A 55,314-nucleotide genomic window follows, 5' to 3' on the forward strand; every position below is an offset into this window, starting at 1 on the left:
GGCCGTGCCATGGCGGCGAAGGATCCGGGATACCGTTCGCGCCGGGACGCCCAGCATCGGTCCGAGCACGTCGGGCCCGGCGCGATGCTCAGCGCGCGCGGAGAGGACCTTCTGCTCAGTGTCGGTGCTGGTGCGCGTTGGCATCGTGTGCGGCCGGGAGGATCGTGTGGCCAGCCCTGCTTCGCCTTCAGCGTCGTAGCGGTCGATCCAGGTCTTCACGCACTTGCGTGAGACACCCATAGCGGCCGCGATATGGGCCTGTTTCCAGCCAGACTGGTGGCGATGGACGATCAGCAGCCGGCCATAAACGGTCAAACGGGCACTACTGTGGGACACGAGAACCTCCGGGTTGGAGCGGGCCTTTGACAAGCCACATCCCATCCGGAGGTTCTCCTTCGTTCAACCAGACACGCCGCTACCAACGTCCTGGCCGGGTACATCTAGACGTTGACGTCAGGCTTGGTGACCACCGTATGCGTTGCGTGGTCGTACAGGAACGTCAGCGGACCGCCGTCGTGCGCCATGTCCATGTTGGCGCCGTCCCGGTGACCGTGCCGCCCGTAGTTCTCCTCCCAGGATCCGTCCAACGCCACCTTGTATTCGTAGTGTCCCGCGGGGAGATCTGCGGTGAGCTTCCAGAGCTCGTCATTGCGGTCAAAGGTAAGCTGCAGGCCGGCCGGGTCCCAGTCGGCCTGGCCCAGGGCGCTGCCCAGGGTACCGGCAATAACGACGGCGCCCGGCTGCGGAAAGGAGGGTTCGGGCCGTTCGGTGCCCGCATGGGCGCCGTGGTGTTCCTGCGGAACTTCCGGCACGGCCACGGAATCCTGCAGTGCCTCTTCCACGACTTCCTCCACCTCAGCTGCTGCGGGCGAGGCGGCGGCCGGAGCAACTGCCTTGCCGTTCATGGCGGCCAGCAGATCGGCGGTGTCCGGGAAATCCTGCAGGGCGCGGCGGCCGGAGGCGGTAATGCTCCAGCCCGCCCGGCCTTCCTTGGTGATCCAGCCGGCTTTGACCAGCTTGCCGGTGGCAGTGGCCAAGGCACGTTCTCCGCGTGCGGCGCCGCTGGCCAGCGTCTCGGCTTCAGTCCCCGTCAACGGCACGCGGGTCACGGCGGCGGAGAGGACTTCTCCCCTGCTGATCCGGCGCTCGGCGGACGGATCCTCCGCAGCCAGGACTTCCAAGACTGCCTTGAGCCTCAGTGCAGTGTTTTCAATGCTGTTCTTCGCCAACGTCTCTCCTTCGTTTCAACGTGCAGATCCTTCACTAAGCTTACTGATCGCCGCAGAGGCTACCGGACCGGAGCGGCCCCGGACACACTGGCGCCGTGCTGCAACGCGTGTGCCAGCGCGTCGAAATTCCCGGTGGCCAGCGGAACACAGGCAGCATAGGCCTCGATCAAGGCCGCCTCGACGCTGTTCAGATCAACGGTTCCGGTGTCCTCCGCGGCGCCGGCAGTTTCCGGATTCCAGTCCAGGCCCAATGCGGAGTAACACTCGGTCAACACACGCCGCAGCGGAGCTGCGTCCTGCACCACAAACACCGAGGAAAAGAGCCAGGCACCGGACACCACGCGCTGCGCCGTGCCAACCAGCTTGATTTTCCTGCCACCGCCGGCGGTGCCGTGGACGGTGAACTCCCCCGGGCAATACTCCCCGGAGATTTCTCCCACTGCGGCATCGGCGCCTGCCCGCCGCAGAGCTGAGGCATACATTTCGCCGAAGGCAGCGAATCTTTCCCGGGAACCGGTCACCGCCTCTGTTCCTGGTTCCACATGATCCAGAATGAGGCAGCCTTGGTGGTAGGCCGCAGCCCGTCCGCCTGCCTTGCGCACCAGGGGCTCGAAGCCCTGCAGCCGGCAGGCCCGGGCGGCGTCGTCGAACCCGGGCAGGCGCGCGTCGCGCTGGCCCAGCGCCACGGTGGGCTGCGGCCGGTATACACGGAGCGTCGGGCCCAGCTCCCCTTGCTTGGCCGCGGCCAGCATGGCCAGGGCAAAGTCCAGATCCTCCGCAGCGCCCAGGCTTTGATGCTGGCGCACCACCGTGAGCGGTGTCGCAGCCCCGCCGGCTGGACCGAATAAGTCGCCGGACATGGTTCTAGGCCTGCCCGCCAAGCCGGCGCACGGTCAGAATCTGTTCACTGCGGCCAAAGGGCCCCTCGCTGTCATGCAGCACCGAGGACGTCAGGCCAATGCCGTCCGTTCCAAACGTGACCCGGGTGTCCAGCCCCAGCCACTCTCCCCGGGGCTCCCGGTGAAGGTGGATCTGCAGGTCGACGTTGGGGAACATGTAGCTGTCCCCGCCCGGCGGAACCCTTGCCGCAATGCCGTTGGCAGTGTCCACCAGGCCCACCATGCGCACCAGGTCCGACGTTGTTTCTCCCTCCAGCATGGAGTAGGGCGTGCGGATCCACACCTGCCCGCGGCCCGGGCGCAGGCCCGGCACGGCGCGGAAGTCCAGGGACCCGATGAAGTCCCCCGGCCACGCGGTCATTCCCCGGGCCTCTTCCAGGCCGTCGGGTCCGGGCATCGGCGCATCCTCCAGGGCTGCCACTTCGCCGGTGGAACCCAGCGCCAGCCGCCAGGCGGTGGCCCGCACCGCCGTCCGGCCGCCGGCAATCAGTTCAGCTTCCAGCAGTTCGATGGTGCGGCCGGGGCGCAGGACCTTGGTCCGCACGTCGAAGGTGCCGCCGGGGATGACGCCGAGGATGTCATAGCTGATCCTGGCCAGGCGCATGTCCGGGCGGGGGCTGCACGTTTCCAGCGCATGGGCGAGCAGGCCCGAGACGGGAGCCATGTGCTGCTCGCTCTCATTCCAGGCGCCCTGCGTATGGATGGTGGATTCAAAGGTTTCCTCGCCCAGGGCGCGGTAATACGACTCGGCCACAGATGTGCCCTCCTTGGTTCAGGTTTGTGCTTCAGGCTACATCAGCGGCGGCCCGGAGGTGCCTGAGTCAGTACTGGCTGAAGGCAGCCGTGGCGGGGTCCGCGCCGATCCTCCTGCCGGCGTCGAGCTCGTTGATCTGCTCCATGTCGCGGGGCGAGAGCTCCAGGCTCACGGAGGCGAGGTTCTCCCGCATCCGCTCCGGAGTGGCCGTCTTTGGGATGGCGATGTTGCCGGACGCCAGATGCCAGGCCAGCACCACCTGGGCCGGTGTTGCATCGTGGCGCCGCGCAATATCAATCACGGTGCTGTTCGCCAGATCCTCGCTCTGCCCCAGCGGGCTGTAGGCCTCAACCGCCATGCCGTGGCGGCGGGAAGCATCTGCGAGCGCCCGCTGCTGGAAGGTGGGGTGCAGTTCAATCTGATTGACAACGGGCGGAACGTTGGCGGCCTGGGTGAGTTCCTCCAGATGTTCGGGGAGGAAATTGGAAACGCCGATGGCGCGGGCCAGTCCGTCGGAATAGATTTGTTCCAGGTCCTGCCAGGCCTGCAGGAACAGTCCCTGCGAGGGAACCGGCCAGTGGATCAGGTACAGGTCCACTTGCTCCAGGCCCAGCGCTTCCCGGCTGTCCTCGAACGCGGGGCGTGCCCGCGCCTGGTCCCCGTTGCGGAGTTTGGTGGTGATAAACAGATCTTCGCGGGCAATGCCGGATGCTGCGACGGCGGCGCCCACTGCTGCTTCATTCTTGTAACCGGCTGCCGTATCGATGTGCCGGTAGCCGGCTTCGAGGGCACTTTCGACGGCTCCCTGGGTGCTCTGCGGGGGGATCTGAAATACTCCGTAGCCGAGCTGGGGAATGCGGACTCCGTTGTTCAGGTCCAGTCCCGGGACATGTTCATGCGTCATTGGAGTGCCTTTCGTTGCGTTTGGCCTCCACCCTATTTCCCGCAGGAACTGTTGGATACCCCTAGTCCGGGGAGTGCCCGGGCGAGCAGAATGGGTCCTGCGCCCGCGGTCCCGATGCCGCGGGCCGGCTGCTCAGCCACCGACCACCCCGAGTGAGGATTCCTCCATGCAGTACACCCATCTGGGCCGTTCCGGCCTCAGCGTCTCCCGCCTGTGCCTTGGCACCATGAACTTCGGCCCCAAGACCGAGGAAGCGGACGCCCATGCCATCATGGACTCCGCCCGGGAGGCAGGCATCAACTTTTTTGATACCGCCAATGTCTACGGCTGGGACAAGAAGGGCTGGACCGAGGAGATTGTGGGCCGCTGGTTCGCCAAGGGCGGGGGACGTCGTGAAGACACCGTGATCGCCACCAAGCTGTACGGTTCCATGAGTGAGCGTCCCAACGACACGTTCCTCTCGGCGCTGAACATCCGCCGGGCGCTGGATGCCAGCCTGTCGCGGCTGCAGACCGACTACATAGACCTGTACCAGTTCCACCACATTGACCGGAACACCCCGTGGGACGAGATCTGGCAGGCCATGGAGGTGGCGGTGCAGCAGGGCAAGATCATCTACAACGGCAGTTCCAACTTTGCCGGCTGGCACATTGCCCGCGCCCAGGAAGCTGCCCAGCGCCGGAACTTCACCGGACTGGTCAGTGAACAGAGCATCTACAACCTCATCACCCGGGCCGTGGAGCTGGAAGTGATCCCGGCGGCACAGCAGTACGGGTTGGGGCTGCTGCCGTGGTCACCGCTGGAAGGCGGCCTGCTGGGCGGAGTGCTCAAGAAGACCGAGGAGGGCGGCCGGCGCACGGAGGGACGGGCGAAGGAAGCCCTGGAAACCCACCGTGAAGCGCTGGGCCAGTACGAGGATTTCGCCGATGAGCTCGGAGTTGCCCCCGGCGTTCTGGCCCTGGCCTGGCTGCTGCACCAGCCGGCCGTCACCGCGCCGATTGTCGGTCCGCGGATTCAGGCACAGCTCGACGACGCCCTCACGGCCCTGGACACGGACTTGGACGCCGAGGCGCTGGCCAGGCTCGACACCATTTTCCCCGGTCACCGCACCGCGCCGGAGGACTACGCCTGGTAAAGGGCAGCGGGCGGGAGGTTCGCTTGCCTCATTTCCTGCCCGCTACGCCTCCGGCGCGGGGAGGATCAGCTCGGGGCCGTTGTTGCGCACCGAGTTGACCTGGCTGGACACCACACGCGGAGTCAGCACCGGCTCCGGAATGGCATCCAGCAGCTGCTGCACATGGCTGGTTTCCGTGAGCTGCGGATCGAGCCAGTCCGGGTAGAGGTCCGGCGGGACGATCAGCGGCGTGCGGTCATGGATGTGCCCCAGGGCGTCGCTGGCTTCGGTGGTGATGATGGTGAAGCTCAACAGCCATTTGTGTTCATGGTCTTCAGGCAGCGAAGGATCGGGCCAAAACTCATAGAGACCGGCGAAGGCCAGCGGATCCTCCGACGGCGAATACAGATACGTGGGAATCTTGGTGCCGCCGGACTTCTCCCATTCGTAGTAACCGTCGGCGGGAACCAGTGCCCTGCGCTTCACGGCGGCTTTGCGGAACGCCGGCTTTTCCAGGATCGTCTCCCGGCGGGCGTTGATCATCCGTGCTCCGATTTTCGGATCCTTTGCCCACACCGGCACCAGCCCCCACTTGGCCGTGGCCAGCCGGCGGACCGCCCCGGGCCGGCCGCCGTGGTCGTGCTCTGTGCTGCGGCCGATCCGCTCGGTGACGATGCGCACGTTATCGGTGGGCGCCACGTTCCAGGACGGAGCGACGTCCTCCCCCACTGCCTGATCTGCGGCGAAGGCTGCCACCAGGTCCGATGTTGCTTTCGCCATCACGTATCGTCCGCACATGGTCCCATTGTGCCTGCCGCAGCGGGAACTCCAGAGCATCCAGCCATTCGAATATGTGTTCTACTTTTAAGTATGGATCAGGACGCGGCAGCACGGATCGCCGCCCGCTACGCCCGGCGCGCGGAGCCGATTGAACTCACCCCGGAGGAACTGGACTTCGAACACCACCCCGCCGCCACGTCGGTGCCGGGAATTCCCGTCTGGGCCTGGATCCGGTTTCCCAACTGCGCTGAAAGAGTGAAGGGCGAGGCGTGCACCTGGAACGACAAAGCGGTGCAGGTGCTGTGGACCGACGCCGGCGTCCGGCGCGCCACGTGGGTGTGGGCATCCGCTGTCACCCGGCGCACCAGCGGCGGCCGGAAGAGCGGGCTCGGCGAGCGAACCGCGGGCACCGGCACTCCGTAGACTGTGTCCGGCAGCGTTGGATCCAGACTGGGAGCACACATGGATATTCTTCTTATCGGCGGTACCGGAGTCATCAGCTCCGCCGTGGCCGAGCATGCAGCCGCGCTGGGCCACCGGGTGACCCTCCTTAACCGCGGAGCGTCAACGGTGCGCCCGGTGCCCGACGGAACCGAGGTTCTTCACGCTGATGTCCGTGACCCGGACTCCGCTGCCGAAGTCCTGACCGGCCGTGAGTTCGACGCCGTTGCCGACTTCATCTCCTTTGTCCCCGAGCAGCTGGCGGCCAGCATGAACCTCTTCCGCGGGCGCACCGGGCAGTACGTGTTCATCAGCTCGGCCTCCGCCTATCAGAAACCGCCGGCCCGGCTGCCCATCCTGGAATCCACTCCCCTGCGCAATCCCTTTTGGCAGTACTCGCGGGACAAGATTGCCTGTGAGGATCTGCTGACCGCCGCCTACCGGGAGGAGGGGTTCCCCGGAACCGTGGTCCGTCCCTCCCATACATATGACCAAACCATGATCCCGCTCACGGGCGGGTGGACGGATCTGCACCGGATGCGCGCCGGTCTGCCGGTGCTGGTCCACGGAGACGGCACCTCGCTCTGGACGCTGACGCACAGCCGCGATTTTGCCCGCGCGTTCACCGGGCTGCTGGGCCGGCCGTCCGCCGTGGGCGACAGCTACACCATCACCTCGGATGAATTCCTGCCGTGGAATGAGGTCTACCGCATCATGGCGGCGGCAGCGGGGGTGCCGGAGCCGCAGCTGGTGCACGTCCCGTCGGACACCATTGCCGCCCGTGATCCCCGCCGCGGGCCGGGCCTGCTGGGCGACAAGTCCCACTCGGTTATTTTCGACAACTCCAAGATCAAGGCCCTGGTGCCGGGGTTCCAAGCCCGGATTCCCTTTGTTGAAGGCGCAGCCGAAATCCTTGCCTGGTACGACGCGCACCCTGCGGAGCAGAAGGTCGACCAAGGGTTCATGACCCTGTCCGACCAACTGGCCGCTGCGGCCGGCTGATGCGCCGGAGGCGGACCGGAAAGACTGGCTAAGACGACCAGCGCTTCATGAATGCGGCCATGGCATCACGGGCGACGGTCTGTCCCGGCCGGTACTCGGATGCGCCCCCAGCCGCGGGCGAGCCGGTTGATGCCCTGCTGGACGCCAGCCAGGAGATTTCCTTATACAACTGGTGGATTTAGTGACATCAGTGAAGGGTGATGCCTTGGGTGCCGTGTATTTCGGTGACCCCTTCAGCCGGTAAAGGAAGGCTGCCACGGCGTCCCTGGACACCCATTGCCCGGGCATCAAAAAGAATTTCCCGGAATTCGGGGCGATGCATCAGCGGCTGCTGCCCCGCGGAAATGTGGAAACTCTTTTGTCCTGCCGGAAGACAGGAATGCAGAAAGAAGTTTTGTCCGCTGTTTTAGGAATGCGGTTAGGCGATGTGATTCCGGCGATTGCGGTGTTCCAAAAGCAGCCTGGCCCCGTTGACCACCAGGGTTTCCACAGGAACCCCTTGCTCCTCGGCCAGCTCCTCCAGCTCCCGTCCCAGCTTCGGCGGGATCCGCAGTTCAATGTTCATGCGTTAAATCGTATCGGCGCCGGAGACCGCCGATGACCGATCGCGAGTTCATTACGTCACCCGGCGCCTGCCTCCGGCGAACGGCGCATCAAACCGCCATTCGCCGGATGCCGGCCGGAGCTGCCTGGAACTTGCTGTCAAAGCGGTGTAGGAAAGCCGCCATCGCGTCGCGCTTGATCGGTTTGTAGGGGCGGAATGTACCGTCACTCCAACCGGTTGAAATACCGGTGGTCTGTGCCTCGGCTGTCCCGTTCCAGACGTTGGAATCGCCCACAAACGGACCGGTGCTGCTGTACTGCCACACGCTGTAGTAGCGCCAGCTGTAGTAGCGCCAGCTCGCGGGCAGCGGACCGGCACCAACCTCGTTGTCGCTGGCGATGTGCAGCAGTGTGACCACCAGTCGGTGATGGTGTAGATCATCGGAGCGTGGACTGTGCGGGCCTTGCCCTGGTTGGAGAACCCCTTGATCCAGCGGACCATCTGAGTTTGGCTCATGTACCAGGTGTTTCCCAGGTTTAAGCTCCATTGCGTTGGCAGCCGAAAACACCATCAGCAGCCCCGCGCCGGTGGTTTGTTTTTCTGCCCTAAAAAGGAGATGTTTCCCCTTCGGGAGCTGGCCGTCTGCACCTCTTGGGAGAGTAATGTCAGCAACACCGGACAAGCTCTCCCCTGCCGGAAACCCTATGAACATTGGAGCGTCATGGCAGCTGAAGTACTGGTCATTATTGGAATGGGCGGCATGGGACAGGCCGTCCTGCGCCGCTCGGGCGCCGGACGCAAGGTACTGCTGGCCGATTTCGACGAATCGCTTTTGGAGACTGTCGTGGCCACCGCGGTCGGGGACGGGTACGACGTCGTTTCCCAGCGCGTGGACGTATCGTCCCGCGATTCGGTGGCGGCGCTGGCCGCAACGGCCGCGGAACTGGGCTCGGTCACCGGCGTCGTGCATACGGCGGGACTCTCTCCCGTCCAGGCGCCGGTGGACGCCATCTGGAAGGTGGATCTGTTTGGTACCGCCCTGGTGCTGGACGAGTTCCAGAAGGTTATTGCACCGGGAGGCTCCGGCGTCTTTATCTCCAGCATGTCCGCGTACATGGTGGGCGGCCAGATTCCCGCTGATGCTCTGGCCAGCCTTGCCGCAGTGCCAACGGATGATCTGCTCCTGGTGCCGTTCCTCGCCGGCATCGACAACCCCGGATACGCCTACGGCATCGCCAAACGCGCCAACCAGGTGCGGGTGCAGACAGCCAGCCTTGCCTGGGGTGCCCGGGGCGCACGGGTCAACAGCATCAGCCCCGGTGTCATTTCCACGCCCATGGGCCAGCAGGAGCTCGCCGGTGAATCGGGTGCGCAGATGCGGGCCATGATCGAAGGATCGGGCACCAAGCGCGTGGGCACACCGGGAGACATCGCCAACGCGGCAGCTTTCCTGCTGGGACACGACGCCAGTTTCGTCACCGGTATGGATCTGCTGGTCGACGGCGGTGCAGTAGCCGCCGTCGACACCGCGCAGCGCGCACGCGTGGCGGACTAGCCACCCCCTGGGCAGCGGTGGATATCCCCAGAACAGCTGCCACGCTTGTCAGCCGATTACCGCTTCCCTACTGTCCCGGAGTATGCCGGGAGGAACGGCACCGGATCGACTGTGAGCAGTTCTACGGGGGTGCAGGTAGTGAATGACGGCATGCGTTATGACATCGATGTGGCCGGGGTGCGGGGAACCCTGCGGGTGGCACAGGGACATTTGGAAGACCTTTCGGTCCAGGACGTCCGCTCGGCGGGCAACGATGTGGAGAACGGACTCGGAGCGAGCAGGACACGCGCTGCGTTCAGCCGCTACGCCGATGAGGTCCTGGTCCGTGACACCGAAGCAACCCTGATCCGCATCCGGAATGCCATTGGCGGAGTGAGCACCGCCATGGATCACTACGTTGCCGCCGACCACACGATGACCGCCGACGCGCTGCGCGCCGCCAGGGCACTGCCCCCGCGTCCGGCCGCCCGGCACCCGTTGTCGGGAAGCGCTGCCGAACAATGATCCTGAATGTGGACTTGAGCGGAAGCGCCCACCTCCCCGACCCCGCGGTTCTGGCTGTCGCTGCGGATAACCTCACAGTCCGTGGCGACAGCTTTGCCAATACCGTGGAAGGCCTTCACGGCAGCTGGCGCGGTGGCCTGGAACAGTCCTATAAGGCGCCCGAGCAGGAACAGGTCCATGCTCTCCTGACAGGCCCCCGAGTCTCAGCCCAGGCGCTGCGCGACAGCACCCACCGAGCCGCGCAAGCCTTGAGGCTGTTCGCGGAGGGCGCCGCCGACGTCATCTCCCGCAGGAAGATGTTGGTTGAGCAGCTGGAGAACTACGGGCGTCAAATCCACGCCCAGGCGGATCCGGCGGTGGACGAAGCGCTGTTCACATCACGGGCCAACACGCTCGCCGACGATTACCGGGACTTGGAGGACGCCTGCATCAATGCACTCGATGCCCTGCAGCGGAACACCACCGATGCTTTCTCCACATACGGTCCGCGGGACCCCCATGCTGACGTCAACGCAGCAACCGCTGCCTACAATAAGCTGGCCGATGGCAGGAGCACGGACCCGCAGAGGAACTTGGGGATGCTTCTGCGCCGCATGGATCTGATGACGCTCGAGGAACTCAACCGGTTCAAGGCGGACAACCCCGGATGGGAACTCGCCGCTGCCCCGGCCGGCCTGGATCCCGAAGCCACCAAGGAGTTGTGGGCATCCCTCCGGCATCCGGAATTCCTCATCACTGCCTTGCCCTTGCTGGTGGGAAATCTTGAAGGAATCCCCTACGTCGATCGGGCGGAGGCAAATCTGCTGGCGCTGGGAGCCGCGGCCGCCCGGCACGGGCTTACTACGGAGCAGGAAGCTGCCTATGCGACCATCAGGAAGTCACTGGTGAGCCCATTTCAACCTCTCAGCCGGTTCCTCATTGCGTTTGATCCCTCCGTCGTGCCGCCGCTGGCAGCTGTCTCCATTGGGAACGTAGATGATGCCGACTATGTCACGGTGAATGTTCCTGGAATGGAGGCCACCAGCGAACGGATGACGGACTGGACGGATGCAGCCCAAGGTCTTTATGACGGGCAGGGAGAGGTGGATGCCAATTCAAGCCATGCTGTCGTCGCATGGATGAATTACTCAACACCCGGCCCGCTCTCGACGTTTGAGGTCTTGCATTCAGATTTGGCCCGTGCCGGCGGAGACCGCCTTGCGGTTTCTTTGACCGGCTTCCACACGGCCCTTGGAGATGGCCCTTTCCTTGCGGTGGCTGCCCACTCCTACGGAACACCGACAGCCGGAAACGGTTTGGCGAATATCGACTTTGAAGTGGACGCTGCCGTTCTGTACGCCTCCGCCGGCATGGATTCGGCCACCCCCGATGCCGAAAACCTCCGCGTGGCAGTGGACTCAGATGGCAACCCGCAGGTCTACGCAACGCAGGCGAGCGCCGACAATTTGGCCGGTTTGGGCATCTTGGGCAGTCAGCTAGCCGGAGACGGGCGTCTCGGAGCAGCGCACTTCCTGTTCGGCGCGAAGGTTTTCAGCTCCGATGGCGATGGCGTGCTCGCTCCGACGGATGAACACACCCCTTTCACAGGACGGGTAGAGGCGATCGAAAGTCAGGGTTACCTGGACCGCGGGACCGAGAGCCTGAACAGCATTTCAAAAATCACCATGGGCCGGGGTGGTCTGGTGGAGGTGACCGGTCCCTTCCCGCGACTAGACATCGAACAGCGAAGACTCACGCATCCCCAGCTGTTCGGCCCTCGGTTCTGACCTTCATTGAACGTAGAGAGAGTCCGCATGCAAACTCATCGTCCTAAACCCATAGCTGCTGCTGCGGCTTTGGGCCTGCTCCTTGCCTTGCCGGCCTGCGCCCCAGCTTCCTCGGAGGAACCCATGAATACCGAACAGTCCAACGCCGCAGCCTCCCAGACGGGAACAACCCAAGCGAGCCCGCGGGAGATCCTGCTCAACATGCTGCGGGTCATGGATGAGCTTGTCCAGCTCCAAGGCGGAGAGTGGACATACGAAGATGACGCTCTTTTTGACCCCACCAGCACCGCGGGTTACTGGGGTATGACCACCTGCGGTGATGACATAAACCGCCAGTACAGCAGCACCGTTATCACCGGGCCAGGGGTCTCCAGCCCGGAGGACGCCGCAACAAGAGCCGCTGAACACCTCGAAGCACAGGGCTTCACCGAAACCAATAAGTTCGAGAGCAGTATCGAAAACAACCGATACATCGTTCAGACACTCAGCCATCCAGACGGTACGTCAGTGGTCTACCACCCCGGGACCGGGCACAGCTCAATCAACGTTCATAGCGCCTGCTCCAGCGACCCGGGCATGGATATGCGGACACTCTAGCCTGCAGGCAAGCAGCCCCAGGTTGTTGGAACTGTTGATGAAAGGCTTCACATGAATATTCGTCCACACGCCGCAGCAACCGCCGCTCTGGGCATGCTCCTTGCCTTATCGGCCTGTGTCCCAGCTTCCTCGGAGGAACCCATGAATACCGAACAGTCCAACGCCGCAGCTTCCCAGACGGGAACAACCCAAGCGAGCCCGCAGGTGATCCTGCTCAACATGCTGCGGGTCATGGATGAGCTTGTCCAGCTCCAAGGTGGAGAGTGGACATACGAAGATGACGCTCTTTTTGACCCCACCAGCACCGCGGGTTATTGGGGTATGACCACCTGCGGTGATGACATAAACCGCCAGTACAGCAGCACCGTTATCACCGGGCCAGGGGTCTCCAGCCCGGAGGACGCTGCAGCAGCCGCCGCTGCACACTTCGCCGCACAGGGCTTCACCGAAACCAATAAGTTCGAGAGCAGTATCGAAAACAACCGATATATCGTTCAGACACTCAGCCATCCGGACGGAAGCGCGGTGTTCTACCAGCCGGGTACGGGGCACAGCTCAATCAACATAGAAAGTGCCTGCTCCAGTGACCCAGGGATGGATATGCGTTCCCAATAAGGGCCCTCAATCCACGCGGTCCGATCCACTCCAAACCAATGCGGTGCTGCCGTAACGGGGCGGAGGCCAACGGTACTCAAGCTGTAATCCGTTGATCAGCAGCGGCGGGGGCACGAAGATCAGGTCACCGTAGTCGCTCCGGCAGCCGCGCAGCACCGGCTCGAGCACCACAGGCTCTGTGCCGGGCGGCGGGCCGGGCAGCCGCATCAGTTCCAGAGCCGTCCGCGCCAACGACAAATGAGCGGATCCGCTCAGTCCACGTGCACGGGCTGCCACCAGAGCGACGGCGGCGGCAGACATCCCCAGCCCGGTGGCGTAGTCCAGAACCTGCACCGGAGGTGCACCCGGGCGCCACTGGCCGGCCCCGCCCGTGCTCCCGTAGAGATGGGAGATGCCAACGGCAGCCTGCACAATACTGTCAAAACCGCGCCGACCGGCCCACGTCCCGTGGTCTCCCCACGCGTCCAGCGAGACCACCGCCAGCCCGGGATAATCAGCACGCAGCGTCGCTGCATCGAGCCCAAAGCGGGACAGCCCACCGGAGCGGTAGGCGGTAAGGACGACGTCGGCCCTCTCCAGCACCTCGCGCAGTCTCCCGTAGGCGTCGGGGTCGCCAAAGTCGGCGACGGCGCTGCGTTTGGAGAACCCGGTGTCCACGTACTGGTCCTCCAGCTCGGGGGTGGCCGGCGGATCCACACGCAACACGTCAGCGCCGAGAGAACCGAGGATCCGGCTGCCCGACGGGCCGGCAATGACCCGGGTCAGGTCCAGAACGCGCAGTCCCGCCAGGATGCCGCCGCGGCCGCTCGGCAGGGATGCCGCCTCCACAGCTTCGAGGTTCAACCGGAGCCAGGGTTGGTGGAGTACGGCGCGCCCCGACTCGGAGGCTGCCCACTGTTCAGGCGTGCGCACCGCCGCGGCCAGACCTCCGTGTTCCGTGACCGCTTCCTCCACTTCCGCAGAGGTGCGCCGGCGCACCTCTGCGTCCACCTCCTCAGGCCTGCTGATATTCAGAGCCGCCAGCAGGGCACGTTCATGGTGCGGATAATTGGCGTGCAGCCGAACCCAGCCGTCGGCGCTGCGCCGGAACCCGGAAAGCGGAGCAAATGCCCTCACCGGATCGCCGTTGACGCGCAGGTGGGCAAACGAAGCAAACGACGCCGCCGCGCCGTCGGACGCAAAACCAACCTGATCCCGGCGGCCGGAGGAAGACGCATACGCGGAGACCGCGGTTGCGAGCGCCTGCAGCGCTCCCAACCCGATGCCTTCGACGTCGAGCCTGCCCGCCCACCACCACCGCGGTCCGGACCGGGCAGCCGCTTCGAAACCGTCCGGAAGCAACGGTGCCAGGCTGCGCCACAGTTCCGGTATGGGGGTCTGAGCCGTCATAAACGAAGTATGCACGTGTTCAGTGCCAGCGCGCAGCAGCGGCCCCACCGCGTCCTGTTAGGGTGGCCCGGACGCGGCACGCGCTATGGAAGGACCCATGAGAGACAACCCCAGCTACGCACTCAACGATGCCGAGGCCATCAAGGAGCTCGTCCGCAGCAACCCCTGGTGCACTTTCATCAGCCACGTGGACGGTCATGGGCTGGTGTCCTCGCACTATCCGGTCGTGTTGGATGAGGACGCCGAGGGGATAGTCCTGCTCAGCCATGTCGGCCGGCCCGATGAGGCCAAACACGATCTGGGGCGGCACGAAATGCTGGCGATCATCCAGGGTCCCCACGGCTACGTTTCCCCCGGTTGGTACCCCGGCGGCCCCGGCGTTCCCACCTGGAACTTCGTAGTCGCCCATCTCTGGGGCACGCCGGAGATCCTGTCGGATGACGAAAACCTTGCCGTTCTCGACCGGCTGGTGGAGCACTTCGAAGCTCCGCTGCCCGAGCCCCACCTGCTGCATGCAACCAGCGAGAACAGCGAGTATGCCCACCGCATTGTCCACGGCACCGTCGGTTTCCGGTTGCGGGTCACCCGGATGGAGGGCAAGGAGAAAATGAGCCAGGGCAAGAGCCCCGAAACCATCCGAAGCGTCATCGACCACCTGGAGCAGCCGGGACCGTACGCCAATCCGCCGCTGGCCGCGCGCATGAGGCAGGCCAACGCGGAAACCCTGAACTGAGCGGCTCCTGTAATCCAGCCCGCAACCGCCCCGCCCCAAAGAGGACACTCATGGACCCGCTCAGCATCCTGCTGAGGAACGCTTCGCTTCCTTCCCGCCCGGGACTGCACGACGTCGCGCTGTGCGCCGGACGCATAGCGGCCATTCGTCCGGCGCAGGGAACTGCACCTGGGCGGGACACGCATGAGGTTCACAACCTCGACGGGCGTTTTGTTCTCCCCGGCCTGTGGGACAACCATGTCCACTTCACCCAGTGGGTGATCCGGCAGCAGCGGCTGGACCTGACAGGCAGCGGCAGCGCCGCGGATGTCCTTGCACTGGTGGCAGCAGCCGTTCCGGCCGGAACCGCCGGGCAAACCCTGGTGGGCTTCGGTTTCCGCGATGCTCTCTGGCCGGACGCCCCCACGCGCGCCGGCCTGGATTCCGTCTCAGGCACGACGCCGGTGGTCCTGATCAGCGCCGATCTGCATTGCCTCTGGGTCAACACTGCGGCAGTCCGCGCCCTGGGCATCGCCGGGGCCGACGGCGGGCTGGTCCGGGAAGCGGAGTGCTTCCGGACACTGGAGAAACTTGAGGATCCGGACGCCATCTCGTTTGAGGCGTACCGGCGGGCCGCCGATGCGGCGGCGCGGCGCGGCGTCGTCGGCATTGTGGACTTTGAAAACGCGGACAACCTGCAACTCTGGCCCGAGCGCGTCCGTCACGGCGTTGATGCGTTGCGGGTTGAGGTCTCCGTGTGGCCGGATCGCCTGGCGGACGCCGTCGGGCTCGGTGTGAAGACCGGCGACGTGCTGGACGAGCGCGGGCTCATCACCATGGGCCCGCTGAAGGTCATCGTTGACGGTTCGCTGAACACCCGTACCGCCTGGTGCTGGGACCCGTATCCGGGGCTCCCCGCAGGCCGGAAGCACTCCTGCGGCCAAAACACAGTCCCGGTGCAGGAGCTGCGGACGCTCATGGCCGCCGCGCGCGACGCCGGCATCGGCGCGGCAATCCATGCCATCGGCGACCGGGCCAACACGGCGGTCCTGGACACTTTCGAGGAACTGGGCATGACCGGGGTGATCGAGCACGCGCAGCTGGTGCGGGAGAAGGACTTTGCCCGTTTCCGGGAGCTGGGCCTGGCCGCCAGCGTCCAGCCCGAGCACGCCATGGATGACCGGGATGTGGCCGACATGTTCTGGCCGGGACGCACCGGCCGCGCCTTCGCGCTGGCCTCCCTGCACCGCGCCGGTGCGCCCCTCCGGCTGGGCTCCGACGCCCCGGTCGCTCCCCTGGATCCCTGGTTTGCGCTGGCGTCAGCGGTCAGCCGGAGCAGGGACGGCCGGGAGCCGTGGCATCCCGAGCAGTGTGTGCCGGCGGTGGTGGCTCTTGCCGCGAGCGCTCGGGGCCGGTCCGGGGTGCAGGTGGGCGAGGTGGCCGATCTTGCCGTCACCGAGGCGGATCCCCTGACCGCGACCGGTGAGAAATTGCGCACCATGCCGGTTTCGGCAACACTGCTCGGCGGCCGGTTCACCTGGCGCGACTTCTGAACGGCAGCCGCCGCCGTCGCTGTTCCAGATAACGACTGGGTCCCTGGATACGACTGGATACCGGGAAACGCTTAGGCAGCTACGATGCCTTCCTCTTCCCGGACGCGTGCGCGTTCATCGGACAATCGGACCCGCCGCACGCTCCACAGGTGGGTCAGGACCAGCAGGACTGCTGCCGCAACCAGCCACAGCGCCAGCTTGAGTCCGTCAGCACCGAAGGACTGGCCGGGGAAGTAGACCATGCTCTGTGCCGCGTGCAGCCAGGCTGCACCGTTCCAGAACGTCCCCAGTGCGGCGAAGAACGGCGGCAGCGTTTCGGCCGTGAAGATTCCGCCGCTGCTGGTGAAGTTGAGCATCACAAACAGCAGCGTGAGGGTGGGCGTGGTCCATTTGCGCAGCACCGGATGCAGGGCGACGCCCAGCAGGGCAATCGTGGTGACGTACAGCCAGGACAGCAGCCACATGCTCCAAAGTCCGTTTTCCAGAATGCCGTAGATCGGTCCGGCGATGATCACTCCGATCCCCGCAATCACCGCGGAGCTGCCGACGACGGCGGCGGCCCGCCACGGAACGGAAACCCGCCCGGCAACAGCAGAGATGGCCACGGCGCTGGAGTAGGCACCGACGCTCAGCCCGACAAGCAGGAAGAACAGCCCCTGCGAGGTTGGATCATGCTCATTCGTGGGAACCACATCCACAATATCCAGCGGCAGATGCTGGTCGAAAGCGAGCGGCTGGAAGATCTTCTTCGCGACCTCCGCCGTTGTCGCGGATGCGGCCGACGCCACGTACAGCGTGGCCTCATCCTCGCCGGGTTCGTAGGCTGCCGAGATTTCGCGGTCGGTCAGCAGCTGGCGGGCCGTTCCGGCGTCGGACACCACACGGACATCAAGACGACCGGGCTCAGCATCATTGAGCCGCTGGGCGAAGACCTCAGCGGAGGTTTCAGAACCAATGATGCCGAGGGAAAGATGGTTGGGTTCGGGTTCATGGAAAGCGCCCAGATAGGCCAGTCCCATCCCCGTGGCCAGGAAGAACGGAATCAGGAGGTGTACCCCCAGGTCCTTCCAGAAGGAGGCAGAAGGGACGGAACCGCCACGCCCCGGCCGGGTTGGTTTCACCGCCGGCTGCCCAGATCGAAGCGATTCGGGTGACGGTGCGGAAATTGACGGGTCGGGCATGGGACCTCTCTGGGTTCAGTGCGGAGAACTCCGACGTAAGTTGCACTATGCAACATCCCATTGTTGCATAGTGCAACACCAGCCCGGCGCCGCGGCGTTCCTTCCCTCGAAGAAGGTAAGTTGGAGAAGTGGCACAACAGGACAGGTCCAGGGACACTGCAGTGGGAGACGTCTACGACCAGATTGACGCGATTTACCGGCGGGCCGTCGCACGCTCGCGGCGGATCAACGCGCCGCTGACCCAAGTGGAACAGTCCCTGCTGGCTTTCATCGGCAGCAACCCCGGGTGCCGCGCCACGGACATCGCCTCCGCCTTCTCATTGAACCGCTCCACTGTCTCCCGTCAGGTGCATGCCCTGGCGGAGCTTGGTCTGGTGGTGGAGGGCGACGACGGCGACAACCAGCCGCGCCGCGGCCGTGCCCTGTCCGTGACGGACAAGGGAGCTGACCGGCTCCAGCGGTCCCTGGCCATTCACCGGGAGTCCGTCCGCAACCGCCTTGAGGGCTGGAGCGAATCCGAGCTGAAGGACTTCGCTGACGCACTGGAGCGGTTTAACGCCGTTGAGGATAGCTAGCAGCCGTCTTACCGCTTTGAAGCCGTAGTCACAGAAACCGGTCAGTAGCCCGGCGCGGCAGGCAGTCCCACGAACTCTTCCAAGGTGGTGCCGGCGTCGTGCATTGTGCGGGCGTGTTCCGTCCCCACGTACCGCAGGTGCCACGGTTCGTGGGCGTATCCGGTGAGGTGTTCGGCTCCCGCTGGGTAGCGGATGATGAAGCCGTAGTGCTGGGCGTTGGACGCAACCCACGATCCCGCCAGGGTTTCGGCGAAGCAGGCTTCCAGGGCGCAGGTCCCGTCCGGGTTGGCGATGTCGACGGCCAACCCGGTCTGGTGTTCACTGTGCCCGGGGCGGGCCGAAATGGCGTCCGCCTCCTCCTGCCCGAAGCTGCCCGTATAGGAGACGTACAGGTGATCCTGCTCATCGCCGGTCCGGAAGCCGCTCACAGCGGACATGAAGACCCCGGTGGCCGCCGCCTCCGCGGTCATCTGCCGGTAGGCCGCGGCGGCCTCGGCGCGCAGCGGAACGCCTCCGGCATCGGAGAGGTCCTGCGGAACATAGTCGGCCGGCAGCGGCCGCTGCTTATTGACGACGGCGAGGGAGCTGTCCGGCGAATCAAAGTCCAGCACGGCAGCAGCGGCGGGCTGCGCCGCCTGCTCTCCCTGGCCGGACCAGGAAAGGTACCCCAGAAGGCAGAGGCACACACCGGCAATGATGGCGATGTGTGTCGTGATGTGCTGACGCGGCATGATGTCCCTCCCCTGCAAACTGTTCCACAACTACCGTGGGTGCCGGGACAGCGACGCGGCGCGATATATCCCTGAGGGTCCACCGGTGTTAGGGTCCTGCCATGCCGCAGCAGCTTCCGCAGGGAAACACCTTTGACCACCGCCGCTCCAGCGACGGTGAACATGTCGGCTACATCCACATGACAGACGACGGCGCTTTCATACCGTTTGATCTGTTGCACCGGCAGCGGGCGGAGGCGTTGGAACTGGAGGAGGCGGAGAATCTCCTGGATGACCTCGGCCTGGCGATGTTCGTGGAGGATTGGTGGCTCGATCTCGACGGCGAACAGGTGCCGGTCCTCATCCGGGAAGTCCGGCGTGACCGGGTGTCCGTGGCTTTCACTGCTTCCGGCGCCATCGCCAAGGCCGCCGATATGACCACGTCCATCGACATTCTGTTGCCGACGGACCGGCTGCACCAGGCGAAGGGGATGGAGGCGTGAAATGAACTCCTACCTGGTCCTCCTGCGCGGCATCAATGTGGGCGGCAGGAACAAGATCCCGATGAAACCGCTGCGGGAGCATCTTGAGGATCTGGGATACCAGCAGGTGTCCACCTACATTGCCAGCGGAAACGTCCTCGTTGCCTCACCCGATTCCCCTGAGCAGGTGGGACGAGAGATCGAAGCGGCTCTGGTGGAGAAGTTCGACCTGGACGACGAGCTCATAAAGGTGCTTGTCCTCAGTCCGGAGCAGCTGCACAGCGTGATCGACTCCAGGCCTGAGGGGTTCGGCGAGCAGCCGGAGATGTACCATTCCGATGCCATTTTCCTCATGGGCATCGACGCCGAAACTGCAATGACGGCGTTTCGCCCGCGGGAGGGTGTGGACCATGTCTGGCCGGGCGACGGCGTCATCTATTCACAGCGCCTCAGTGCTGAACTAACCAAAAGCCGGTTGAGCGCGGTCATCGCATCGCCGCTGTACAAGTCCATGACCATCCGCAGCTGGAACACCACCATGAATCTGCGGGACCGCCTCACTCCCGAATAGCAGCAGGACCGCTGCGCGTCCGCCGTAGGTGCGAGCGGTTAGCGTAGAGAACATGAGCTACGAATACGACGTGGAGATCCTCCACCTGCTCGTCTCCGGCGCCCACGCCTATTTCGGCCGCGCCCGGGACGGTGCGGCCGACGTCGCCACCACCGATGCCGAGCGGGTGGAGGTAGTAGCGGGGAAGGGAATTGTGGGTGACCGGTTCTTCGGCAAGGCGGCCCACATGGATGCTGCCGTCACCCTGTTTGCGGTGGAGTCCCTGGAGGCGATCGCTGCGGAACTCGGAGCTGAGCCCTTCGACCCGCTGCTCCCCCGCCGCAACGTGGTGCTCCGCGGCGCCGAACTTGCACCTCTCATCGGGCAGGACTTCACCCTCGAATCAGCCGCGGGCAGCGTTGCTTTCCATGGAGGCCGGCACGCGCACCCCTGTGCCTGGATGGATACGGTTCTGGCCCCCGGCGCGCACAAGGCGATGCGTGGCCGGGGCGGTCTGCGCTGCCGGCCACTGACCAGCGGAATCCTCCAGCGTGGGCCGGCGGTGCTCGTAAGCCCCGTTCCGCTGGAACCCGCCCGGGCTCACGTGCCCTCGATGCTGCGCCCCGGCCGGTTGCCCTAGCGCCGGACTTTACGTTTCGGTCGGCGGGTCCTCCCCCACCAGTCCGTCGATCGATTCCCTGATCAGGTCCGCATGCCCCACGTGGCGTGCATACTCTTCGATCAGGTCAATCAGCATGCGGCGAAGGCTCCCCACCTCCCCGCCGGCTGCCGGCAGCAACTGGTCGAGCCCTCCGTTGTCCAGCGCCTCGGCAAGGCTTATTCGGGAACGCGCTGCGGCATCGTTCCACAGGCGGTAGAGATCCTCGGGACTGTCGTTGGCGGCAGTGCGCCAGTCCCAGTCTCGATCGTTTTCCCAGTCCACGGTGTTCCATGGAGCGCCCGGATCCCGGCCTGAAAGGCGCCAGGAGAAGTAGATGTCCTCAACCCCGGCCAAGTGCTTAATCAGCCCGCCCAGCGTTATGGCTGAGGAGCCCAGTCTCACGGCCAGTGCTTCGGCATCAAGACCGGCTGTCTTCCAGGCAAAAGTTGCCCGCTGCCGGTCCAGGGAGCCTGCAAGGGTTTGCGCTTCGGTTCCGGCCAGCGGCGGCTCGTTCCGGCGGGCGGTGTTGTTGTCGGTCACGAAGCCAGAGACTAGACCAGTGGAGGGACACGGTCCATAAGTGCTACGGCTCTTCCCGGGGCATGCACGCGGGTTCTATGAGCTCAGGTTTCCGGAAAGTTGCGCTCTCAGTTGCTCGTTTTCAGAGGTCCATTGCCTGAGACCTACAACAATCTTATCCAAGAAGTCGTCAACCTCGTCTTGCGAATAGCCTTCGCGGAATCTAGTGGGAGGGAACTTCTGCTTGACTACCTGTTCAGCGGTCAGAATTGGTTCAGCAATAAAGGCAGGTTCGCTCAGGGGGTTGACCTTTTTCAGCTGAAGGCGTTCATTTTCCTCTTGAAGCCGCTGGAATTCCCGGATGGCTCTGTCCAGGAGGTCATCAACCTCGTCTTGGTCATACCCCTCCCTGAATTTTGTTGGCTGGAACCGCTTGGAAACAACTTCCTCAGCTGTCATGGCCGGTTTCATCTTGGGCTTCGTTTTGGGCTTCTTCAGAGGCGCCGTCTTAGCATCAGGCACCCCCTTTCGTTTGAAGGACCTCCATATAAAAACAACTAACAAGACCACTGCAACAAGTGCCACAAAAAGAACTACATTGCCGCCATCTTCGTTGTCACCCTGAGCAAACAACGCCAGATTCTCAAAAGACATGGGTTTCCAATTCTCGTTGGGATCATGCGTGCTCAGAAGTGTTCATCCCTAATGAACCGAGCCTGAGGTTAGCAGTTTTGTAGTCTCCTTCCAACCAAAGTGCCGAAAAAGTTCCTCCAACCATGGACCGCGCCAACAGGAAATCCTTGCCATATCGATTCCCGTTAAAGACCACAGCACCGGACACTTTGGTCCGATGCTGCGGTAATGGTGCAAATTTACATAAAGACTAGAAGTCCCAGTCGTCGTCTTCCGTGTTCACGGCCTTGCCGATCACGTAGGAGGAACCGGAACCGGAGAAGAAGTCGTGGTTCTCATCCGCATTCGGGGAGAGTGCGGACAGGATGGCCGGGTTCACGTCCGTCACGGTGGACGGGAACATGGCTTCGTAGCCCAGGTTCATCAGTGCCTTGTTGGCGTTGTAGTGCAGGAACTTCTTAACGTCCTCCGCCAAGCCGACGCCGTCGTACAGGTCATGCGTGTACTGGACTTCGTTTTCGTACAGCTCGAAGAGCAGTTCGTACGTGTAGTCCTTGATCTCGGCCTTGCGCTCCTCGGAGGCGCCTTCCAGGCCCTTCTGGAACTTATAGCCGATGTAGTAGCCGTGTACGGCCTCGTCACGGATGATGAGGCGGATCAGGTCGGCCGTGTTTGTCAGCTTGGCCCGTGAGGACCAGTACATCGGCAGGTAGAAGCCGGAGTAGAAGAGGAAGGACTCCAGCAGTGTGGAGGCCACCTTGCGCTTCAGGGGGTCATCGCCGCGGTAGTAATCCGTGACGATGTGTGCCTTCTTCTGCAGGTTCTCGTTCTCGGTGGACCAGCGGAAAGCCTCGTCGATCTCCTTGGTCGAGCACAGGGTGGAGAAGATCGAGGAGTAGCTCTTGGCGTGGACGGATTCCATGAACGCAATGTTCGTGTAGACCGCTTCCTCGTGCGGGGTGAGCGCATCGGGGATCAGGGAGACGGCGCCAACAGTGGCCTGCATGGTGTCCAACAGGGTCAGTCCGGTGAACACGCGCATCGTCAGCTGCTGCTCTTCCGGGGTGAGCGTGTTCCAAGACTGCACGTCGTTGGACAGCGGCACCTTTTCCGGCAGCCAAAAGTTGTTGACCAGGCGGTTCCAGACTTCCACGTCCTTATCGTCCTGGATCTTGTTCCAGTTGATCGCCTGGACGCTGTCGATCAGCTTGATTTTCTCTGTCATGACTCCGATTCGCTTTCTGAAGAGAGACGTGGGTTGGCTGAGTCCTCGACGCAGTACCTGCAGTCGGCTTTCTCTACGCCCTTATTTGAGTGATATCTGGTGTGGGCACTGCGGCGGCTGGACGGCATTGGGCGTCCAGCCCTGACCGCAGACATCTTGGCCCGGGTTTCTTCGCTGGCCTTTTTACCGAAGTTCGGATTTCCGGCACCGGTCCTTGCATCGGAAAGCGCTTTGCGTGCCTCCGGCGTCATTGAACTTCCGAATCTGGGGTGCTCGGCACCGAACCTGCCGAAGTTTGGATTCTCGGGTCCAGCATACTGGCCCGCCCGCTCCTCAGCCCATTTGAGCCGTTGCTCCGGAGTGTGCGACCGCCCATAGAACGGGTTTGCTTCGCCGAAGCGGCTGAGCCCTTTTCGTCCGGTGGACCTAAGCCGAGCAGCTTCACGCTGCTCGGCCGTCCATAGGACTCCTGTGGGGCCAAGACCACCCTTTGAAAGATTCAGAAGGCGGTGCCCATCCCTTTTCAAGTAGGCAATCCAATCGATCTCTGACTGGCCAAGGTCGGTCAGGTCCCATACTTCCTGCAGTTCATCCGCCCGAACCCCCTGTTGGTCCTGCTTGCGGAGCCAGTCATAGAAGGGGGTCTTGCGGCCGTCCCGAGCACACTTCAGATGCTGAGCGAAACGACGAGCGACGGTCTTGGTGGTCATTCCCACATAGCGGTATTCCCGCTCTCCCTGGAGGCGGACCCCATAGATGTAGCCCGCCTCCGTCGTCGTCGTTTCCACAGCTCTCAGCCTGCCGCTACAACATGCAGCTGACGCAGTTTTCCACCTCAGTGCCCTCCAGCGCGAGCTGGCGCAGGCGGATGTAGTAAATGGTCTTGATGCCCTTGCGCCATGCGTAGATCTGGGCCTTGTTGATGTCACGCGTGGTGGCGGTGTCCTTGAAGAACAGCGTCAGGGACAGGCCCTGGTCCACGTGCTGCGTGGCAGCGGCGTAGGTGTCGATGATCTTCTCGTAGCCGATCTCGTACGCATCCTGGTAGTACTCCAGGTTGTCGTTCGTCAGGTACGGAGCCGGGTAGTAGACGCGCCCCAGCTTGCCTTCCTTGCGGATCTCGATCTTCGCGGCCACCGGGTGGATGGAGGAGGTCGAGTTGTTGATGTAGGAGATGGAACCCGTGGGCGGCACAGCCTGCAGGTTCTGGTTGTAGATGCCGTGCTCCATGACCGAAGCCCGCAGCGCTGCCCAGTCCTCCTGGGTGGGAATGTGAATGCCCTGGAACAGTTCGCGCACGCGCTCCGTCTTCGGGACCCATTCCTGGTTCACATACTTGTCGAAGAACTCGCCGGTGGCGTACTTGGAGCGCTCGAAGCCGGCGAACTTGCGGCCGGTCTCGATGGAGAGCAGGTTCGAGGCCCGCACCGCGTGGTAAACCACGGAGTAGAAGTAGATGTTCGTGAAGTCGATGCCCTCTTCGGAGCCGTAGTACACCCGCTCCCGTGCCAGGTAGCCGTGCAGGTTCATCTGGCCCAGGCCGATGGCGTGCGAGGCGTCGTTGCCCTTGGCGATGGACGGAACGGAGCCGATGTGGCTCATGTCCGACACGGCGGTCAGGGCGCGGATGGACGTCTCGATGGTCTGGCCGAAGTCCGGGGAATCCATCGTCTTGGCGATGTTCAGCGAACCGAGGTTGCAGGAGATGTCCTTGCCGGTCTCGGCGTAGGACAGGTCATCGTTGTACGTGGTGGGCTCGGAAACCTGAAGGATTTCGGAGCACAGGTTGGACATGATGATCTTGCCGTCGATCGGGTTTTCCCGGTTCACCGTGTCTTCAAACATGATGTACGGGTAGCCGGACTCGAACTGGATCTCGGCGAGAGTCTGGAAGAACTCGCGGGCCTTGATCTTGGTCTTCTTGATCCGGGCGTCGTCCACCATCTCGTAGTACTTCTCGGTGACCGAGATGTCGGAGAACGGCACGCCGTAGACCTTTTCGACGTCGTACGGGGAGAACAGGTACATGTCCTCGTCGCGCTTGGCCAGTTCAAAGGTGATGTCCGGAACGACGACGCCGAGGGAGAGGGTCTTGATGCGGATCTTCTCGTCGGCGTTTTCGCGCTTGGTGTCCAGGAACCGGTTGATGTCCGGGTGGTGGGCGTGCAGGTACACAGCGCCGGCACCCTGGCGGGCACCGAGCTGGTTGGCGTAGGAGAAGCTGTCCTCGAGGAGCTTCATCACGGGGATGACGCCGGAGGACTGGTTTTCGATCTGCTTGATCGGGGCACCGACTTCGCGGATGTTCGTCAGCGCGAAGGCCACGCCGCCGCCGCGCTTGGACAGCTGCAGTGCGGAGTTGATGGAACGGCCGATCGACTCCATGTTGTCTTCAATGCGGAGCAGGAAGCAGGAGACAAGCTCGCCGCGCTGGGCCTTGCCCGCGTTCAGGAAGGTGGGGGTGGCCGGCTGGAAGCGGCCGCCGATGATCTCATCCACCATCTGCATGGCCAGCTTCTCGTCGCCGCGGGCCAGGTGCAGGGCAACCATGCACACACGGTCTTCGTAGCGCTCCAGGTAACGCTTGCCGTCAAAGGTCTTCAGCGTGTACGAGGTGTAGAACTTAAAGGCGCCGAGGAACGTTTCGAAGCGGAACTTCTTCTTGTAGGCGCGCTGGTAGAGGTCCTTGATGAAGTTCATCGAGTACTGGTCGAGAGTTTCCTTCTCGTAGTACTCGTTCTTCACGAGGTATTCCAGCTTCTCTTCCAGGTCATGGAAGAACACAGTGTTGTTGTTGACGTGCTCAAGGAAGTACTGGCGCGCAGCAGCGCGGTCGGCGTCGAACTGGATCTCGCCGTTCTTGCCATACAGGTTCAGCATGGCGTTGAGCTCGTGATAGCCCAGATCCTTGTAAGCCGCGGGGAGCTCCTTCGAGCTCGTCATGCCGGCTTCTGCGACTGATGCGTCCAAAACTCTTCCAATCCTTCGTTAACTTTGGCGACGTCGTCGGACGTGCCCATGAGTTCAAATCTGTAGAGCACGGGGACCTTGCACTTCGCGGAGACGATGTCCGCCGCGAGGCAATAGGATTCCCCGAAGTTTGTATTGCCGGCGCCGATCACTCCCCGAATCAGGGAGCGGTTGTGCTCGTTGTTCAGGAATTTGATCACCTGCTTGGGAACGGCGCCGCGTGCTGCTGCCCCGGGCTGTGCCGCGGTGCCGCCGTAGGTGGGCAGCAGCAGGACATACGGCCGCTGGGCCAGCAGGGTGGGTTCGGAGGTGTGCAGCGGGATCCGTCCCGTCTGCGTGTCCAGTTTATCGGCGAATCGGCCGGTGTACCCGGACGCCGAAGAAAAGAAAATCAAGGGCGCATTGGTGACCGGCTGTTCATGTGCTGCGGATCCCGCATCCGGGGCAATCCCGGTGCGGTCTGCTATCCCCAGTGTCATGGTCCTGCGCTCCTGACGGTGCGGGTATTGCGTGTGTGGTGCTGGTGCTGCGGAAGCCGTCTTAGGCGACCGAGGAAACCGAGGACTGATCCAGTTCGGCGATCTTGTCCGGGCGGAAGCCGGACCAGGAATCCTGCTCCGTAACGACGACGGGAGCCTGCATGTAGCCCAGTGCGCGGACCCGTTCCAGGGCCTCTGCATCCTGGGACATATCCACGATCTGGTACGTGATGCCCTTCTTGTCCAGCGCCCGGTAGGTAGCGTTGCACTGAACGCAGGAGGGTTTGGTGTAAACCGTAACGGTCATGGTTGGTCTCCCCTTGTGAAGCCTTGAAGTCTGTCCATTGATACTACATCCAGACACTACATCTAGTGCGCAGCTCCGTGGGGAACCCCAAGATGATGTATTACAAGTATGTCATTCCCCTCCCCTCTCGTCCACAGTTAATGCACAGGGCGGGCGGGAAAATTCCGCGGATTCCCGCAGGCCGGACGAGGGTTCTCCACAGCCTGTGCAGAGTGAGCGCACAGGCTGCGGACCGTAGCCAAGGCCACAAATTCAGCGCGTGTCGCGGAACGACGGCGTGTCGCGTCCGGTGCGGGGAGCACGGCCTCGCCGCGGGCCCCGGACCACGCTCCGCGGTGTCACCGGGTAAGGCTCGACACACCGGATAAAGTGGTCGACGGCGGACGCATCAGCCCCTCATCCGCACCCCTGCCACGGAAAGGCGGCACCAGTGGTCAACCCGATCCATCTCAAGACGCTCCTGGAAGTCATCCGGGTGGGTTCCTTCGCTGCCGCCGCCCTCCGGCTGGGCTACACGGCATCCGCCGTATCCCAGCAGATGTCCGCGCTGGAACGTGCCACCGGGACCCATCTGTTCGAACGCTCGGCCCGCACGGCTGTGCCCACTGAGGCCGCCGTCGTCATGGCCCGCCACGCTGCCAAGGTGCTCACCGACATGGACGCCCTGATGGCCGCCTCGGCCCGGGCGGAGGCCGGAACCAGCCACGAACTGCGTCTTGGCATTTTCCCCAGCCTGGCCACTTTTGCCCTTCCCCGCCTGATCCGCTCCCCCGGCTGGCAGGATTTGGGCATCAACCTCAAAATCCATGTTGCGGAACCGGGCCAGACCATCCAGGGGCTGCGCGCCGGTGGCGAACTCGACGTCGCACTCATCTATCAGGTGGGACAGGGCGGGTTGGCCTGGCCCTCCACGATCAGCCGCCAGTGGCTCGGCGACGACAACTTCCGGGTGGTCCTCCCCAGGGCCTGGGGCATCCGGGAAGGATCGCAGGTCTCAGCCGAACAGCTCTCGGACATGCCGTGGATCATGCACCACCCGGGAACCCCTGACGCCCTCGTCATTGAGCGGCTTTTTGCCAGCTGCAATCTGCATCCCCGCGTCGCTGCGTACTGTGACGATTTCAATGCGAGCCTGGAGATGGCCGCTGCAGGACTCGGTGCGGCATTGGTCCCGGAGCTGGCGATGCTCAACAGGCACGACGACGTGGTGGTGCTGGACGTTCCCGAAATCCGCCTTGCCCGCAGCATCTTTGCGCTGCTGATCAATGAACGCGAGAATCCGCAGATCCGGCTGTTCCTGGATCAGCTGGCGGAGGTGCTGAGAACCCAGAGCATCGCACCACGGACATCCGCGGGACTCTGAAGACAACCGGAACCGCCCCCGTTGTGATCTGCCTTGCTGAAATCGGCTTGCGGACCGGTCCCGGGCCATACTGAGCTGATGCTTTCTACCGGAAACCTCTTTCGCCGAACCGGCCGTTTGCTGCGGGGAACCTCGCTTACTGCAGTCCCGGCAAGTTTTACCGGCATAGTCAGGTACACCCGTGTCCAGCTTGCCATCAAAGCTGCCCTGGCGGTCGCAATCGCCTGGACCGTTGCCCCCTGGGTACCGGGTGTCGCGGCGCAGTACCCGTACTACGCCCCGCTGGGCGCCCTGGTCAGTATGTACCCCACCATCTCGGGTTCTGCGAGGGCAGGCATTCAAACCCTGATAGGTCTGGTCACGGGCATTGCCCTGGCCCTCGCGGCCCTGCTGCTCTTTGGCAGCCCCACCACCCTGACGATCGCCCTGATCGTGGGAATTGGTGTCCTGCTCGCGGGCATCCCCAAGCTGGGCGCGGGTCAGGACTACCTGCCCATGGCAGCCCTCTTTGTGCTGGTGGTCGGGATTGATGATCCGGACGGCTATTCCCTCGGCTACACGGTGCAGATGCTGGTGGGCGTCGCCGTGGGCCTGACGATCAACGCCGTTCTTTTTCCTCCGCTGCATCTGAGCGGTGCCGTGGACGGCCTTGCCTCCCTGCGGCTGGCTCTGGCACGCCAGCTCAAGGAAATGGGTGCCGCTATTGCCGAGTCCTGGCCGCCGAAACACGAGGACTGGTCCAACCGGCGCACCGAACTCATCTCCTTCAGCAGGGAGGTGCGCGAGTCCGTCCAGCTGGCGGACCGCAGCCGCCGAGGCAACCTCCGCAGCCGGCGCCACCACCACGACCTGGATGCTGATTACCGGGCACTGCGTGCCATGGAGCGCGTCACCCTCTACGTGGAGGACATGACGGAAGTCCTTGCCACCGCCATTTGGACCAGCCCGAAGGACATGCCGGTGCCCGATCAGCTCTCCGAACAGCTCTCCGAGGCCATGCTGGCCTGCGGAGACGCCGTGGAAAACTGGGACGCGGACAGCGAGGAATACTCAGCAGCACGGGATGCGGTGCTCAAGCTCCAGAGCGATATGAACACCGCGGCGTCCCCGGACAGTCCGGTGGATGTCACGGCATCCCTGGCGATGAGCATGCGCCGGGTTCTGCGCACGATTAGAACCGTGGAAGACCAGCCCTAGCCGCTGGTTTCCAATTGTTTTCTGCATTTATTTTCGATTGCTCGAATCCCTTGCCACCGCTGGCATCCGTGGCCGATTACCCGAGGTGAACCCAGAAGCAGCGGTTGACACTCCCATGCATCGCCACAAGACTCCAGAAGGTAAACGAGTTCGGAAAACGCATCAAAAACGCCAATTCGTTGGGGTCAGCCACCCGGGAAAATTCCGGGTTTAGACAGCATGGTGGGCCTCCCCAAGGTAAGGGGAACCAAATGTCACGGAAACAATGTGGAATTGCAGTACCGGGAATTGCCGCAGTATCTTTCGCAGCCCTTATTCTGTCCGGTTGCTCGGCAGATCCCACCAACGACGGCGTTGGAAGCACCGCTTCCATCAAGCCGACGAGGTCGGTGGCAGCCCCCGTCCGCACGCCGTCGCCCACACCGCCCGCCGGCCCCGTAAAGGCGCCAAGCATTGGCGGAATGGTCCTCGCTCAATTGGAAAACCAGACCGGTACGGGCGTTATCGAGGGCATTCCCACCGACTCCGAAACACTGTCCTTTGCCGCGGACTGTTATGGTGCCGGTACCCTCGAAGTCGCGGTTCCCGGGCTGGTGACCTTCTCCCAGGAGTGCAGCGCCGATGCCTTGAAAGGCCACATGAACAGCGTTGAAACGCGGTTCTTTCGAGGGAGTCCTGACGTCGCTGTTACCGTCACCGCCAATGACAACGTGCACTGGGCCTTGACGGTCTCCGGCAGCGACCGGATACAGACGGCGCCGCTGCCGGTTCCGACCAGCGGCTAACCGGCCTCCGGCAGCAGCCCCAGCTCCGCCAGCTGCCGGGTCATGCCGGCGCCGTCAGGGGCGTAGATCCAGGGAATCTCGGCCGGCCGCTCGCCCGAACGCGACGGCGAGCGGCCGCCGGCCAGGACAGCTTCGCCTGCCGAAAGCTGGCGAATGGCGATGGCCCGGACATTTTCCGGGTGCCGTTTGGCAAATTCGGCATAGATGGCCTCGTCGTGCTGGCCGTTGTCCCCAATCAGCAGCCATTTGATGTGCGGGAATTCCTTGGCCAGACGTTCAAGCTGCGTCTTCTTGTGCTCCGGTCCGCTGCGGAACCAGCGGTCCCGCGTGGGGCCCCAATCGGTCAGCAGCAGCGGTCCGGCCGGATAAAGGTTGCGGGTGATGAAACGGGTCAGCGTCGCCGCCACGTTCCAGGCACCGGTGGACAGGTACAGGACCGGGCTGCCGGGGTTTTCCCGGGACAGCCGGTCCATCATGACCGCCATCCCCGGGGTGGGCGTCCGGGCGTGCTCATCCAGCACGAAAGTGTTCCATGCCGCCAGGAACGGCCGCGGAAGGGCGGTCACCATGACGGTGTCGTCAATATCGGAGACCACGCCCACAGTGGCGGAGGGATCCACGACATATACAGGGGCGGCAGCGGCTTCGGAGTCCTCCGAACGCAGCGTCACGGTGGTCCAGCCCGGCGTCAGCTGCACGGGAATCACGACGTCGATAACGCCGCCGCGGTCCGCCGTCACCGGATAGCACTCATCGCCAATTTCCACCGTGACCGAGGCCTTGTTAATGGGCGGGCTCATGAAGTTGCGCCAGCCGCGGATGCCGTCGCGGATGGCTTGGGCACCGGCCGAGTTGCCGTCCGGCGAAGCATATCCGGGTTTGGCGAGGATGACCCGGCCCAGGACACGGACCCATTCGGTGGTCCCGTACCCGGTGAACGGCAGGACGGTCTGGACCTCACCGCGTTTGCGGGCGCGTCCCTCTCGGTAACCGTGGAGGGCATCTTCCAAACGCATGCCGATGTGGCTTGCCTGGTCTTTGACTGAAGGAGCAGCACCGGTGGACTCGGAGGTGCCGGCTGTCGGGTCTGAGGGTGTGGAAGACATGGCTCCAGTCTGTCAGACATGTCAGCGGGCTGCTGATGCGGGCCCGGGCGGTTGGTGGAAATGCCGGCACGGACAAAAAAGAAACCGGCAGCACCGTCCGTGGACGGTGCTGCCGGTTTTTACCGGCGGCTGCGGATCAGCGCCGGAACTGCGAGGTCATGGGGCAGTCGAACGGATCCCGCGCGGACAGGCCCACCGTGTTCAGGTACCGCACCACAATCCCGTAGGACTGCGTCAGGGACGTTTCGGTGTACGGAATCTTGTGCTCGGCGCAGTACGCCTTGACGATCTCCGAGGCACGGGCCAGGTGCGGACGGGGCATATTCGGGAAGAGGTGGTGCTCAATCTGGTAATTGAGGCCGCCCATCAGGGTGTTCATGCCCTTGCCCTTGATGTTGCGGGACGTGAGGACCTGGCGCGACAGGAAGTCCACCTTGGAGTCCTTGGGCAGGATCGGCATCCCCTTGTGGTTGGGTGCGAAGGAAGCACCCATGTACACGCCGAACACAGCCAGCTGAACGCCGAGGAAGGCAAATGCCATGCCGACCGGGAGGAAGAAGAACACCGCTCCGACGTAGAGTCCCAGGCGGAGGAACACCATGGTCAGTTCGCCGATGCGCCCCTTGATCTGCTTGTTGGCCAACAGGTGCTTGATGGACGTGGCGTGCAGGTTGATGCCCTCAAGCATCAGCAGCGGGAAGAAGAGCCAACCCTGGCGGCGGGCAAACCAGGCCATGAAGCCCTTTTGGCGCGCTGCCTGCTCGGGAAGGAAGGAAATGGTATCCATGTCAATGTCCGGATCCTTGCCCACCGTGTTGGGGTTGGCGTGGTGCCGGCTGTGCTTGTTCATCCACCACTGGTAACTGATACCGACGACGGCGTTGGCAACGAAGCGTCCGGCACGGTCATTCGCGGGACCGGACTCAAAAACCTGCCTGTGGGCCGCCTCATGGGCGATGAATGCCAACTGCGTAAACAGCACGCCCAGCGCGGCAGCGATCAGCAGCTGGAACCAGCTTTCACCGATCAGGAAGAACCCCGTGCCTGCGGCCACTAGCCCGGCGCAGAGAAAAATGAACGTCGTGATGTAGAAAGAACGGCGGCGCTTCAGCAGCCCTTCATCACGAACGGCTTTCAGCAGACCTGAGTAGGCGCTGACGACGGAATTGGTGCGAGTCTTCGATGCTGCTCTTTTGGCTGGTTGTGCAGTTGTGCTCATGCGGCCCTCTGGAGTTTTCGGCTTCCCAGCCGGCGGAATACGAGCAATTTCTGCTCTGCAGATGTTCCAGCCTAACCCGTCTTCCTGTCAAAATCATGTGATTCCCGCCGCAGTGCAATATTCCCCTTTCGCCATATGATTTTTTCCCGCAATTTTCATTCCGTGCGGTTAGGATCCGGTAGAGGCTGGCATCCCGCAGCGGGAGCCTGCGGAAGGGAGCTACCGTGACGTCGTGCAACAGCAGCGGGTCCGTTCACGGAGGCCTCGATCTGCGGGGATCCCCGGACCACCAGCCGTGGCGGGATCCGGCGGCGTACTGGGCCGCCCGCGCCCGGGCCGTCGCCCATCTTGCCGCTCCGGCCGCGTCGCTGGATGTGCAGGCCCTGCGCTTCAACGCGCAGGACCTTCTCCGCCGTGCCGGCGGAACCCCGCTGCGTGTGGCCAGCAAGTCGCTGCGGGTTCGCGGGGTCGTGGACGCCCTGCTGGCGCTTCCGGGCTTTTCCGGCATCCTTGCCTTCACCCTCGCAGAGGCACTCTGGCTGGCTGAACGCTGCGACGACGTCGTTGTTGGCTATCCGAGTGCGGACCGCGCCGCAATTGCGCATCTTGTTGCCGATGAGGGGCTGGCCGCCAGGGTAACGCTCATGGTCGACGACGAGTCCCAGTTGGACCTGATTGACTCCGTGGTGCCGGCGGACCACCGGCCGGACCTGCGGGTCTGCCTGGATGCGGATGCCTCCTGGCAGGCGCCCGTGCTGGGGTTCATCGGAACCCGCCGCTCGCCCCTGCACAGTGAGGCCGACGCCGTGGACCTCGCCCGACGCATTGTCTCCCGTCCCGGATTCACACTGGTTGGACTCATGATGTACGAAGGTCAGGTCGCGGGGGTGGGCGATGCTGTTCCCGGAGCTGCAGGAACCAATGCGTTGATGCGCTGGGTTCAGCAGCGCTCCATGAAGGAACTGCGGCGGCGGCGCGGTGCCATTGTCCGCCGCCTGCGGGAGCTGGCGGATCTGGAGTTCGTCAACGGCGGCGGAACCGGATCCGTGGAGGCAACGGCTGCTGATCCGTCGGTCACCGAAATTACGGTCGGTTCGGGGATGTTCGCCGGACACCTGTTTGACTCCTACCGCTCTTTTACCCCGGCACCGGCTGCCGCCGTCGCGCTCGATGTGGTCCGCCGCCCCGCACCCGAGACCGCAACCGTATTGGGCGGCGGCTGGATTGCCTCCGGACCGCCCGGGAGCTCCCGCGTACCGCTCGTGGTCTGGCCTGAGGGGCTCCGGCTGCTGCCCCGCGAGGGTGCCGGAGAAGTCCAGACACCGCTGTCCGGCCGGACAGCATCCGGTTTGGCCGTCGGCGACCGCATCATGCTGCGCCATGCCAAGAGCGGGGAACTCTCCGAACGAATCAATGAGTACGCAGTGGTGGATGACGGCGCGGTTGTCGCTATGCTCCCCACCTACCGCGGGGAAGGCAGGGCGTTCCTGTGACGGTAAAGGGCAGCGCATGGCGCAACTGGGGCCGGAATGTTTCGGCAGCACCGCTGCGGGTAAGCAGCCGGCCAGCGAGGAGGCACTGAGCCGGTGCGTTGGCAGAGCTGCCGCCGCCGGACAGCGGATCAAGGCCGTTGGTGCGGGACACAGCTTCACTGACATCGCCGCCACTGAGGGTGTCCAGGTGGATTTGCGCAAACTGCAGGGACTGATCGCGGTGGATCCCGCACGTGCGAGGGTGCGGCTGCGGGCCGGTACGCAGCTGCACCGGGTGCCGGCGCTGCTGGAACCGTTCGGGCTGGCGATGCCAAACCTCGGCGACATCGACCGCCAGACCATCGCCGGAGCAATCTCCACCGGCACGCACGGAACCGGTGCCGGCTTCGGCGGGCTCGCAACCCAGGTGGCAGCGCTGACGCTGGTCCAGCCCGACGGCGGCCTGCTCACTGTGGGCGAGGACGATCCCCTGCTTCCGGCCGCCGCTCTGAGCCTTGGTGCGCTCGGGATCATCTCCGACGTCACACTGCAGTGCGTGCCGGCATTTGTTCTGCAGGCCGAGGAACGCTCGGAACCGCTGCCGGCTGTCCTGGCCGGCATGGCCGATCGGGTCAAGACAACGGACCATTTCGAGTTTTATTGGTTTCCGCACACCGGCCGCGCCGCAACGAAAGCCAATACCCGCCTGCCCGGCACGGCCCAACGGAATGCTCTGAACCCTGTGGGCCGCTGGATGGATGAAACCCTGCTCTCCAACACGATCTTCCGCGCCACCTGCGCCGCCGGGCATGCCGTGCCCGCTGTCATCCCTGCGGTGAACCAGGCAGCGGCCCGGCTGCTCGGCGGCCGGAACTACTCGGATGCCTCAGCCCGCGTGTTCACCCAGCGGCGGACGGTGCGGTTCCGAGAGATGGAGTACGCCGTGCCCGCTGAGCGGTTGTCCGGCGCCTTCTCCGCTCTGAGGGCGTTGATCGAGGAGCACGGCTGGCGGATTTCCTTTCCGGTGGAAGTCCGCTGGGCGGCCGCGGATGACCGGTGGCTGTCCACCGCCTATGGCAGGGACACCGCCTATCTGGCCGTTCACCGGTATTACCGGGAAGACTTCAGGAACTATTTCGACGCCGTCGAGGACGTTCTGCTTGCCCACGGCGGGCGGCCGCACTGGGGCAAGCTGCATTCCCTGGACGCCGGCGCGCTGGCACAGCGGTATCCGCGCTTCGGCGACTTTTGCGCGGTCCGGGACCGGCTGGATCCGGACCGGGTATTTGCCAATGCCTATCTGGAACGGGTGTTGGGCCCGTGAAGCCTACGCCCCGGGTGCACCGCAGTCTGCCAGTGTGGCGCCGGATTGCCGGCCCGGCCGCATCGTACGATGGGCGTCAGCCGATCGAAGGATATCCCTTGACCAACGCCCCTACGCTTGACTCCACCGCCGCTCCGTCCCGCTCCCGGTGGTGGGGCTTTGCGCCGTTTGCCGTGCTCTCCGTTATCCATGTCGGTGCCCGTCTCGCCGGTGCGGACGACATTGCGGAACCCACCAAGCTCACGCTGATGCCGCTTCTCGCCGTGGGCGCACTGTGGGCCGGCCGCAGGAACCGCCGCGGGACCGCCCCGAGCTCCGGAAGCACTGCCGACCAGGTATCCGGTCCGGTTCTTCCATCCGCACTGCTGTTGGCCGCCCTGCTCTTTTCCTGGCTGGGCGACGGCGCCGGAACCTTCTTTCCGTCCGCACCGGAGCTGCCCGTGATGCTTGCTTCCTTTGGCATCGCGCACCTTTGTTATATCTGGCTTCTGGCGCGCTACGCGGCGCACCGGCCGTTTCCCCGCTGGGCGCTGGTCTTTCCGCTGTGGTGGGTGCTCATGCTGGTGGTGCTGTGGCCCTCGCTGGGCGGACTAACGTTCGCCGTGGCGGCCTACGGCATTGTGCTGGCCGGTACTGCTGCCACGGCCGCGCGGTGCAACCCGATGGTGGCAGCAGGCGGGGTACTGTTCCTGTCTTCCGACACCATACTCTCGCTCCGCATCTTCATGCCGGAGGCAATGCCCCACTGGACCAGCGCCCTGGTGATGCTGACTTACTGTGCCGGACAGGGCCTTATTGTTGCCGGTGTTTTCCGCAGCGGCCCCGGCGTCGGGGCAGGTCGGCTTCAGTAAGCCAGCACGTTCCGCAGCTGCCCGGCGCCGATGATCCCGGCGCCGGCCGAACCGCAGCGATCTGCAAGCCCGCGGTCACAGGTGGCCACCGTGACCCGTCGACCTTCATCCACCAGCCGCCGGGCACAGGCAACAATGGCGTCGTCACCGGCTCCCTCCGCACGGACCAACTTCACGGACGCCGGCACAGCCGGGGTCTGCACATCCGTTGGGGTCGGCACATCCGGGGCGACAACTCCGCGGGCGTTCCCCTCGACCACCACCACATAATCGGGAAACCACGCATCTTCAGGCAATCCCAGCACGCCGGCGGGGATCCCCCGGACCGCCAAGGCGCTCACAGCCTCGAGCAGCCGCCCGGCAGCGCCGGCCCGGTCCTTCCACCAGCCGTCAGGCACGGAACCCATGACGTTGGCGGCATCGACCACCACCACGGGGCGAACCGGCAGCAGGGCCCTGAGCCGCGGCCATGACGTGGCGAAGGCCGGATGCAGCGGGAGGGACTCGACCCCTTCGACAGGCACCCAGGCCAGCTCACGGCTCTCCTGGTCGCTGATCACCGGCTCAAAGGGAACAGTGACGTCCGCGGTCAGGGTGGAGTATGACCAGACGCCAAGATCCAGCACGCTCATCAAACGGGGCCGGACGGACGCAGCCGGGACCCCTGCCTCTTCGGCAGCTTCCCGCAGTGCGGCTGCCGCCGCCGTTTCGTTTTCATGCAGCGCTCCCCCGGGCAAACCCCAGGTGTCCCCGTGATGGCTCCACGAGGCGCGGTGCTGCAGCAGGATCCCGCGGTGCGGGTCGACCACGAGCAGCCCCGCCGCACCGAACCGGCCCCAGTAGCGCTGTCCGTCAGGTGCGATGACCCAGGCGTCGCCGGGATTCCGGGGTCCCTGCGGACGGCGCGGCTCGTTGGGTGCGGGCTGCTCAATGATCATGTGCCCACCCTGCCACAACGAAGGCCGGTGACCGGCTCCGGCACGAAGGCCAGCCAGCGCTTCCCAAATGCCTGCACCCGTGGCTCTTTTCTGCCTGATACGCACGCATGCCGGTACATACAAAAAAATGCCCCGCCATTAGGCGGGACATTTTCTCTGTAATTCTTGGTGGAGCTGAGGGGATTCGAACCCCTGACCCCCTGCATGCCATGCAGGTGCGCTACCAGCTGCGCCACAGCCCCAAAAACATGGTATTTGTTGTTTTCACAACCGGGTTTCCACCGCAAAACCTCCGGTTTCCCGAAGGCTTTGGTGGAGCTGAGGGGATTCGAACCCCTGACCCCCTGCATGCCATGCAGGTGCGCTACCAGCTGCGCCACAGCCCCAAATAAACTATTTCCACTATGCCTGAACTGTTGGATTTTGTATCCCCCGGCTCGAAGCAACTCCTCTACTTTAGTACAGAAATATCGGAGTGCAAAATCGATCGGTGCCGCCGAAATTCGGGGACCGGCTCCCCCGCCGCTAGCCCTCCAACGGGCCGCTGGGAAGGGAGTCCAGACCCACATTGTGCTGGGCCAGATTCCAGCGCACACCGCCCCCGGAAACATCGCGTTCCTCCAGAACCGACCAGTGACAGTTGGACACCCCGCTGATGACCGTCCATGAGTTCGTGGGCAGGCCCAGCAACGCGCAGATCCCGGCGCGGATGGCGCCTCCGTGGCTGACCGCCACGAGCGTCCCCCCGGGTTCCAGCGCATCGGCGGCCTCAGTGACGGCTTCGGCTACCCTTCGCCCAACATCCACCCGGCTTTCGCCGCCACCGGCCCGCACGTCACCGCTGCCGGCCGACCAGCCGGCCTGCTCCTCGGGAAACCGGGCGGAGATGTCGGCGAAGAGCATCCCTTCCCAGGTTCCCGCGAACGTTTCCCGCAGGCGGCCGTCAGTGGCCACCGGTTTGTCGGCGGCCTTCCCCAGCGCCTGAGCCGTCACCAGGGCGCGGCTCAGGTCCGAGGAAAGTACGACGTCGGGATGCAGATGCCGCAGGACGGCTGCCGCTTCCACGGCTTGATGGACACCGGAAGGGTCCAGGGCAATGTCCTGCTGGCCCTGGAACCTTCCCGCACGGTTCCATTCCGTCCGGCCGTGCCGCCAAAAGACGACACGCCTGCCCGTGCGGGCCGGGTCCCAAGCCGCGGAAGAAGTCACAGCAGGCGGGTGCTACTCGGCGTCCGGCACGGCCGGCGCCGCAGGAGCCGTGGCTTCTGCGTTTTCAATCTGCAGGTCAATGGCAGGGCAGTCCTTCCACAGGCGTTCCAGCGCGTAGAAAACACGGTCCTCCTCGTGCTGGACGTGCACCACAACGTTGGCGTAGTCCAACAGAACCCAGCGGCCCTCGCTGCGGCCTTCGCGGCGCACCGGCTTCAGGTTCTTCTTGGCCAGCTCCTCCTCGATGCCGTCCACAATGGCGTTGACCTGGCGCTCGTTGGAAGCCGAGGCGATCAGGAATACGTCCGTGATGGCCAGGCGTTCGCTGACGTCGATGGCAACGATGTCGTTGGCCAGCTTCCCGGAGGCTGCCTGGGCTGCCACCCGTGCGATGTCAATTGATGATTCGGTGGCGCTCAAAGTGTCTCCTTGTATAACGTCAGCTGCCAAAGCCGCCGACGATCATTGCTACTGAAATGATCAGGGCAAGAATGCCCAGACCACCAACTCCCAGCGATACAAAACGCAGTCGCCGGGTGCGGCCGAGTCCGGCCGTCTTTACGTCCAACGGGTCAAGCCCGAAAGCGCTTCGTGCACCGACGGGCTTGGCGCCCTCGGCAGGATCCAGGGGCGCATTGACCAGGGCATCAGCCCGGGCCAGAATGCGCGAATGACGCACCTCGGCGGACGCCGGCGGGCGGCGCACCTCGAAACGCTTGTCCGCTGCGCGGGGAGGTCCCTGCGGCGGCGCCGGAACCCCCTTGCCGGACTGCGCGGTGGTGGAGGAGGTGACAACCGGCACGTGCGACGTGGGCGGGCGCCGCATGACCGGGCGGTCCACACCCGGAACACGGACAAACTCCAGCGGTGTCACCATGGCCAGGTTGTGGGCGGTGGCGGGGTCATTGGCAGAGGGTTTGCGCTGCTCGTTCTCCTGCGAGATCCGCTGCATGTTCTGCGTGCGCCGGTTCAGCACCGCAGCCCGCTCCGCCAGCGCTTTTTGCTGGGCCAGCAGTTCCAGGTCGACGGCGTTGGGGTCCTCCGCTTGGATGGCCTCCATGGCTGCCACTTGGTTGCGGGCCTGCGCCTGCAGCGCTTCGCGCGCGACGAGTGCCTGTTCCACGCTCATGTGGGCAATATCGGCGTTGGGGTCGGTCTTCTTTCCGCCGTCGGCCTTGGGGGCCGGGGCGGATTTCCGCTTTGCCGGCGGGTCCTGCACCGGGGTGCCCTGCGGGGGCGTGTCCTGCTGGGCCCGACGACGCCGGTCACGGCGTCCGCCCGGACGAACCTCGGGGCTCAGCGCGGCCGGAGGTGCGTCCACAACCGGAGCGGCCGCCTCCGTGGCGGACTTCTTGCTCTCCGCAACAACATCGCTCTCGGAGACAACCTCCGCGGGCTCTGCAGGGACCGCCACCGCGGAGGCCCCTGCACGCTGCTGCTGCTGCAACCTCAGCTGGCGGCGGGTGGGCGGATTCGCCGATTCGTCCGCGCGCGCCTGCTTGTCGGTAAGGGCTTTATACGCACGCAGGGCCTCACGATCCCTGGCCCGCTGCTGGGACTCCCTTTCGCGGGGCCCGGCAGGGGCGTCCACCGGTACGTCAGCCGCGCGGCGGCTGCGCCGCGGTGCGTCTGCGGACTCTGGACCGTTAGTCATTTCCTACCCATCCGGTTTCTTTCAATTAAGCTACTGGCTCTGAGGTGGCTACGGGCTGTCTGGTTTGCTCCGGCTCACCGGCATAGAGCCCGTGCTTCGCGATGTATTGAACAACTCCGTCCGGCACCAGATACCACACGGGTTCCCCGTCCGACACCCGCTCGCGGCAGTCGGTGGAGGAGATGGCCATGGCCGGAACCTCCAGAAGGCTGACGTCATCCCGGCCCATGTTTTCCAGCACGTGTCCGGGGCGGGTTACCCCCACGAAATGAGCCAGGGACCAAAGTTCCTGGATGTCCTTCCAGGAGAGGATCTGCGCCATGGCATCGGCGCCGGTGATGAAGAACAGTTCCGCTTCCGGCCTGGACTCCCGCAGGTCCCGCAGCGTGTCGATGGTGTACGTCGGCCCGGGACGGTCAATGTCCACGCGGCTGACCGTAAACCGGGGATTGGACGCCGTGGCGATGACGGTCATCAGGTACCGGTGCTCCGGCGGACTGACTTCGCGTGCGGACTTGTGCCATGGTTCCCCCGTGGGCACAAAGACCACTTCGTCCAGGTCAAACACATGTGCCACTTCGCTGGCTGCCACCAAGTGGCCGTGGTGGATGGGATCAAACGTCCCGCCCATCACGCCCAGACGGACCCGCCGGCTTCCGTGTTCCTGTTCCGGCTGTGCCATCGACAGATACGATTCCACTGATTCCACGGAGGAATCAGCCCTCGATGCCCTGGCCGTGGTCGTGCTTGTTGGGGAACTGACGCTGGGGATCAACGTGCTCGGGGGCTGCTTCGTGGCGCTGTCCCACGCTCTGGAAGGAGATGGTCGCGAACATCAGCAGCAGCAGGGAGCCCATGATGATGACGCCGTACATGATCGGGTCCATCGGGATGGACACGTGGTGTTCGGCCGTCTCGCTGGCAGCAAGTACGGCGCTGGAAAGCTGGGTCAGCATGAATCTCCCCTAGAGAGCTATAAGTGGTTAAGCCCGCCGGCCGCGGCTGACGGAGTAGTGGTTTCCTTCAAGTCTACGCGTAAGCGCCGGTGACCCGCACCCAGCGTGGCCCGGGGCGCACCTGTGCGCGCCCCGGAGGCGCTCAGATCCGGATCTGTCCGTCGCCCTGGACGATCCATTTGGTGGTTGTCAGTTCCCGCAGTCCCATCGGACCGCGCGCGTGCATCTTCTGCGTGGAGATGCCCACCTCGGCGCCCAGGCCCAGCTCGCCGCCGTCGGTAAAGCGGGTGGAGGCGTTCACGATGACGGCAGCGGAGTCGATTTCCGCGATGAAGCGCTCGGCGTTGGCGAGATCATTGGTGATGATCGCCTCCGTGTGCCCGGTGGTCCAGCGGCGGATGTGGGCCAGCGCTTCGTCCATGTCATCCACCATGGCCACGGCGAGGTCCAGGTCCATGTACTCCCGGCCCCAGTCCTCGTCGTCGGCCGCCTGCGCGTCAACGCCGGCGGGCAGCATGGCGCGGACCCTTTCATCGGCGTGCAGCCGTACGCCGGCGGCCGCAAGCGCTGCCAGAACGTCTCCCGTTGCTGCTGCGTCGCGGTGCACGAGGAGGGTTTCCACCGTGTTGCAGACACTGGGCCGCTGGGTCTTCGCGTTAAGCAGGATGTCAACGGCCATCTCCACCGGGGCGCTGTGGTCCAGGTAGATGTGGACGTTCCCCTCCCCGGTTTCGATCACCGGAACGGCGGCGTTGGCGACCACGGTCTGGATCAGGTCCCGGCCTCCGCGGGGAATCAGCACATCAACTTTGCCGCGCGCCTTCATCAGGACGTTGGCGCCGGCACGGCCGTACTCATCAACGCTCTGCACGGCGTCCGCAGGGAGTCCGACCGCGTCCAGGGAATCGCGGATGATGTCCACGAGCACGGCGTTGGTGTTCTCCGCCGCACTGCCGCCGCGGAGCAGGACGGCGTTGCCGCTCTTCAGCGCCAGACCGGCAATATCCACTGTCACATTCGGGCGGGCTTCATAAATGGCTGCCACCACGCCCAGGGGAACATGCACCTGGCGCAGCCGCAGTCCGTTGGGAAGGGTCTGCCCGCGGGCCACTGAACCCACCGGGTCCGGCAAGCCGGCCAGCATCTCCAGGGCCCCCGCCAGCCCGTCAATCCGTTCCGGCGTCAGGGTGAGCCGGTCCAGCAGTGCCTCGGAGGTGCCCTTTTTCTTCCCGGCGGCAACGTCCTTCGCGTTGGCGGCCAGCACCAGGTCCCGTTTGGCAACCAGGTTCCTGCCGATCTCCTGCAGGCCCAGGTCCTTCCAGGCACGGTTTGCCCGGGCCAGGCGCCGGGCAGCGATGCGGGCCCGATCGGCAGCAGCATGGACGCCCGCTTCGATTTCTTCAGCAGCAGTAACCGAGGAGGCGGATTCGGCGGTCGTACCGGTTCCAGCTGTGTCGGGTTCGGTCGTTTCGTTCCCGATGATGTCGGTGGGTGTATTCACTGCGCTCATCCTCCCAGTGTATTGGCGGACTCGGGACTGGCAACGGAGGAACCGGGCGCCGCAGACGCACCGGACGGCGTTTCGGCTGGCACTCCCCCGGATTTGTGGTCCTGCAGAATGACCAGATCATTCACGTGCACCACGGCACGCTCGAAGCTGCGGCCGAGGTTCTTGGACAGTTCCCGGGTGGACCGTCCCAGCATCTGCGGCAGTTCGTCGGACGCGTAGTTGGTCAGTCCGTGGGCAATGACGTTTCCGGTCAGATCGGAAATAGCCACCGGGTCCCCCGGCTCAAAATGTCCCTTCACGGAGGTAATGCCGGCGGCCAGCAGCGACCGGCGGCGGTCCGCAACAGCCTTGGCGGCGCCGTCGTCCACCACCAGCGTGCCCTGAATCCGAGCCACGTGGGCCAGCCAGAGCAGCCGCACGGGCTGGCGGCGGCCGCGGCCCACAAACCAGGTGCCCACGTCCTCGCCCGCCAGGGCAGCGGCTGCGTTTGCCGTGGAGGTAACCAGCGCGGGAATGCCGGACTGGGCCGAGATGGTGGCGGCTTCGACTTTGGTGGCCATCCCGCCGGTGCCGACGCCGGCTTTGCCCACCTTGCCGATCCGCACGTCCTCCAGGTCCTGCATGCCGGTGACCTGCGGAATACGGACGGCGCCTTCGGACGGGGGCCCGTCGTAGAGCGCGTCGACGTCGGAAAGCAGGATCAGGGCGTCGGCTTTCACCAGGTGCGCAACGAGGGCAGCAAGGCGGTCATTGTCGCCAAAGCGGATTTCGTGGCTGGCGACGGTGTCATTTTCATTCACGATGGGCACGACGCCGAAGTTCAGCAGCCGTTCCATGGCACGGTTGGCGTTGGCGTGGGTGGTGCGCCGCATAAGGTCTTCCACGGTGAGGAGGACCTGGCTGACGGTGACGCCGTGGCGTCCGAAGGCTTCGGTGTACCGGGCCATCAACAGCCCCTGCCCCACCGAGGCAGCGGCCTGCTGGGAGGAAAGCTGGGTGGGGCGCTTGGCCAACCCCAGCGGCGCCAGTCCGGCGGAGATGGCGCCGGAGGACACGAGGATGATTTCAGTGCCGGCCGTGCGGCGCGCGGCCAGGACATCCGCCAAACCGGTGAGGGCTTCATCGGAAATGCCGCCGGCAACGGTGGTAAGGGAGGACGAGCCCACCTTGACGACGATGCGCTGGGCCCGGGCGAGCCCGGAGCGGGACCGCAGCGGCCGTTTGGGCGCAGGAACAGTGGTCGGGGATGCTGTGTTTTCAGTCATGTCCCCACCACTTTATGCATATCCTGCGCCCGGCCGGGCAAGTGTGAAGCCGTTATTCGCCGTCTTTGGGTGCCGTCGGCGGATTGTGCTTATAGTTCACGGACTCGGTCCAGATGCCGGCTTTCCGCTCGGCTTCGAGCTCAGCCCGCGCCGCCGCCCGTGCATCTCGGCGTGCCTGGTGGTCTTCCTTCTTTTCCTCGCGGGTGGGACGGGAGAACTCCTCGATGCGGATGTCAGAACCGCGCGGGGAAGCCGCCAGCAGTTCGGCGCCACCGATCATGGTCGGCTCCCAGTCGAAGACGACGCCGTCGCCCTCACCGATCACCACGGCATCGCCGGGCTTGGCGCCGGCCTTGAAGAGTTTGTCTTCCACGCCGAGCTTGGCCAGGCGGTCGGCCAGGTAGCCCACAGCCTCGTCGTTGGTGAAGTCGGTCTGGGCAACCCAGCGAACCGGCTTGTCGCCCAGAACGCGGAACAGCGGTTGCAGATTGCGCTCCTCCTTGCGGATGGTGAAGCCGCCCTTGGCATCGGCGTTCCGGACCCGCAGCGTGGGGGTCTTGACCCGCGGCGGCGCGCTTTCAACGGAGGCGCGTGCATCACGGACGATTTCTGCCATGGCGTAGCCGAGGGCCTTGAGTCCCTCGTGACTGGAGGCGGAGACCTCGAAGACGCGGTAGCCGCGCTTCTCCAGTTCCGGGCGCACGAATTCGGCCATGTCGCGGCCGTCGGGAACGTCTACCTTGTTCAAGGCCACCAGGCGCGGACGCTGGTTCAACGGCACAACGTCGCCGTCGGTGCCGGCGAAGCTCATGTCCACGGCGTACTTGTCGAGCTCCTTTTCGATGATGTCCAGGTCGCCCAGCGGATCGCGGTCCGTCTCCAGCGCGGCACAGTCCAGGACGTGCACCAGGGCGGCGCAGCGCTCAACGTGGCGCAGGAAGTTGTGGCCAAGGCCCTTGCCTTCGGAGGCACCTTCAATGAGGCCCGGAACGTCGGCCACGGTGAAGCGGACATCGCCGGCTTCCACCACGCCCAGGTTCGGCACGAGAGTGGTGAAGGGGTAGTCGGCGATCTTCGGCCGGGCCGCGGACATGGCGGCGATCAGCGAGGACTTGCCGGCAGACGGGAAGCCCACCAGGGCGATGTCGGCAATGGACTTCAGTTCCAGGACGATGTCCCGCTCGTCGCCGGGAACACCCAGGAGGGCAAAGCCGGGGGCCTTGCGCTTCTGCGAGGACAGCGAAGAGTTGCCCAGTCCGCCCTGGCCGCCGGCGGCGGCAATGTACTCGGAGCCTTCGCCCACGAGGTCGGCGAGGACTTCGCCGTCCTTGTTCTTGACGACGGTGCCGTCCGGAACGGGCAGGATCAGGGTTTCGCCGGTTTTGCCGTTGCGCCAGTCGCCCATCCCGTTGCCGCCGTTGGTGGCGTGGCGGTGCGGGAGGTGGTGGTAGTCGAGCAGGGTGGTGGAACTGGAGTCAACGCGCAGGATGACGTCGCCGCCGTCGCCGCCGTTGCCGCCGTCGGGCCCACCCAGGGGCTTGAACTTTTCACGCTTGACGGACACGCAACCATGGCCGCCCGTACCGCCCGAAACATGCAGCACTACGCGGTCTACAAAGCTGGCCATGGTTCTCCTTCAAAGGAACTACTTGATAATGCCAATTCTACTTGGCTTAAAAGACGACGGGGCGGGCCATCAGGCCCGCCCCGTCGGAAAAGCTAATTGCCGGTGATTACTCGGCGGCTGCAGCAGCCACGATGTTCACGACGCGGCGGCCGCGACGGCTGCCGAATTCAACTGCGCCTGCTTCGAGGGCGAACAGTGTGTCGTCGCCTCCGCGGCCAACGCCCTCGCCCGGGTGGAAGTGGGTGCCACGCTGGCGGACGATGATTTCGCCTGCCTTGACAACCTGGCCGCCGAAACGCTTTACGCCGAGGTACTGGGCGTTGGAGTCGCGACCGTTGCGAGTGGAACTCGCACCTTTCTTATGTGCCATTTTCTACTGCCTGCCTTTGCTTTACTGATTATGAAACTCAGGGGCGGGATGCTTCCCGCGTTCCCGGCTCCTGATGGAGCCGGCACGAGAATCAGGAGTTGATGGACGTAACCTTGACCTTGGTCAGCGAGGAGCGGTAGCCCTGACGCTTCTTGTAACCGGTCTTGTTCTTGAATTTCTGGATGACAATCTTCGGACCCCGAAAATTCTCAACGATCTCTGCCGTCACGGTGACCTTGGCCAGGTCCTGTGCGGAAGAGGTGACCTGGTCGCCATCAACCAATAGCAGGGCGGGCAGCTCAAATGTGCTGCCGGCTCCACCGGGGACGCGGTCCAGGGTTACGAGGTCTCCGACGGAAACCTTTTCTTGGCGGCCGCCAGCGCGGACAATCGCGTACACCACTTGGGAACTCACTTCTCTCGACGTTAATACTTGGATGCGCATTTGGCTGGGCTGAATATGCCCGCCTTGCGCCATGCAGTCACGCCCTGTACCGAAAACGGTTTCGAAGGCGTTCGCACCGAAGTTCAAGGTTACGCTACGTAACCGATAACCCGCAAATGCTGGGCTTCCAGGCGCGCCGCCCTTTCGGACGTCACTGCTCTCGTTCTACTTTATAGCATTTCCGGCCGCATCGTGTCCTCCGGACAAAGAAGGAGGCGGCCATCCCCGTGATGGGAATGACCGCCTCCGTCAGATGATCGGCTCAGAACACCGCCCTGGAACGGTTAGAGCTCCGAAGCGGGAACGCCGACGCCGAGGATGACGGGTGCACTGCCGGCGGACTCGCGGCGCTTCTCCTGCTTCTGGGCAACAGAGGGAGCCACGGCGTGGCGCACCGCCACCGGAGCGGCAGGTGCAGCTGTGTCAGCGCCTCCGGTCTGGATGGCGTCCGCCCCTGCAGCCCCCTGGGGGCTGCCCGCAGCCCGACGACGGCGAACCGGGCGTGCCGGTGCCTGCACTGCCGCAGGTGCGGCTGCCGGCGCTGTTGCCGGCGCGGATGCCGCAGCCGGTGCGGATGCCGGTTCAGCAACGCGGGCCGGTGCTCCCGAGGTGACCGGTGCCGCTGCCTGCGCCGGCTGCGCTGACTGGGCAGCGGCACTGCTCCGGCGGGATCGGCGCGGGGCGCGGGCAACAGGCTGCTCAACCTTGGCTGCAGATGTGCCGTCGGCGTCCGGCGCCTTTTCGACCGGCTTACTGTCCGCGTCCTGGTTTCGTGCCGGTGCCGCGGCGGCTGCCACCTCATTGAAAGCCTCGGTAAGGCTTTCCAGGGTGAACCGGGATTCTTCGGAGGCCGGCTGGCGGCGGTCACGGCGCGGAACCACCACGGTCTCGCCCTGGATGTTCAGGACCGCACCCGCTTCAGTCCCGGGAACGCCGGCGCCTGCCGCCGGAGCCTTTGCTGCCGGTTCCGGCCGGTTCTGTTCCGAACGGTTTCCGGCTGCTGCCTTCTCCCCCGCTTCGACGGTGTCGTGGGCCGCAGCGGTCGCAGCCGCGATCGTTGCCAGCGCGGCACGGGCAGCCTCGGCCTTGGCCTTGGCCTGCCGCTCCGCCTCGCTCTGTCCGGGCTCCTCCGTCTTGGCAGGCTCCTCGGAGACCGCGGCGGCGTTCTGCTGCTGCGGAGCTCCTGAGCCGCGGCTGCGGTTGCGCTTGCGGTCGCCCCGGGACTGCTTTTCCTGCTTCAGATGCTGCTGGTGGTTGTCCTCGGAAATGGCATGGGCCGTCACGCTGTTCGCGGGGTTGCCGTTGTAACTGGTGCTGCGGCGGTGTTCCACGGGAATGTCGTGGGTAATGACGCCGCGGCCGGCACAGTGCTCGCACTCTTCGCCGAACACTTCCAGCAGGCCGGTGCCCATGCGCTTGCGCGTCATCTGGACCAGGCCCAGGGACGTTACCTCGGCCACCTGGTGCTTGGTCCGGTCCCGGCCCAGGCATTCGACCAGACGGCGAAGGACCAAGTCCCGGTTGGCTTCGAGAACCATGTCGATGAAGTCGATGACGATGATGCCGCCAATGTCCCGCAGGCGCAGCTGCCGGACCACTTCTTCGGCCGCTTCCAGGTTGTTCTTGGTGACGGTTTCTTCCAGGTTGCCGCCGCTGCCGGTGAACTTGCCGGTGTTGACGTCCACCACGGTCATGGCTTCGGTGCGGTCAATGACCAGCGAACCGCCGGAGGGCAGGAATACCTTGCGGTCCAGTGCCTTGGCGATCTGCTCGTCGATGCGGCTGGCCGCGAAGATGTCTTCGTCCTTGGTCCACTTCTCGAGACGGCCCACCAGGTCCGGCGCCACGTAGGTGACGTAGGCCTCGATGGTGTCCCAGGCTTCTTCGCCGGAGACGATCAGCTTGGAGAAGTCCTCGTTGAAGACGTCGCGGACCACCTTGATGGTGAGGTCCGGCTCGCCGTACAGGAGCTCGGGCGCCAGGGTCTTGGTGGACTTGGCCTTGGCCTCGATGTTCTCCCACTGGGCGCGGAGCCGGTTGATGTCATTCATCAGCTCTTCTTCGGATGCGCCTTCAGCGGCCGTGCGGACAATGACGCCGGCATCCTGGGGCAGGTGATCCTTGAGGATCTTCTTGAGCCGGTTGCGCTCGACGTCGGGCAGCTTGCGTGAAATGCCCGTCATCGAGCCGCCCGGCACGTACACCAGATAGCGCCCGGGGAGGGAAATCTGGCTGGTCAGGCGCGCGCCCTTGTGACCCACCGGATCCTTGGTGACCTGCACCAGGACCGAGTCGCCGGACTTCAGCGCCAGCTCGATGCGGCGCGGCTGGCCGTCCAGGCCTGCGGCATCCCAATTGACTTCACCCGCGTACAGGACGGCGTTGCGGCCGCGTCCGATATCCACGAAGGCGGCTTCCATGCTGGGCAGCACGTTCTGGACCTTGCCCACGTACACGTTGCCGATCAGGGAGTCCTGCTGGGTATTGGAAACAAAGTGCTCGGCGAGGACGCCGTCTTCGAGCACGCCGATCTGGATCCGCTCGTCGCGCTGGCGGACGATCATCTGCCGGTCAACGGACTCGCGGCGGGCCAGGAACTCGGCCTCGGTGATCACATGGCGGCGGCGGCCGGACTCGCGGGACTCGCGGCGGCGCTGCTTCTTGGCTTCGAGCCGGGTGGAACCCTTGACGCTGGTTACCCGGTCGGAAACGGGAGCCTCGACGTGTGCCCGCGGTGCCCGGACCCGGGTGACGGTGTTGGGCGGATCATCATCGGCTCCGCCGGTGAGTTCCAGGTCGGCATCGCCGCGGCGGCGACGGCGGCGGCGCCGGGAAGTCACCCCTTCGGCGGCGTCCGGTCCGGCGGGGGCTTCTTCAGTCGACGCACCGGCTTCAGATTCGCCTTCGGCTACGGCTGCGTTGGAGGATTCGCTGCGGGTGCGGCTGCGGCCACGGCGGCTGCGGCGACGGCCGCGGTTTTCCTCGGAGTCTTCCTCCGCTTCGGCGCTCTCGCCGGCGTCATGCGCGGGGACCGGGCGGACAACGCTCAGGTCCGGGGCATGGAACAGCGGCAGAGCCGGAATGGCAAACGGGTTCAGGCTGGAGGGAGCGTCCTCGGCCGGGGCCGCTTCGGCAGCAGCGGTTCCGGCAGGTGAGGGAGTCTGTGCAGCGGCAGCGGAGGCAACCGTGTCATCGGCGGCGGCGTCGGCGGCAGGTACATCGGCCGGTGAGTCATCGGCGGACTCCAGCGGTGCTTCCTGCGCCTTCTCTGCAACCTTCGCGGGCCGGCGGCGGGCACGGGTTCTGGGTGCGGCCTTGGCTTCCGGGGCTGCTTCAACCACGGCGTCCGCGGTCCCGGACGTCCCCCCGGCCGGTGTTTCCGCAGACGGCGCCTCCGCGGCAGCAGCACTTTCCGGCGCTGCCGGGGTTTCCGCGGCAGCCTCAGCTGCCGGCTTCTTGGCGGGGGCACGACGACGACGCACGGCCTTCACCGGTGCTTCGGCTGCAGGTGCGGAGTCCGCCGGGGCGGCGGCCGTTCCTGCGGCAGCTTCAGCGGCGACCGCTTTGTCGGCATCCTGGCCGGCCGGCGCCTCTGCAACGGCCGGGGCTGCCTCGCCTGCCGGAACAGTCTTGCGGCGGGAGGCCCGCACGCGCTTGGGCTTTTCTACGGCTGCTTCGGCCGGGGCAGCATCTACAGATGCAGGGCTTTCTTTGGCTGCGTCTTCGACAGCTGCGGGTGCAGAAGCAGCCACCGACTTGCGGCGGCTGCGGGTGGCACGTTTTGCCGGTGCGGATTCAGTGCTGTTTTCGTTTGCTGCTAGGTCATTATTCAGTGCATCACTCATAAAAGGCTACGCTCCGGCCCCTGCGGCACTGGCCACATTCCAATGCCCAGCGGGCAATGTGTCGGCTGTACGGGGGCATCAATTGCTGCCGCCAGCCGGAAGTCGTCTGGATGTCATCCGAGGTCGCGCCATCTGTAGGGCGCGGTATCACTCGAAGACCAGCGGCGCTTTTCCTGCTACCCGCGACACGTTCACGACGTTGCCGCTGCGGGTAGGTCTTATCGGCGGATTCCCTGGTTCCCATCCGGATTGATGGGCGAACTGCTTGGGAAGCATCACCGACAGAACCGGAAGCCTGTCGCTGGACCGGTGCCGGAATGTGGTTCCGCCATCAGCCAAAGCCATTATCTCACACGCCCGTCTTTTTGGCCCGCAACAACGCATAGACTCGTTCCGTATCGCCACCAGCCAAAGGAGTACTTCGTGCCTTCCAGCGCAGCCCACCAGGAAGCCACCCGCCGGGCCCCCGACCAGCAGGGTCCGGAGCGCGGTATTGCGTGGATACTGCTCGTGACCGGCGTCGTCGGCTGGCTCGGTTCCGGCATCCTGGTCCTGGAACGGCTTCGTGTCTTCGCCGACGCCAACTACATCACCAGCTGCGACATAAGTCCCTGGGTTTCGTGCGGCACCGTGTTCAAGACCTGGCAGGCAGCGATCTTCGGTTTTCCCAATCCGCTGATCGGCATAGTTGCCTTCGCCGTGATTATCACGACCGCCATGGGAATGCTGGCCGGCGCCCGCTACGCACGCTGGTACTGGCTGGGGATGCAGGCAGGCGTGACGCTGGGCATGGTGTTTGTGGTGTGGCTGTGGAGCCAGGCGCTGTTCGACATCTATGTGCTGTGCATTTACTGCATTGTTGTATGGACTGCCATGATTCCGCTTTTCGTCTTCACGACTGTGCGCAATTTTGCCCACGGCGTCCTTCCGGCACCGGCCGGGCTGGTGAAGTTCCTGTCCGAATGGGCCTGGGTCATCGTGGCGCTGCTGTGGGTGGCTACCGCCGCCTCGATTTTCTTCCGCTTCATGAACTCCTTCCTCGGCTAGCCTTCCCTGGCCGAGTGCCGCGCCGATGCCGGAACTTCCGTCGCGGAAGAACACCGGCGGGACACTCGATCAGGCTGAATGGCGCCGCTGCGTCACTCGGCCGGCAGAGCCCACGCCAGCAGGACAGGAACGTCCTGCCCGGGCCAGGTGGCGGTCAGGGACGGATCGACCACACCCTCTCCCCCAAGCTCCAATATCCGCACCACTGACAGATCCCAGTCTGCGGTCCGAATGTGGGCAACGGTCAGATCGGCCGGACCCGGCTGCGGGCCTTCGGCGAGCTCTTCGCCGTCCGGAAGCCCGCTGGCCACCACGCTGACGGACTCCGGAATGTCTTCCCGGACGCCGTCGTTCTCAAAGTACTGCGGCGCCTGGCCCTGTCCGGAAAGGATCGACGCCGTCAGCGCCTGCGCATAGGCAGGATCCCCGCAGCCGTCATAGACCCAGCGTGTGCCCAGCACCGAATGCTCCATGGTGGTGATCAGGTGCTTCTCAGCGCCTTCCAGCGGTGCTCCGCGGTAGGTGAGCGGAACCTGCACGACGTCGGCGCCGACGGCAACGAGATGGGTCTCGATACCCACCTGTCCCTCCGGGTCATCGAAGCGGAAGGAGCCGACGCGCTCAATGGGCAGTTGCCCGACGCGGGGAAACCATGACGTCGTGGGCAGCCAGGAGGCAAGAAGTTCCATTTTGTCCGGGTGCAATTCTGCGTGATAAATGAGTGCCATGCGCCCAGCCTAGGGGCATTGGCCGCCGGCGTCAGGAATTTCCCCCGGCGGTGCCCGGTTGTCGCCTCTAAGCACCATCCCCAAATCTTCAGGAGAACCATGCTTCGAGAAACCCCCGCACCCCGGCCCAACGACACTGCGCCCACTGCACTGGTGGCCGGAGCGACCGGAATTGCCGGCGCCGCCATCGTTGACCTGCTGGCACAGCAAGGCTGGACCGTCCTGGCCCTGTCACGCAAGGGGGGCGCCCCGGACCCTAAGCGTCCCGGCGTCGTACCCGTCGCAGCGGATCTGACCAACCTGGAAAGCCTCGCCGCAGCCCTTGCGGACAAGCGTCCGACGCACGTCTTCTTCACTTCATGGTCCCGCCAGGAAACCGAAGTGGAGAACATCGCCGTCAACTCTGCGATGGTCCGCAACCTGCTGACCGCGCTGGAGCACGCACCGCTGGAACACGTGGCCCTGATGACCGGGCTCAAGCACTACATGGGCCCCTTCGAGGCCTACGGTGAAGGCCCCATGCCGGACACCCCGTTCTCCGAGGATGAACCGCGGCTTCCGGTGGACAATTTCTACTACGCGCAGGAAGACGAATTGATGGCGGCCGCCGAGCGGCAGGGTTTCGCCTGGTCCGTGCACCGGGCACACACGGTCATTGGCTTCGCCGTCGGCAACGCCATGAACATGGGCCAGACCCTGGCCGCGCAGGCAACGCTGTGCCGCGAACTTGGACTGCCGTTTGTCTTCCCGGGCTCGGAAACCCAGTGGAATTCAGTCACTGACATGACCGACGCCGGGCTGCTGGCCGAGCACATGCTGTGGGCCGCCACCGCTCCGAACACCGCCAACGAAGCGTTCAACGTGGTCAACGGCGACGTGTTCCGCTGGCGCTCCCTGTGGCCGCGCCTGGCAGCCCGGTTCGGTGTCGAACCCGTTGGCTTCGACACCAAGCCGCGGCCGCTCGAGGAGCAGATGGCGGACATGGACGGGGCGTGGGAAAAGCTGGCCGCCCGCCATGGCCTGGCTGAACCGAACCTCTCCCGGCTGGCGACCTGGTGGCATACCGACGCGGATCTGGGCCGGAACATTGAAGTGCTCACGGATATGAGCAAAAGCAGGCTGGCCGGCTTCACGGGTTACCGCCGGACTGAGGACGCTTTCGCGGAACTCTTTGACCGGCTGCGCGCCGAACGGTTGATTCCCTGACCTGCAGCGGCCGGGCGGCATCCCGCCGCACCGGCCGTTTCCGCAAGTCAGGTGCCACTTGAAGTAGGATCCAAGGGTACTTTTGGTTTGGGTGGTGCGGCAGTGTGCCGCCGCCTGAACAACGGAATTCCGGAAGAGCCTGGAGGTGAACCGCACGCATGGACGACGGAAAGAGTCGATCTATCAGCCGCGCGAGCCTCATCCTGGCCCCGGACCTTCCACATGAGCGCCCCTAGACTGCAAGCCCGATCAGGCTGCCGCCGTACAGGGGTTGCACAGTTAGGGGCCGGCACGGTTTAGCACCGGCAGGGGCGGAAGGCCGGGATGCATCCCGGGCTCGTGCGGTTTGAGATAACCAACCCGTACACCTTTTGCACACAGCCGAGGCCATGCCGCGGTTCTCTGTGTGCGCCCACCGGAGGGAACCGGCTTCATGATCAAGTCACCCAGTTCTTCGTTCGAAACCAGCGCCAAGCTGCTGGGCGAAGCAATCGGCAGGAACAACATTGCCCTCGCGGCCCGCGTCCTGCAGCCGCTTAATGTGGCGGAAACGATTGAACAGCTCGAACGGCTCGGCACCATCAACAGGGCTCTGGCGTATCGCACGCTGCCCAAGGAACGCGCACTGGCGGTCTTCGAACGGCTCGACGTCCTGCTGCAGGCGGACCTTCTCTCCGGGCTGCAGGATGCCCAGGTGGCAGAGGTCTTTGCGGCGCTGAGCCCCGATGACCGGGTGGCCCTGCTGGACGAGCTGCCGGCATCGGTGGCCAACCTGCTGATTCTGGGTCTGAGCGACAAAGACCGGGCTCTCACCGCCATCGTGCTCGGCTACCCGCAGCGGTCCGTGGGACGGTTCATGAGTCCCCAGTTTCTCACCGCTCATCCCGGCTTTACTGCCGGCCAAACCCTGGAGCGGGTGCGTGCACAGTCGGAGGAAGCCGAGAGCATCTACACGATCCCCGTCACCGACGACGGCCGCCACCTGGTGGGCGTCGTGTCCCTGCGGGACGTGCTGTGCGCGGCTGAATCGGACGCTGTTGCGGACCTGATGAAGGACCCGTTGTTCGCCCCGGCAACCATGGACGTCGAAGAAGCAGCACGGTACTGCGCTGACGCGAAAGTCCTGGCGCTGCCGATCGTGGATGCGGAAACGCGTCTGGTGGGGATCCTGACCGTGGATGATGCGCTGCGGATCCTTGAGGACGCGGAAAGCGAGGATGCGGCACGTTCGGGCGGAAGCGAACCGCTGCGCCGTCCGTACCTGGCCACCCCGGTGCGCAGCATTGTGCGTGCCCGTGTTGTGTGGCTGCTGGTGCTCGCGGTGGGTGCAACGTTAACGGTTCAGGTCATGGGCGCTTTCGAAGCCACCCTGGCGGAACAGGTGGTCCTTTCCCTGTTCATTCCCCTGCTCATCGGCACGGGAGGGAACACCGGGAACCAGGCAGCCACCACTATTACGCGCGCACTGGCGCTCGGTGACGTGCGGCCGGCCGACGCCGTCAAGGTGGTTGCGCGGGAAGTGCGCGTAGGAGCGTGGCTGGGCGCACTGCTCGGCGGACTGGGTTTTGCCGTTGCCTCCCTGATCTTCACCGTGCCCCTGGGCCTGGTGATCGGGTTGACCCTGCTGGGAGTCTGCACCATGGCAGCCGGCGTTGGCGGCCTGATGCCGTTGCTGGGGAAGGCCCTCAAAGTGGATCCCGCCGTATTCTCCAACCCCTTCATCTCCACCTTTGTGGATGCCCTGGGCCTCATCATCTACTTTATGATCGCGTCGAGCATTCTGGGGCTGTGAGCCGCGAGCTGCACGAGCCTGCAGGCGGGATCCGCACAGCAGGAGGGCCTGAGCCCGGTGGAGTACCGGACTCAGGCCCTCCTGAAGGGGACAGCGGAGTTACTTGCCGAACCAGATGCCGATTTCGCGTTCTGCGGACTCGGGGGAATCCGAACCATGGACCAGGTTCTGCTGAACTGCCGTGCCCCAGTCGCGGCCAAAGTCGCCGCGGATGGTGCCCGGAGCCGCCGTCGTCGGATCGGTGGTGCCGGCCAGGGAGCGGAAGCCCTCGATGACGCGTTCGCCTTCGAAGATGGCCGCCACAATGGGGCCGCTGAGCATGAACTCCACCAGCGGTTCGTAGAACGGCTTGCCTTCGTGCTCGGCGTAGTGCTCTTCGAGCACCTCGCGGGTGGCGTCCACCTTCTTCAGTTCAGCCAGGGTGTAGCCCTTGGCTTCCACTCGGGCCAGGATTGCGCCGGAGAGATTCCGCTTCACGCCGTCGGGTTTGATCAGTACAAGTGTGCGTTCGGTGCTCACGGTAAATCTCCTTGCGAAGTAGCGGTTTTCGAGTCTAAGCCTAGTCGGTGACGGCTGTGCCGGCAGCGCCCGTGTCCTCCAGGCCTTCGGGATGGGCCTTTTCCCATTCCTCCTGCTCGCGGTCCCGCTGCCGGTTCTCCCGGTCCAGACGCATGCCGGTCTTCAGCCCGTACCACCAGGTGGCGGCGAAGATGGCACCAATCAGGAACATCATCGGTTCCAGGAAACCGGTGGCA

General features: G+C 64.6%; 58 protein-coding genes, 2 tRNA genes and 2 pseudogenes (2 of these 62 only partly in view). 24 read left to right on the top strand and 38 right to left on the bottom strand.

Features of this window, described 5'->3' with window-relative positions; all coding sequences use genetic code 11:
• The 5 genes from MUG94_RS10400 to MUG94_RS10420 form a co-directional block, all read right to left on the bottom strand.
• Window positions 1-336, bottom strand: partial view of an IS481 family transposase gene (locus tag MUG94_RS10400; protein ID WP_247098809.1) — the start only. It extends 630 nt beyond the left edge of the window; only the first 336 of its 966 coding nucleotides appear in the window; the start codon lies at window positions 334-336; its stop codon lies off the left edge, out of view.
• Window positions 337-440: 104 nt separating this feature from the next.
• Window positions 441-1,229, bottom strand: a complete 789-nt coding sequence (locus MUG94_RS10405) for a pullulanase X25 domain-containing protein (RefSeq protein ID WP_227908359.1) — start codon at window positions 1,227-1,229, stop codon at window positions 441-443.
• A gap of 59 nt (window positions 1,230-1,288) precedes the next feature.
• Entirely contained in the window at window positions 1,289-2,089 is an 801-nt protein-coding gene (locus tag MUG94_RS10410) for a lipoate--protein ligase family protein (protein WP_227908358.1), read from the bottom strand.
• A 4-nt stretch (window positions 2,090-2,093) separates the two neighbouring features.
• Entirely contained in the window at window positions 2,094-2,882 is a 789-nt protein-coding gene (locus MUG94_RS10415) for a thioesterase family protein (RefSeq protein WP_227908357.1), read from the bottom strand.
• A 67-nt stretch (window positions 2,883-2,949) separates the two neighbouring features.
• Window positions 2,950-3,786 (bottom strand): aldo/keto reductase, encoded by an 837-nt coding sequence (locus MUG94_RS10420; RefSeq protein WP_227908356.1) that lies wholly within the window; start codon window positions 3,784-3,786, stop codon window positions 2,950-2,952.
• 166 nt (window positions 3,787-3,952) lie between these two features.
• Between MUG94_RS10420 and MUG94_RS10425 the strand changes: the two genes are divergently transcribed.
• Entirely contained in the window at window positions 3,953-4,921 is a 969-nt protein-coding gene (locus MUG94_RS10425) for an aldo/keto reductase (RefSeq protein ID WP_227908355.1), read from the top strand.
• 42 nt (window positions 4,922-4,963) lie between these two features.
• Here MUG94_RS10425 and MUG94_RS10430 read toward each other — a convergent pair whose 3' ends face one another.
• The gene (locus tag MUG94_RS10430) at window positions 4,964-5,698 is read right to left on the bottom strand and encodes an SOS response-associated peptidase (RefSeq protein WP_227908354.1); all 735 of its coding nucleotides are present in this window, start codon (window positions 5,696-5,698) and stop codon (window positions 4,964-4,966) included.
• Window positions 5,699-5,770: 72 nt separating this feature from the next.
• Between MUG94_RS10430 and MUG94_RS10435 the strand changes: the two genes are divergently transcribed.
• Genes MUG94_RS10435 through MUG94_RS17230 form a run of 3 tightly spaced genes read left to right on the top strand, consistent with a single transcriptional unit; the run spans window position 5,771 to window position 7,305 of the window.
• Entirely contained in the window at window positions 5,771-6,103 is a 333-nt protein-coding gene (locus tag MUG94_RS10435) for a hypothetical protein (RefSeq protein ID WP_227908353.1), read from the top strand.
• Between the two features lie 39 nt (window positions 6,104-6,142).
• Window positions 6,143-7,123, top strand: a complete 981-nt coding sequence (locus tag MUG94_RS10440) for an NAD-dependent epimerase/dehydratase family protein (protein ID WP_227908352.1) — start codon at window positions 6,143-6,145, stop codon at window positions 7,121-7,123.
• Between the two features lie 59 nt (window positions 7,124-7,182).
• On the top strand, window positions 7,183-7,305 hold the full coding sequence (locus tag MUG94_RS17230; RefSeq protein WP_279324694.1) for a hypothetical protein: 123 nt from the start codon (window positions 7,183-7,185) through the stop codon (window positions 7,303-7,305).
• Window positions 7,306-7,541: 236 nt separating this feature from the next.
• Here MUG94_RS17230 and MUG94_RS10445 read toward each other — a convergent pair whose 3' ends face one another.
• Together MUG94_RS10445 and MUG94_RS10450 are read right to left on the bottom strand one after the other, a co-directional pair.
• Window positions 7,542-7,688 carry a toxin-antitoxin system HicB family antitoxin gene (locus tag MUG94_RS10445; protein ID WP_227890117.1) on the bottom strand — a complete coding sequence of 49 codons (147 nt, stop codon included), beginning with the start codon at window positions 7,686-7,688 and terminating at the stop codon, window positions 7,542-7,544.
• Between the two features lie 88 nt (window positions 7,689-7,776).
• Window positions 7,777-8,349 (bottom strand): glycoside hydrolase family 25 domain-containing protein, encoded by a 573-nt coding sequence (locus tag MUG94_RS10450; protein ID WP_227908351.1) that lies wholly within the window; start codon window positions 8,347-8,349, stop codon window positions 7,777-7,779.
• 39 nt (window positions 8,350-8,388) lie between these two features.
• Here MUG94_RS10450 and MUG94_RS10455 point away from each other — a divergent pair, with 39 nt between their 5' ends.
• The 5 genes from MUG94_RS10455 to MUG94_RS10475 all read left to right on the top strand — a co-directional run bounded on the left by MUG94_RS10455 (window position 8,389) and on the right by MUG94_RS10475 (window position 12,704).
• Window positions 8,389-9,222, top strand: a complete 834-nt coding sequence (locus tag MUG94_RS10455) for an SDR family oxidoreductase (protein WP_227908350.1) — start codon at window positions 8,389-8,391, stop codon at window positions 9,220-9,222.
• A 111-nt stretch (window positions 9,223-9,333) separates the two neighbouring features.
• Window positions 9,334-9,726 (top strand): DUF6507 family protein, encoded by a 393-nt coding sequence (locus MUG94_RS10460; protein WP_227908349.1) that lies wholly within the window; start codon window positions 9,334-9,336, stop codon window positions 9,724-9,726.
• 14 nt (window positions 9,727-9,740) lie between these two features.
• Window positions 9,741-11,492 (top strand): alpha/beta hydrolase, encoded by a 1,752-nt coding sequence (locus MUG94_RS10465; protein WP_227908348.1) that lies wholly within the window; start codon window positions 9,741-9,743, stop codon window positions 11,490-11,492.
• A gap of 123 nt (window positions 11,493-11,615) precedes the next feature.
• Complete coding sequence (locus tag MUG94_RS10470) at window positions 11,616-12,089, top strand: hypothetical protein (protein WP_227908347.1); 474 nt, start codon at window positions 11,616-11,618, stop codon at window positions 12,087-12,089.
• Window positions 12,090-12,230: 141 nt separating this feature from the next.
• Entirely contained in the window at window positions 12,231-12,704 is a 474-nt protein-coding gene (locus tag MUG94_RS10475; protein ID WP_227908346.1) for a hypothetical protein, read from the top strand.
• A gap of 6 nt (window positions 12,705-12,710) precedes the next feature.
• Here MUG94_RS10475 and MUG94_RS10480 read toward each other — a convergent pair whose 3' ends face one another.
• On the bottom strand, window positions 12,711-14,093 hold the full coding sequence (locus MUG94_RS10480; protein WP_227908345.1) for a CoA transferase: 1,383 nt from the start codon (window positions 14,091-14,093) through the stop codon (window positions 12,711-12,713).
• 97 nt (window positions 14,094-14,190) lie between these two features.
• On the opposite strand from MUG94_RS10480, the gene MUG94_RS10485 reads away from it, so the two are divergent.
• On the top strand, window positions 14,191-14,826 hold the full coding sequence (locus MUG94_RS10485; RefSeq protein WP_227908344.1) for an FMN-binding negative transcriptional regulator: 636 nt from the start codon (window positions 14,191-14,193) through the stop codon (window positions 14,824-14,826).
• Window positions 14,827-14,876: 50 nt separating this feature from the next.
• Window positions 14,877-16,358: an amidohydrolase gene (locus MUG94_RS10490; RefSeq protein ID WP_227908343.1), complete on the top strand. Its 1,482-nt coding sequence runs from the start codon at window positions 14,877-14,879 to the stop codon at window positions 16,356-16,358.
• A gap of 71 nt (window positions 16,359-16,429) precedes the next feature.
• On the opposite strand, the gene MUG94_RS10495 is transcribed toward MUG94_RS10490, so the two are convergent.
• Window positions 16,430-17,479 carry a hypothetical protein gene (locus MUG94_RS10495; RefSeq protein ID WP_227908342.1) on the bottom strand — a complete coding sequence of 350 codons (1,050 nt, stop codon included), beginning with the start codon at window positions 17,477-17,479 and terminating at the stop codon, window positions 16,430-16,432.
• A 188-nt stretch (window positions 17,480-17,667) separates the two neighbouring features.
• Here MUG94_RS10495 and MUG94_RS10500 point away from each other — a divergent pair, with 188 nt between their 5' ends.
• Window positions 17,668-18,114, top strand: a complete 447-nt coding sequence (locus tag MUG94_RS10500) for a MarR family winged helix-turn-helix transcriptional regulator (RefSeq protein WP_227890127.1) — start codon at window positions 17,668-17,670, stop codon at window positions 18,112-18,114.
• Window positions 18,115-18,155: 41 nt separating this feature from the next.
• On the opposite strand, the gene MUG94_RS10505 is transcribed toward MUG94_RS10500, so the two are convergent.
• Window positions 18,156-18,845, bottom strand: a complete 690-nt coding sequence (locus tag MUG94_RS10505; RefSeq protein WP_227908341.1) for a M15 family metallopeptidase — start codon at window positions 18,843-18,845, stop codon at window positions 18,156-18,158.
• 101 nt (window positions 18,846-18,946) lie between these two features.
• Here MUG94_RS10505 and MUG94_RS10510 point away from each other — a divergent pair, with 101 nt between their 5' ends.
• From MUG94_RS10510 to MUG94_RS10520, 3 genes are read left to right on the top strand one after another with little or no spacing between them, the layout of a single operon-like run.
• Window positions 18,947-19,327 (top strand): serine/threonine protein phosphatase, encoded by a 381-nt coding sequence (locus MUG94_RS10510; protein ID WP_227908340.1) that lies wholly within the window; start codon window positions 18,947-18,949, stop codon window positions 19,325-19,327.
• 1 nt (window position 19,328) lies between these two features.
• Window positions 19,329-19,877 (top strand): DUF1697 domain-containing protein, encoded by a 549-nt coding sequence (locus MUG94_RS10515; protein WP_227908339.1) that lies wholly within the window; start codon window positions 19,329-19,331, stop codon window positions 19,875-19,877.
• Window positions 19,878-19,929: 52 nt separating this feature from the next.
• A complete protein-coding gene (locus MUG94_RS10520; RefSeq protein ID WP_227908338.1) occupies window positions 19,930-20,496 on the top strand; it encodes an MOSC domain-containing protein in 567 nt (188 codons plus the stop codon).
• A gap of 9 nt (window positions 20,497-20,505) precedes the next feature.
• Here the strand turns inward: MUG94_RS10520 and MUG94_RS10525 are convergent, their stop codons facing one another.
• The 8 genes and pseudogenes from MUG94_RS10525 to nrdH all read right to left on the bottom strand — a co-directional run bounded on the left by MUG94_RS10525 (window position 20,506) and on the right by nrdH (window position 26,650).
• Window positions 20,506-21,057 (bottom strand): DinB family protein, encoded by a 552-nt coding sequence (locus tag MUG94_RS10525; protein WP_227908337.1) that lies wholly within the window; start codon window positions 21,055-21,057, stop codon window positions 20,506-20,508.
• Window positions 21,058-21,132: 75 nt separating this feature from the next.
• The gene (locus MUG94_RS10530; protein WP_432418094.1) at window positions 21,133-21,354 is read right to left on the bottom strand and encodes a DivIVA domain-containing protein; all 222 of its coding nucleotides are present in this window, start codon (window positions 21,352-21,354) and stop codon (window positions 21,133-21,135) included.
• Window positions 21,349-21,507: pseudogene (locus MUG94_RS10535) on the bottom strand (DivIVA domain-containing protein); the annotation flags it as partial. The pseudogene MUG94_RS10535 and the gene MUG94_RS10530, both read right to left, overlap by 6 nt.
• Window positions 21,508-21,919: 412 nt before the next feature.
• On the bottom strand, window positions 21,920-22,894 hold the full coding sequence (nrdF, locus tag MUG94_RS10540; RefSeq protein WP_104103876.1) for a class 1b ribonucleoside-diphosphate reductase subunit beta: 975 nt from the start codon (window positions 22,892-22,894) through the stop codon (window positions 21,920-21,922).
• Entirely contained in the window at window positions 22,891-23,682 is a 792-nt protein-coding gene (locus tag MUG94_RS10545) for an NUMOD3 domain-containing DNA-binding protein (protein WP_227908336.1), read from the bottom strand. Before MUG94_RS10545 ends, nrdF begins: the two co-directional genes overlap by 4 nt.
• Window positions 23,683-23,698: 16 nt before the next feature.
• Complete coding sequence (gene nrdE / locus MUG94_RS10550; protein WP_227908335.1) at window positions 23,699-25,837, bottom strand: class 1b ribonucleoside-diphosphate reductase subunit alpha; 2,139 nt, start codon at window positions 25,835-25,837, stop codon at window positions 23,699-23,701.
• Window positions 25,834-26,343 (bottom strand): class Ib ribonucleoside-diphosphate reductase assembly flavoprotein NrdI, encoded by a 510-nt coding sequence (nrdI, locus tag MUG94_RS10555; protein ID WP_227890138.1) that lies wholly within the window; start codon window positions 26,341-26,343, stop codon window positions 25,834-25,836. Before nrdI ends, nrdE begins: the two co-directional genes overlap by 4 nt.
• 61 nt (window positions 26,344-26,404) lie before the next feature.
• Window positions 26,405-26,650 carry a glutaredoxin-like protein NrdH gene (gene nrdH / locus MUG94_RS10560; protein ID WP_227890139.1) on the bottom strand — a complete coding sequence of 82 codons (246 nt, stop codon included), beginning with the start codon at window positions 26,648-26,650 and terminating at the stop codon, window positions 26,405-26,407.
• Window positions 26,651-27,080: 430 nt separating this feature from the next.
• Here nrdH and MUG94_RS10565 point away from each other — a divergent pair, with 430 nt between their 5' ends.
• From MUG94_RS10565 to MUG94_RS10575, 3 genes are all read left to right on the top strand, one after another.
• Window positions 27,081-28,013, top strand: coding sequence for a LysR family transcriptional regulator (locus MUG94_RS10565; protein WP_227908334.1), 933 nt, complete (start codon window positions 27,081-27,083; stop codon window positions 28,011-28,013).
• A 78-nt stretch (window positions 28,014-28,091) separates the two neighbouring features.
• Window positions 28,092-29,210, top strand: coding sequence for an FUSC family protein (locus MUG94_RS10570; RefSeq protein ID WP_227908333.1), 1,119 nt, complete (start codon window positions 28,092-28,094; stop codon window positions 29,208-29,210).
• A 251-nt stretch (window positions 29,211-29,461) separates the two neighbouring features.
• A complete protein-coding gene (locus MUG94_RS10575; RefSeq protein ID WP_227908332.1) occupies window positions 29,462-29,995 on the top strand; it encodes a hypothetical protein in 534 nt (177 codons plus the stop codon).
• On the opposite strand, the gene MUG94_RS10580 is transcribed toward MUG94_RS10575, so the two are convergent.
• Window positions 29,992-31,101, bottom strand: coding sequence for an App1 family protein phosphatidate phosphatase (locus tag MUG94_RS10580; RefSeq protein WP_423724143.1), 1,110 nt, complete (start codon window positions 31,099-31,101; stop codon window positions 29,992-29,994). The genes MUG94_RS10575 and MUG94_RS10580 overlap by 4 nt on opposite strands.
• A gap of 136 nt (window positions 31,102-31,237) precedes the next feature.
• A complete protein-coding gene (locus tag MUG94_RS10585) occupies window positions 31,238-32,320 on the bottom strand; it encodes a fatty acid desaturase family protein (protein ID WP_227890143.1) in 1,083 nt (360 codons plus the stop codon).
• A gap of 269 nt (window positions 32,321-32,589) precedes the next feature.
• On the opposite strand from MUG94_RS10585, the gene MUG94_RS10590 reads away from it, so the two are divergent.
• The 3 genes and pseudogenes from MUG94_RS10590 (at window position 32,590) to MUG94_RS10600 (ending at window position 35,967) form a co-directional block, all read left to right on the top strand.
• Window positions 32,590-33,813 (top strand): alanine racemase, encoded by a 1,224-nt coding sequence (locus MUG94_RS10590; protein WP_227908367.1) that lies wholly within the window; start codon window positions 32,590-32,592, stop codon window positions 33,811-33,813.
• A pseudogene (locus MUG94_RS10595) lies at window positions 33,810-35,116 on the top strand (D-arabinono-1,4-lactone oxidase). The gene MUG94_RS10590 and the pseudogene MUG94_RS10595 overlap by 4 nt, the downstream one beginning before the upstream one ends.
• A 98-nt stretch (window positions 35,117-35,214) precedes the next feature.
• Window positions 35,215-35,967, top strand: a complete 753-nt coding sequence (locus MUG94_RS10600; RefSeq protein WP_227908331.1) for a lysoplasmalogenase — start codon at window positions 35,215-35,217, stop codon at window positions 35,965-35,967.
• On the opposite strand, the gene MUG94_RS10605 is transcribed toward MUG94_RS10600, so the two are convergent.
• The 14 genes from MUG94_RS10605 to MUG94_RS10670 form a co-directional block, all read right to left on the bottom strand.
• Window positions 35,961-36,905 (bottom strand): NUDIX domain-containing protein, encoded by a 945-nt coding sequence (locus MUG94_RS10605; protein WP_227908330.1) that lies wholly within the window; start codon window positions 36,903-36,905, stop codon window positions 35,961-35,963. The two genes, MUG94_RS10600 and MUG94_RS10605, sit on opposite strands and share 7 nt — an antisense overlap.
• Before the next feature lie 166 nt (window positions 36,906-37,071).
• A tRNA-Ala gene (locus tag MUG94_RS10610) sits at window positions 37,072-37,147 on the bottom strand.
• 68 nt (window positions 37,148-37,215) lie between these two features.
• Window positions 37,216-37,291 (bottom strand) — tRNA-Ala (locus tag MUG94_RS10615).
• 139 nt (window positions 37,292-37,430) lie between these two features.
• Complete coding sequence (locus MUG94_RS10620) at window positions 37,431-38,114, bottom strand: histidine phosphatase family protein (protein ID WP_227908329.1); 684 nt, start codon at window positions 38,112-38,114, stop codon at window positions 37,431-37,433.
• Window positions 38,115-38,126: 12 nt separating this feature from the next.
• Window positions 38,127-38,534 (bottom strand): ribosome silencing factor, encoded by a 408-nt coding sequence (gene rsfS, locus MUG94_RS10625; protein WP_227908328.1) that lies wholly within the window; start codon window positions 38,532-38,534, stop codon window positions 38,127-38,129.
• Window positions 38,535-38,553: 19 nt separating this feature from the next.
• The gene (locus MUG94_RS10630; protein WP_227908327.1) at window positions 38,554-39,768 is read right to left on the bottom strand and encodes a hypothetical protein; all 1,215 of its coding nucleotides are present in this window, start codon (window positions 39,766-39,768) and stop codon (window positions 38,554-38,556) included.
• Window positions 39,769-39,793: 25 nt separating this feature from the next.
• Window positions 39,794-40,399 (bottom strand): nicotinate-nucleotide adenylyltransferase, encoded by a 606-nt coding sequence (gene nadD / locus MUG94_RS10635; protein WP_231705215.1) that lies wholly within the window; start codon window positions 40,397-40,399, stop codon window positions 39,794-39,796.
• Window positions 40,400-40,484: 85 nt separating this feature from the next.
• A complete protein-coding gene (locus MUG94_RS10640) occupies window positions 40,485-40,724 on the bottom strand; it encodes a hypothetical protein (protein WP_227890151.1) in 240 nt (79 codons plus the stop codon).
• 142 nt (window positions 40,725-40,866) lie between these two features.
• Complete coding sequence (locus MUG94_RS10645; RefSeq protein WP_227908326.1) at window positions 40,867-42,234, bottom strand: glutamate-5-semialdehyde dehydrogenase; 1,368 nt, start codon at window positions 42,232-42,234, stop codon at window positions 40,867-40,869.
• Window positions 42,231-43,499 carry a glutamate 5-kinase gene (gene proB, locus MUG94_RS10650; protein ID WP_227908325.1) on the bottom strand — a complete coding sequence of 423 codons (1,269 nt, stop codon included), beginning with the start codon at window positions 43,497-43,499 and terminating at the stop codon, window positions 42,231-42,233. Before proB ends, MUG94_RS10645 begins: the two co-directional genes overlap by 4 nt.
• A gap of 52 nt (window positions 43,500-43,551) precedes the next feature.
• Window positions 43,552-45,126, bottom strand: a complete 1,575-nt coding sequence (obgE, locus tag MUG94_RS10655; protein ID WP_227890154.1) for a GTPase ObgE — start codon at window positions 45,124-45,126, stop codon at window positions 43,552-43,554.
• A gap of 106 nt (window positions 45,127-45,232) precedes the next feature.
• Complete coding sequence (gene rpmA / locus MUG94_RS10660; protein ID WP_104053918.1) at window positions 45,233-45,496, bottom strand: 50S ribosomal protein L27; 264 nt, start codon at window positions 45,494-45,496, stop codon at window positions 45,233-45,235.
• A gap of 91 nt (window positions 45,497-45,587) precedes the next feature.
• Window positions 45,588-45,899, bottom strand: a complete 312-nt coding sequence (gene rplU / locus MUG94_RS10665; RefSeq protein WP_104053917.1) for a 50S ribosomal protein L21 — start codon at window positions 45,897-45,899, stop codon at window positions 45,588-45,590.
• A gap of 326 nt (window positions 45,900-46,225) precedes the next feature.
• Window positions 46,226-49,786 carry an Rne/Rng family ribonuclease gene (locus tag MUG94_RS10670; protein ID WP_227908324.1) on the bottom strand — a complete coding sequence of 1,187 codons (3,561 nt, stop codon included), beginning with the start codon at window positions 49,784-49,786 and terminating at the stop codon, window positions 46,226-46,228.
• Window positions 49,787-50,209: 423 nt separating this feature from the next.
• Here MUG94_RS10670 and MUG94_RS10675 point away from each other — a divergent pair, with 423 nt between their 5' ends.
• Window positions 50,210-50,833, top strand: coding sequence for a vitamin K epoxide reductase family protein (locus MUG94_RS10675; protein WP_423724398.1), 624 nt, complete (start codon window positions 50,210-50,212; stop codon window positions 50,831-50,833).
• Between the two features lie 92 nt (window positions 50,834-50,925).
• Here MUG94_RS10675 and MUG94_RS10680 read toward each other — a convergent pair whose 3' ends face one another.
• A complete protein-coding gene (locus MUG94_RS10680) occupies window positions 50,926-51,561 on the bottom strand; it encodes a CG0192-related protein (RefSeq protein ID WP_227908323.1) in 636 nt (211 codons plus the stop codon).
• Window positions 51,562-51,660: 99 nt separating this feature from the next.
• On the opposite strand from MUG94_RS10680, the gene MUG94_RS10685 reads away from it, so the two are divergent.
• Both MUG94_RS10685 and mgtE read left to right on the top strand, forming a co-directional pair.
• Complete coding sequence (locus tag MUG94_RS10685) at window positions 51,661-52,767, top strand: SDR family oxidoreductase (RefSeq protein WP_227908322.1); 1,107 nt, start codon at window positions 51,661-51,663, stop codon at window positions 52,765-52,767.
• A gap of 433 nt (window positions 52,768-53,200) precedes the next feature.
• Complete coding sequence (mgtE, locus tag MUG94_RS10690) at window positions 53,201-54,559, top strand: magnesium transporter (RefSeq protein ID WP_227908321.1); 1,359 nt, start codon at window positions 53,201-53,203, stop codon at window positions 54,557-54,559.
• 99 nt (window positions 54,560-54,658) lie between these two features.
• Here mgtE and ndk read toward each other — a convergent pair whose 3' ends face one another.
• Window positions 54,659-55,078 carry a nucleoside-diphosphate kinase gene (ndk, locus tag MUG94_RS10695; protein ID WP_227890159.1) on the bottom strand — a complete coding sequence of 140 codons (420 nt, stop codon included), beginning with the start codon at window positions 55,076-55,078 and terminating at the stop codon, window positions 54,659-54,661.
• Between the two features lie 40 nt (window positions 55,079-55,118).
• Window positions 55,119-55,314, bottom strand: partial view of a DUF4233 domain-containing protein gene (locus MUG94_RS10700; protein ID WP_227890160.1) — the 3' end only. Its footprint extends 278 nt past the window's final position; 196 of the gene's 474 nt are visible here — the last part of the coding sequence; its start codon lies beyond the right edge, outside the window — the gene reads right to left on this strand; it ends in the stop codon at window positions 55,119-55,121.

It is taken from the genome of Arthrobacter gengyunqii, from assembly GCF_023022985.1.
In the GTDB taxonomy this organism is placed as follows: Bacteria; Actinomycetota; Actinomycetes; order Actinomycetales; family Micrococcaceae; genus Arthrobacter_B; species Arthrobacter_B gengyunqii.

Bases quoted from the DNA above. Each gene is read 5' to 3' on its own strand.
- MUG94_RS10435 (WP_227908353.1), top strand. From the start codon at position 5,771: ATGGATCAGGACGCGGCAGCACGGATCGCCGCCCGCTACGCCCGGCGC.
- MUG94_RS10515 (WP_227908339.1), top strand. From the start codon at position 19,329: ATGAACTCCTACCTGGTCCTCCTGCGCGGCATCAATGTGGGCGGCAGG.
- mgtE (WP_227908321.1), top strand. From the start codon at position 53,201: ATGATCAAGTCACCCAGTTCTTCGTTCGAAACCAGCGCCAAGCTGCTG.
- nadD (WP_231705215.1), bottom strand. From the start codon at position 40,399: ATGGGCGGGACGTTTGATCCCATCCACCACGGCCACTTGGTGGCAGCC.
- proB (WP_227908325.1), bottom strand. From the start codon at position 43,499: ATGACTGAAAACACAGCATCCCCGACCACTGTTCCTGCGCCCAAACGG.
- MUG94_RS10670 (WP_227908324.1), bottom strand. From the start codon at position 49,786: ATGAGTGATGCACTGAATAATGACCTAGCAGCAAACGAAAACAGCACT.
- MUG94_RS10645 (WP_227908326.1), bottom strand. From the start codon at position 42,234: ATGAGCGCAGTGAATACACCCACCGACATCATCGGGAACGAAACGACC.
- MUG94_RS10630 (WP_227908327.1), bottom strand. From the start codon at position 39,768: ATGACTAACGGTCCAGAGTCCGCAGACGCACCGCGGCGCAGCCGCCGC.
- MUG94_RS10445 (WP_227890117.1), bottom strand. From the start codon at position 7,688: ATGAACATTGAACTGCGGATCCCGCCGAAGCTGGGACGGGAGCTGGAG.
- MUG94_RS10490 (WP_227908343.1), top strand. From the start codon at position 14,877: ATGGACCCGCTCAGCATCCTGCTGAGGAACGCTTCGCTTCCTTCCCGC.
- MUG94_RS10410 (WP_227908358.1), bottom strand. From the start codon at position 2,089: ATGTCCGGCGACTTATTCGGTCCAGCCGGCGGGGCTGCGACACCGCTC.
- MUG94_RS10505 (WP_227908341.1), bottom strand. From the start codon at position 18,845: ATGCCGCGTCAGCACATCACGACACACATCGCCATCATTGCCGGTGTG.
- MUG94_RS10440 (WP_227908352.1), top strand. From the start codon at position 6,143: ATGGATATTCTTCTTATCGGCGGTACCGGAGTCATCAGCTCCGCCGTG.
- MUG94_RS10580 (WP_423724143.1), bottom strand. From the start codon at position 31,101: ATGTCTTCCACACCCTCAGACCCGACAGCCGGCACCTCCGAGTCCACC.
- MUG94_RS10640 (WP_227890151.1), bottom strand. From the start codon at position 40,724: ATGCTGACCCAGCTTTCCAGCGCCGTACTTGCTGCCAGCGAGACGGCC.
- MUG94_RS10575 (WP_227908332.1), top strand. From the start codon at position 29,462: ATGTCACGGAAACAATGTGGAATTGCAGTACCGGGAATTGCCGCAGTA.
- nrdH (WP_227890139.1), bottom strand. From the start codon at position 26,650: ATGACCGTTACGGTTTACACCAAACCCTCCTGCGTTCAGTGCAACGCT.
- MUG94_RS10605 (WP_227908330.1), bottom strand. From the start codon at position 36,905: ATGATCATTGAGCAGCCCGCACCCAACGAGCCGCGCCGTCCGCAGGGA.
- nrdF (WP_104103876.1), bottom strand. From the start codon at position 22,894: ATGACAGAGAAAATCAAGCTGATCGACAGCGTCCAGGCGATCAACTGG.
- MUG94_RS10585 (WP_227890143.1), bottom strand. From the start codon at position 32,320: ATGAGCACAACTGCACAACCAGCCAAAAGAGCAGCATCGAAGACTCGC.
- MUG94_RS10510 (WP_227908340.1), top strand. From the start codon at position 18,947: ATGCCGCAGCAGCTTCCGCAGGGAAACACCTTTGACCACCGCCGCTCC.
- MUG94_RS10680 (WP_227908323.1), bottom strand. From the start codon at position 51,561: ATGGCACTCATTTATCACGCAGAATTGCACCCGGACAAAATGGAACTT.
- MUG94_RS10685 (WP_227908322.1), top strand. From the start codon at position 51,661: ATGCTTCGAGAAACCCCCGCACCCCGGCCCAACGACACTGCGCCCACT.
- obgE (WP_227890154.1), bottom strand. From the start codon at position 45,126: ATGGCCAGCTTTGTAGACCGCGTAGTGCTGCATGTTTCGGGCGGTACG.
- MUG94_RS10485 (WP_227908344.1), top strand. From the start codon at position 14,191: ATGAGAGACAACCCCAGCTACGCACTCAACGATGCCGAGGCCATCAAG.
- MUG94_RS10520 (WP_227908338.1), top strand. From the start codon at position 19,930: ATGAGCTACGAATACGACGTGGAGATCCTCCACCTGCTCGTCTCCGGC.
- MUG94_RS10420 (WP_227908356.1), bottom strand. From the start codon at position 3,786: ATGACGCATGAACATGTCCCGGGACTGGACCTGAACAACGGAGTCCGC.
- rpmA (WP_104053918.1), bottom strand. From the start codon at position 45,496: ATGGCACATAAGAAAGGTGCGAGTTCCACTCGCAACGGTCGCGACTCC.
- MUG94_RS10455 (WP_227908350.1), top strand. From the start codon at position 8,389: ATGGCAGCTGAAGTACTGGTCATTATTGGAATGGGCGGCATGGGACAG.
- MUG94_RS10480 (WP_227908345.1), bottom strand. From the start codon at position 14,093: ATGACGGCTCAGACCCCCATACCGGAACTGTGGCGCAGCCTGGCACCG.
- MUG94_RS10430 (WP_227908354.1), bottom strand. From the start codon at position 5,698: ATGTGCGGACGATACGTGATGGCGAAAGCAACATCGGACCTGGTGGCA.
- nrdE (WP_227908335.1), bottom strand. From the start codon at position 25,837: ATGACGAGCTCGAAGGAGCTCCCCGCGGCTTACAAGGATCTGGGCTAT.
- MUG94_RS10425 (WP_227908355.1), top strand. From the start codon at position 3,953: ATGCAGTACACCCATCTGGGCCGTTCCGGCCTCAGCGTCTCCCGCCTG.
- MUG94_RS10570 (WP_227908333.1), top strand. From the start codon at position 28,092: ATGCTTTCTACCGGAAACCTCTTTCGCCGAACCGGCCGTTTGCTGCGG.
- MUG94_RS10470 (WP_227908347.1), top strand. From the start codon at position 11,616: ATGAATACCGAACAGTCCAACGCCGCAGCCTCCCAGACGGGAACAACC.
- MUG94_RS17230 (WP_279324694.1), top strand. From the start codon at position 7,183: ATGGCATCACGGGCGACGGTCTGTCCCGGCCGGTACTCGGATGCGCCC.
- MUG94_RS10475 (WP_227908346.1), top strand. From the start codon at position 12,231: ATGAATACCGAACAGTCCAACGCCGCAGCTTCCCAGACGGGAACAACC.
- nrdI (WP_227890138.1), bottom strand. From the start codon at position 26,343: ATGACACTGGGGATAGCAGACCGCACCGGGATTGCCCCGGATGCGGGA.